This is a genomic window from Dactylosporangium sp. NPDC049742 (genome assembly GCF_040674675.1).
GTDB lineage: Bacteria > Actinomycetota > Actinomycetes > Mycobacteriales > Micromonosporaceae > Dactylosporangium > Dactylosporangium maewongense.
On sequence record NZ_JBFANF010000084.1, the window covers coordinates 1 to 45,789 of the forward strand.

Sequence of the window (45,789 nt, forward strand, 5' to 3'; positions counted from 1 at the left end):
GCCCCCTCGCCCTCCGGCCCCGCCCCCCCCTCCCCGCCGGGCGTCGCGGCGGCCCGCCCGGGCCGGGCCGGGGGGTTCTCCGACGTGGTCCGCGGCGCCGCGGACCACGTCTGCGCGACCTTCGCCGACGAAGGGCTGTGCGGCCACCCGGAGATCGAGACCGCCCTCGTGGAGCTGTTCCGGGTCACGGGCGAGCAGCGCTACCTCGACCAGGCGGCCCGGTTCGTCGAGCGGCGCGGGCATCGCAGCCTGCCCGAGCACGAGTTCGGCTGGCGGTACTTCCAGGACGCCGTGCCGGTCCGCGACGGCGAGGCGTTCGCCGGCCACGCGGTCCGCGCGCTCTACCTCGCCGCCGGTGCCGTCGACGTGGCCGTGGAGACCGGCGACGACGCGCTGCTCGGCGCCGTGGTGCGGCAGTTCGACCGGACCCTCGCCCGGCGCACCTACATCACCGGCGGGATGGGCTCGCGGCACCTCGACGAGTCCTACGGCGACGACTTCGTGCTGCCGCCGGACCGCGCGTACTCCGAGACGTGCGCCGGCGTGGCCACCGTGATGCTCGCGCACCGGCTGCTCCTGGCGACCGGTGACCTGCGCTACGGCGACATCGTCGACCGGGTCCTGCACAACGTGATCGCCACCGCGGTCGCCGACGACGGGCAGTCCTTCTTCTACGCCAACACCCTGCACCAGCGGACCCCGACCGAGGCGGTGCCGCCGGACCGGGAGCAGCTGCGCTTCGGCGGCGGGCCGCGGGCCCCGTGGTTCGAGGTCTCCTGCTGCCTCAACAACGTCGCCCGGCTCGTCGCCTCGCTCGGCACCTACCTGGTGACGGAGGACGACAAGGGCGTGCAGGTGCACCACTACGCACCGATGACCATCGATACAGAGGTGGCCGGGGAGCGGGTCACCGTCGAGACCGACTACCCCGAAGGCGGCACCGTCGTCGTCACCGCCGACCGGCCCGTCACCGTGCGGGTGCCGGCCTGGGCGGACGGTGCCACGCCGACCCGCGACGGCGACCAGGTCCGCCTGGACCTGCCGGTCAAACCCCGTTGGACGTTCCCCGACCAGCGGGTCGACGCGACCCGTGGCTGTGCCGCCGTCGAGGTCGGCCCGGTCGTCATGTGTGCCGAGTCGGTCGACCAGGAGGACGGCGTCACCCTCGACGACATCCAGGTCGACACGTCCGTCGCCCCCGAGGCCACCGCCGTCAAGGGGCGCCTGCTGCACCGGGCCGAGCGCGGCTGGCCGTACCAGAGCCGCGAAGACCAACCCGAAAGCTCCGATCCGATCGTGGTCTCCCTTGTGCCCTACCACCGCTGGGCCCGGCGCGGGCCCTCCACGATGCGGATCTGGCTGCCCACCACCTGACCCCCACCCGAAATGGAGGTGACGCGATGCCACACCCCCGCTGGAAACTCAGGCTGGCAATCGCGTTGACGACCGCCCTGACCGGCTCGATCGGTGCCGCGACGCTGGCCGCCAACCCGGCGTCCGCGGCACAGACGATCGGCTACCCGACGTTCAACGGGCCGGCAGTGCCCGCACCGCCGGTCGCGATGAGCACCGGCAACACCATGCAGGCCATCTTCGACGCGGAGAGCGGCGGCACGGACTTCTGGATGGACCGGCTGCTCGCGCGGCCCGGCAGCGACCCCGCCGGCACCTGGCTGATGACCCGCGGCCGGGGCGTGTTCATGAAGACCCACACGCCGGCGACGCTCGGCTTCGGCGGTGACGTCGCGTACTGGGAGAGCATCAACGGGCAGGGCGCGTTCACCGTCACCGCCGGCACCGGCACCTGGACCGAGCAGGTGTCGCAGCGCTGGCAGGCGCCCAGCCACTGGAAGAGCGTCCACACCAACGGATCCCTGCGGATCAACCAGACGAAGTTCATCACCCACAACAACGTCGCCGTCGACAACCTGGCGATCACCAACACCGGCACCGCCTCGCAGACGATCGCGCTGCGGGTCACCTCGCCCTACGCCACGTCCGGCAGCGGCAACGAGCTGACCGGCCAGGTGGGTGTGAAGAACGCGCTCACCACCCTGTACCCGCGGCTGTCCGCCGACGGGTTCACCGCCACCAGCGGCGGGCTCAACCGGTCGGTGACGATCGCGGCCGGCGCCACCGTCACCACCAAGGTGCTGCTCGGCTTCGTCGCCAACGAGCTGCCCGACTCGCTCACGGAGTACAACGCCTACAAGGGCTACAGCGCGGCGACCGCCTTCTCGACCCACGTGCGGGACTACAACCGCTGGTGGGCCGTGAACGTGCCGTACCTCGACGTGCCCGAGCCGGCCATCAAGAAGAACATCTACTACCGCTGGTGGCTGATGCGCTTCAACTACCTCGACGTCGACATCCCCGGGCAGGACTTCCAGTTCCCGGTCTCGGTCGAGGGCGCGCTGGGCTACAACAACGCGATCGCGCTCACCCAGCCGATGCACATCGACGACCTCAAGTACCTGCGCAACGCCGCCTACTCCTACGGGCCGTGGCTGTCGGTCGGGCAGACGTCCAAGGGCGGCCGCTTCATGGACAACCCCGGCGACCCGGAGAACTGGTCCAACAGCTACACCCAGTACATCGCCGAGGCGGCCTGGCGCAGCTACCAGATCCACGGCGGGCAGCCCGCGATCGCCGGGAACCTCGCGAAGTACGCCGAGGGCGACGTGAAGGGCCAGCTGTCCTACTACGACCACAACAACAACGGCCTCATCGAGTACGACTGGGGCGCGCTCACCGGCAACGACGCCGACGCCGTGTCGTTCCACTGGCGCTCCGGCAACATGGACCGGGCCGAGTCCGCGTACGTCTACAGTGGAGCGCTCGCCGCGGTCCAGGCGTACACGGCGATCGGCAACACCGCGAAGGCCGCCGAGATGCAGGCGATCGCCGACCGCATCCGCAACGCCATCGTGTCGACGCTGTGGGACTCGACCAACAAGCTCATCGAGCACCGCCACGTCTCCACCAACGCGCTCGTGCCGTGGAAGGAGATCAACAACTACTACCCGTACTCGGTCGGCGCGATGCCCAACACCGACGAGTACAAGCAGGCGCTGCGGCTGTTCGCCGACCCCGCCGAGTACCCGGTCTTCCCGTTCTTCACGGCCAACCAGAAGGACAAGGCGGCCGCCGCCGCGGCGGGCCAGCCGGGCAGCAACAACTTCTCCACCATCAACTCCACGGTGCAGTTCCGCCTGTACTCCTCCGTGCTGCGCAACTACCCCAACCAGTGGATGTCCACCGACGACTACAAGAAGCTGCTGTACTGGAACGCCTGGGCGCAGTACATCGGCGGCAACACCCAGTGGCCGGACGCCAACGAGTTCTGGGCCGACTGGAACGCCGGCACGAAGAACATCGACTACCGGTCCTGGATCCACCACAACATCCTCGGCAGCAGCAACTGGACCGTCATCGAGGACGTGATGGGCCTGCGGCCCCGCAACGACAACCAGGTCGAGCTGAGCCCGCTCAACATCGGCTGGCCCAACTTCGCCGCCAACAACCTGCGCTACCGCAACGCCGACCTCAGCGTCGTCTGGGACGACCCGGCCGACGGCGTCGTCAAGTACAGCGGCATCCCGCAGGGCTACTCCATCTTCGTCAACGGCACCCGCGTGGCGACCGTCGACAAGCTGGTCCGCCTGGTGTGGAACCCGAGCACCGGCGCGGTCACGTTCCCGGCCGGCGGCGGCGCGACCGTGCAGTTCAGCGCGGCGTACTCGGGCCTGCAGGCACCGGCCCAGGTGAGCCAGACCAGCGCCCAGCTGGTCGACATGTTCAACAAGGCCGGCGTCGACCTGACCTCGACCCTGCCGAACTACGCGCAGGGCGTGGCCACCTCCGCGTCCTACACGGCGAGCGGCACCGCCGGCGCCAACGCGGTCGACGGGTTCCCGATCAACGAACCGACGTGGGGCACCTACGGCTCGCCGAACGCCACCGACTGGCTGGAGCTCAACCTCGGCGGTGCTTCCGGAACAGCGCGGACGGTCGACGAGGTGCGGCTGTGGTTCCGCAACGACCGGGCCACCAACCGGTACCGGCAGCCCAGCTCGTACCAGATCCAGTACTACGACGGCAGCGCGTGGGTGAACGTGGCCGCGCCGGTGAAGACGCCGGGCACGCCACGGGCGAACTACAACGTCGTCAACTTCACCGCCGTCAACACCACCAGGCTGCGGGTGCAGGTGACCCACGCGTCGGGCTTCAAGACCGCCCTGACCGAGGTCAAGGTGTACAACCGGGGCGGCGGCACCGTGCCCCCGCCGACGGGCGGCAACCTCGCCCTGAGCGCCACCCCGAGCGCGTCCTACACCTCGTCGTGGGAGAGCGTGGCCGCGCTCAACGACGGCATCGATCCGCCGAGCTCCAACGACACCGTCAACCCGCGCTGGGGCACCTGGCCCAACACGGGCGAGCAGTGGGGCCTGCTGACCTGGTCCTCCGCGCAGACGGTGAACGCCGCCGACGTCTACTTCTTCGACGACAACGGCGGGGTGCGGCTGCCCGCGTCGTGGAAGTTGCAGTACTGGAACGGCACCGCCTACGTGGACGTCGCCGGCGCATCCGGCTACCCGCTCGGCATCAACCAGTACAACCACGTGACGTTCACCGCGGTGAGCACCACCAGGCTCCGGGTGCTCCTGCAGAGCGGCACCGCCTCGGTCGGCCTGCTGGAAGTCAAGGTGACCGGCCCGTAACCCCAGAAAGGTCCGCCCGTGCACAGCGTACGAAGGCCCCCGGCGATGCGGGATGTCGCCCACCTCGCCGGGGTGTCCCACCAGACCGTGTCCAGGGTGGTCAACGACCACCCGAGTGTGCGGTCCGAGACCCGAGCCAGGGTCCTCGCCGCGATGCGGGCGCTGGACTACCAGCCCAACGTCGCGGCCAGGACCCTGGCGACGAACCGGTCGCAGACCGTCGGCCTGGTCACCTTCGACACCACGCTGTTCGGGCCGTCGTTCATGGTCCACGCCATCGAACGCGCGGCCCGGGAAGCGGGCTACTTCGTCAGTATCGCCAGCGCCAGGGAGCTGAACGTGCCCTCCGTGTCCGAAGCGATCCGCCGGCTGCGGGAACAGGCGGTCGAGGGGATCATCACCCTCGCCCCGGTCGCCGCGGCCTGGACGGCGCTCGGCCGCTCGCTGCTCGACGTGCCCGCGCACGTGCCGATCGTCGGCATGGGCATCGACGTGGCGGCGATGCCGGAGGTGCCGATGGTGGCCGTGGACAACGCGGCAGGTGCCGGGCTCGCGACCCGGCACCTGATCGCGCTCGGTCACCGCACCGTGCACCACGTCGCGGGCCCGCCCGAGTGGCCCGAGGCCCGCGAACGGCTCGCCGGCTGGCAGGCAGCGCTGGAGGACGCCGGCCTGCCGGTGCCCGTCCCGCTGCCCGGCGACTGGAGCGCCCGGTCCGGCTACGCCGCCGGCCGGGCGCTCGCCGCCGACCCGTCGGTGACGGCCGTGTTCTGCGGCAACGACCAGATGGCGATCGGCGTGCTGCGCGCCCTGCACCAGGCCGGCCGGGCGGTGCCGGACGAGGTCAGCGTCGTCGGGTTCGACGACATGCCGGAGGCGCCCTACCTGCAGCCTCCCCTGACCACCGTCCGGCAGGACTTCGCCGAGCTCGGCAGGCGCAGCATGCACCTGCTCGTCACCCAGATCGCGGCGGGCGTGCGGCAGACCGGTCAGCACCGGTCCGCCCCCGACCTCGTCGTGCGTGAAAGCACCTCCGCTCTTGCTTTTTGATAGCGCTCACAAACAATGTGTCCAGGAAGGGACCGACCTTGAAGCGTTTACTGAGCGGCACCGTCGCCGCCACCCTGCTGCTGGCGCTCGGCGCCTGCGGCGACTCCGCCGACTCCCCGGCGGCGACCGGAGAGGCCGCGGACAGCGGGGCCACGCTCACCCTGTGGACCCGCGCCGCCACCGAGTCCGTGTCGAAGGCGTACGCCGCCGCCTACAACGCCACCCACAAGAACCAGGTGCAGGTCACCGCGTACCCGAACGAGGAGTACCCGGCGAAGCTCGCCTCGGCCGCCGGGGCCAAGGCGCTGCCTGACCTGTTCGCCTCCGACGTGGTGTTCGCGCCGCAGTACGCCTCGCAGGGGCTGTGGCTGGACATCACCGACAAGTTCAACGCCCTGCCGATGAAGGACAAGGTCGCCCCGGCGCACGTGCGCAACGGCACCTGGAACAAGAAGAACTACGCGGTCCCGCACACGATCGACATGTCGGTCATGCTGTACAACAAGGACCTGTTCACCAAGGCGGGCCTCGACCCGGAGAAGCCGCCGGCGTCGCTGACCGAGTTCGCCGCGGCCGCCCGCGCCATCGACAAGCTCGGCGGGGACATCAACGGCACCTACTTCGGCGGCAACTGCGGCGGCTGCAACGTCTTCACCCTGTGGCCGTCGGTGTGGGCCGCCGGCGGCGACGTGATGAACGCCGAGGGCACCGCCTCGACCATCGACTCCAAGGAGATGTCGGAGGTCTTCGCGCTCTACCGGAAGCTGTACGACGAGGGCGTCGCCGCGCCGGCGTCGAAGGACGAGGCCGGCCCGACCTGGCTCGGCGCGCTGCAGAGCGGCAAGATCGGCATCGCCCCGGCGCCGTCGGCGTGGCTCGGCATCATCGAGGAGAAGGCCACCTTCAAGGTCGGCATCGCGCCGATCAGCGGCATCAACGGGGGCGAGTCGACGTTCGTCGGCGGCGACTCGATCGGCATCGGCGCCACCAGCAAGCACGCCGCGGCGGCCTGGGACTTCCTCGCCTGGACCCTCGGCGACGAGGCGCAGGTCGAGGTCGTCGCGAAGAACAAGGGCGTGCCGACCCGCACCGACCTGGCCTCGAACAAGTACTCCTCGGCCGACCCGCGGATCGTGACCATCAACAACCTGATGGGCAAGGGCAAGACGCCGTACGCGAAGAACTTCAACGCCACCTACAACGACCCGCAGAGCCCGTGGAACACCGCGTTCCGCGGCGCCCTGTTCGGCGACGCGCAGAAGTCGCTCGGTGACGGCGCCACCGCCCTCACCGCCTCGCTGAAGAAGTAGGCCGATCCGCCCGCCCCTGTGCGAGCAGGGGCGGGCGGCCCGCCGGCACACCCCTCGAACCAAGACACCCCTCGAACACGGTCGCACCGGAGAAGATGATGACCTTGCTGGCGCCAACGCGACCGACGGTCCTGCCGTCGGCGCCGCCGCGAAGGAAACGCAACAAGCAGTGGATCGGCGCCCTGTACGCCGCGCCGACCGCGTTCGTGGTGGGCATGTTCTTCGTCGTGCCGCTCGGCCTCGTCGTGTGGATGTCGCTGCACCACTGGCCGCTGCTCGGCGCGCCCACGATCAACGCGCCGGAGAACTACGCCGGGCTCGCCGACGACGACCTGCTGCGCACCGCCGTGTGGTTCACCCTCAAGTACACGGTCGTCGTCACGGTCCTGCTGTTCGTGCTGTCGTTCGGCCTGGCGCTCATGGTGCAGCACCGCCGGCGCGGCGTCGGGCTGCTGCGCACCGCGTTCTTCCTGCCCGCCGCGGTCGGCTTCGCCAGCGCGTCGCTGCTGTTCCTCGGCCTGCTCAGCGACGAGATCGGCCCCGTCAACCGGGTCCTGGAGAAGGTCGGGCTGGTCGACGGGTACGTGTCGTGGACCAGCGGCAGCCCCAACTCCGCGCTCGGCTCCGCGGTCGTGCTCGTGCTGTGGCGCTTCGCCGGGTTCAACATGCTGATCCTGCTCACCGGCCTGCAGGCGATCCCGCTGGACGTGTACGAGGCGGCCCGCCTGGACGGCGCGACCCGCTGGCAGATCTTCTGGCGGATCACCGTGCCCCTGATGCGCCCGACGATCGCGCTGGTGCTCACGCTCATGATCACCGGCTCGCTGCTCGCCTTCGACCAGTTCTGGATCCTCACCCGCGGCGGCCCCGACAACGGCACCACGTCGCTGGTCATGGTGATCTACCGGGAGGCATTCATCGAGCTGGATCTCGGCTCGGCGGCGGCGATCTCGGTCGTGCTGCTCGGGGTGCTCATCGTGTTCAACGCCATCCAGCTCGGCGTCCTGCGCCGCCGATCGCAGTAGGGACCCGTGCTCATGCCCCGCAAGATCAGTGCCGCCGCCCTCGCCGTCCTCTTCCTGTTCCCGCTGCTGTGGAGCGCGTGGGCGTCGGTGCGTACCCCGTCCGGCTTCGGCCTCGAGAACTACAGCCGGCTGTTCACCTCGGACAACGGCATCCGCTTCGAGCACATCGTCAACAGCGTCACCGTGTCGGCGCTGACCGTCGGCGGCACGCTGCTGGTCGCCACCCTCGGCGGCTACGCGTTCGGCCGGTTCCAGTTCCCCGGCAAGAACGCCCTGTTCCTGCTCACCCTCGCGATCCTGATGGTGCCCTACGCGACCATCCTCATCGCCCTGTACGTGCTGCTGGGGTGGATCGGGCTGCAGGACTCCCTGCTCGGGCTCAGCCTCGTCCTGATCATGTTCCAGCTGCCGTTCTCGATCTTCATGATGCGCAACGCGTTCGAGGCGATCCCGAAGGAGCTGGAGGAGTCCGCCCTGATCGACGGGTGTACCAGCTTCGGCGCGCTCACCCGCGTCATGCTGCACGCGGTGCGGCCGGGCCTGATCACCGTCGGGCTGTTCGCGTTCCTCACCTCGTGGAGCGAGTTCTTCGCCCCGCTCATCCTGCTCAACTCCACGGACAAGTTCACCGTCATGCTCGCCGTGGTCAACATGCGCACCGCCACGTTCGGCGCCATCGACTACGCCGCCCTGGAGGCCGGCGTGACGTTCATGGCGGTGCCCTGCCTGCTGCTCTTCCTCGTCCTGCAACGCAGCTACGTCCGCGGCTTCATGTCGGGCGCGCTGCGCGGCTAGCGCTACCTCGGCACCACGGCGGACCGTCCACGGACGGACGGTCCGCGGACACCCCATACCCTCGGGAGGGACCCATGTCCTCACCACCGGTGACCCGCCGCAGCGTGCTGCGGACCACCGCCGTCGCCGGCGCCGCCACCGCCGTCGCCCCGCTCCTGTTCTCCGAGGCGGCCGGCGCCGCCCGCCCGGACACCGGCGTCTCCGCCTACGCGTTCCCGCTCACCGCGGTGCAGCTGCTGACCAGCCCGTTCACCGCCGCGGCCGGGCGCATCCACTCCTACCTGCTGTTCCTGGACAACGACCGGCTGCTGCACACGTTCCGCCTCAACGTCGGGCTCTCCTCCTCCGCCACCCCCTGCGGCGGCTGGGAGTCACCGACGACCGAGCTGCGCGGGCACTCCACCGGCCACATCCTGTCCGCCCTCGCCCAGGCGTACGCGAGCACCGGCAACACCGCCTTCAAGACCAAGGGCGACCAGCTCGTCACCGTCCTCGCCCAGTGCCAGTCGCGCGCCGCCACCACCGGCTACAACACCGGCTACCTCAGCGCGTTCCCGGAAAGTTTCATCGACCGGGTCGAGGCGCGGCAGTCCGTCTGGGCGCCCTACTACACGCTGCACAAGCTCATGGCCGGCCTGCTGGACATGCACCAGCTCGCCGGCAACGCGCAGGCGCTGACCGTGCTCACCGGCATGGCGGCGTGGGTCAAGTTCCGCAACGACCGGCTGACCCTGACCCAGCGGCAGAACATGCTCGACACCGAGTTCGGCGGGATGAACGAGGTCCTCACCAACCTCTACCAGCTGACCGGCGACGCCGCGCACCTCGCCGCCGCGCAGCAGTTCGACCACGCCGAGATCTTCGACCCGCTCGCGGCCGGCACCGACAGCCTGAACAACTACCACGCCAACACGCAGATCCCGAAGATCATCGGCGCGATCCGCGAGTACCACGCGACCGGGACCGTTCGGTACCGCACGATTGCGGTCAACTTCTGGGACATCGTCACCCGCCGGCACACGTACGCGATCGGCGGCAACTCCAACGGCGAGTACTTCAAGGCTCCCGACCGCATCGCCAGCGAGCTGTCCGACACGACCGCCGAGTGCTGCAACTCGCACAACATGCTGAAGCTGACCCGGCAGCTGTTCTTCACCGACCCGTCCCGGGTGGACTACCTCGACTACTACGAGAAGGCGCTCTACAACCACATCCTCGCCTCGCAGGACCCGAACTCCGCGCACGGCTTCCAGTGCTACTACGTGCCGCTGCGCGCCGGCGGGATCAAGACCTACAGCAACGACTACAACAGTTTCGTCTGCTGCCACGGCACGGGCATGGAGAGCAACACCAAGTTCGGTGACAGCATCTACTTCCACGACGGCGCCAGCACCCTGTACGTGAACCTGTTCATCCCGTCGGTGCTGACGTGGTCCGCGCGCGGCGTCACGATCCGGCAGGAGACCGGCTTCCCGGAGGCCGGCTCGACCAAGCTCACCGTGACCGGGTCCGGCACGTTCACCGTGAAGGTCCGGATCCCGTCGTGGGCGTCCTCGGCGTCGGTACGGGTGAACGGTGCCGCTCAGCCCGCCCCCGCACCCGGCTCGTTCGCCACGATCGCCCGCACCTGGGCCTCCGGCGACGTCATCGACGTGACCCTGCCGATGGCGCTGACCCGCGAGTCCGCCAACGACAACAGCAGCGTGCAGGCGGTGAAGGTCGGCCCGATCGTCCTCGGCGGGCTGTTCGGCACGAACAACCTCAGCGCGCTGCCGGTGCTCAACCCGGCCACGCTCACCGCGACGGCGACCCCGTTGCAGTACACCGCCGGCGGGGTCACCCTCCAGCCGTTCTACAAGGTGCACGGCCAGCGCTACAGCGTCTACTGGTCGGTCAACACCAACCCGCCGCTGCCGCAGTTCGTCGCGCACTACCAGTTCGAGAACAACGGCACCGACGCCACCGGCAACGGCCGCACCGCCACGGTCACCAACGGCACCTACGTGACGGGCCGCACCGGCAGCGCCGTCAACCTCAACGGCACCAACGGATACGTGGCGCTGCCGTCGGGGATCCTGGCCGGCGCCACGAACTTCGCCGTCGCCCTGTGGGTCCGCGTCGACACGCTCGCCAACTGGGCCCGCGTCTTCGACTTCGGCAGCGGTACGGGCGTCAACATGTTCCTCGTCGCCAGGTCGGGCTCCGGGACCGCGCGGTTCGCGATCACGGCCACCGGTGCCGGCGGCGAGCAGCGCATCGACGCCCCGTCCGCCCTGCCGGCCGGCGCCTGGACGCACGTCGCCGTCACCCGCGAGGGCAACCTCGGCGTGCTGTACGTCAACGGTGCCGAGGTGGCGCGCAACACCGGGCTGACGCTCAGCCCGTCGAGCCTCGGCTCCACCACGCAGAACTGGGTCGGGCGCTCCCAGTACGCCGACCCGTACCTCGACGGCGCCGTCGACAGTCTCCGCATCTACAGCCGCGCGCTGACCGCCGCCGAGGTCGCCGGCTTCGCCGCCAACGGGACCTGAGAGGTTTCTGATGTTGCATCGACCAGTCGTGCTCGCCGTGCTCGCGGCGACGACCGTCTCCGTGCTCAACTGGCCGGGCGTGGCCGCCGCCGCGCCGGTCACCTTCGCCAGCACCGTCGTCAACCAGTCCAGCGGGCAGTGCGCCAACGTGCCCGGCGGCGCGCCCACCAACGTCCTGCAGCTCGTGCAGGCCGCCTGCAACGGCGCCACCAGCCAGAACTTCACCTTCGTCCCGGTGGCGAACGCGACCGGCACCTACACCGTCAACACGCTCACCTCCGGCTCCTGCGTCGACGTGACCGGCCGCTCCACCGCGGACAACGCGACGATCATCCAGTACACCTGCAACGGCCAGACCAACCAGCAGTTCCGGCTGCAGGCGGTCACCGTCTCCGGCGCCACGAACACGTTCAACCTCGTCAGCGTCCAGTCCGGCAAGTGCGTCGCGCCGGCGTCCGCCGGGCTCGTGCAGCTGACCTGCTCCACGGCGACCACGCAGGTGTGGCGGCTGCCGACGTACAACGGCGGCACGACGACCACGCGCACCTTCACCAACCCGCTCGACCCGCAGGGCCCGGACCCGTGGCTCACGTACTACAGCGGCTACTACTACCTGGCGTCCACGACGTGGAACCGCACGATCACGATGCGGAAGAGCCGCACGCTCGGCGGCCTGGCCACCGCGCCGGAGACCGTCATCTTCAACCTCACCCGCCCGAACGGCGCCGGCACCATGTGGGCGCCCGAGTTCCACCTGCTGAACGGCCCCAACGGGCAGCGCTGGTACTTCTACTACACCGCCGGCGCCGAGCCGTACAACCTCGGCACGCAGCGCATCCACGTCCTGGAGAGCGCGGGCCTCGACCCGATGGGCCCGTACACGTTCAAGGCCGACCTGCTCGACCCGACCTCTGACAACACGTGGGAGCTCGACCCGAGCATCCTGCAGCTCAACGGCCAGCTCTACCTGCTCGGCACGTTCTACAACGGCTCACAGCCGATGTTCATCCGCCCGCTGTCGAATCCGTGGACGGCCAGCGGCACCCGCCGCATCCTCTCCACGCCCACCTACAGCTGGGAGACGGTCGGCGGCGCCGTCAACGAGGGCGCCGAGGTCATCACCCACGGCGGCAAGACCTTCATCATCTACTCCGCCAGCCACTGCTCCACCCCGGACTACAAGCTCGGCATGCTCACCTGGAACGGCGGCGACCCGCTCAACTCGTCCTCGTGGGTGAAGTCCCCGAACCCGGTCTTCCAGCGCTCCAACGCCAACTCGGTCTACGCCCCGGGCCACAACGGCTTCTTCAAGTCCCCCGACGGCACCGAGGACTGGATCGTCTACCACGCCAACAGCTCCACCAGCGGCGGCTGCGACATGAACCGCAGCACCCGCGCCCAGAAGTTCACCTGGAACGCCGACGGAACCCCCAACTTCGGCGTCCCGGTCGCCCTGGGCACCCAACTCCCCGTCCCCTCAGGCGAACCCGCCTCCTGACCCGACCCCCCCCGCATCCACGACGGGCGGGACCGACCGGTCCCGCCCGTCCCGCTTCACGGGCCCGCTGCGTTCATGGTGGTTCGGTGGCAGGATCTGCCGGTGGCTGACAGGTTGAAGAGCGAGGCCGTGATTCTGTACACGAGCCGGGGCCGGAGCCCCTTTCCCCGGGCTGACCTCGAGGCGGTGCGGATGATGCCGACGCCGGCCGCCGCGGCGCTGGCCAGGTTCGTGGAGGCGCTGGCGATGGAGGTGTCCGCGGCCTTCCCGCTCGACTGGCGCGGCGAGCACGACGACCTCGACGTGCCGCAGGCGATGCGGGCGATCGAGGCCGCGGTCCTCGGCAGGCATCCCGACCTCAGCCCGGAGGCCGCCGCGGCGCTGGCGTGGAAGTGGAGCTACAGCGCTGTGAGGTGACGGCGGTGGACTGCGGGTGGCCGGTGTGCCATCGTGGGCGGGTGCCACGTGTGGTGACGTTGCCGGCGGTGGGCAGGTTGCTTGCCGTCACCGACCTGCACGGCAACCTCGCGGACTTCCACGCGATCGTGGCCCGGTTCAGGGCCGTCGTGGACACTCCGGGGCCGCGGCCGCATCTGCTGTTCTGTGGCGACCTCGTGCACGGGCCGGCCATCGAGCCGCAGGCGTGGCCGGAGCATCTCGGCGACTTCTATGTCGACCAGACGCCGCGGCTGCTCGCCGAGGCCCGTGAGCTCCAGGAGGCCTACCCGCAACAGGTCCACTTCCTGCTGGGCAACCATGAGCACGCCCATCTGGGCGGCCCGCGGCTGGACAAGTTCCATCCCGACGAGGCGGCCCACCTGGAGCGGCAGTACGCCCCGGGCGGGTTCGCTCCGGTCCGGCGGTGGATGGCGGGCTGGCCGCTCGCGGTCGTCGCGCCGGGCGCGGGCATCGCCTTCACCCACGCCGCGCCGCACGCGCAGATCTCCGGGCCTCGCGACCTCGATGACCTGGCGCTGGCCGGGTACGAATCGACGCCCCTGACCGACATGGCGTCGACCGGGCCGCTCGGGGCGCTGCTGTGGGCCCGGACCACCCCCGCCGAGCGGGGCTTCGCGTTTCTTCGTGCCCTGCACGACGGGTGCAAGGTGGCCGTGTTCGGCCACGACATCGTGCGGGAGGGGCACTGGATCGAGCACGAGCCGCTGTTGTGCGTCTCCAGCAGCTTCGGGTGCTACGACGGCGACAAGGTGTACCTGGATTGGGATCTGGCCCGGCCGGCGGGCAGCGCCGCCGAGGTCGCCCGCGACGGCCTGCGGCGGTTGCATCCCGGCGCCCGGCCGGTGCATCGCATCTGAAGTTCAGCGACGCGGGTCGCCCCTCCAGCTCGGCCCAGGCCGGTGGGCGGGCGCCGGCAGCGCTGTGCGGTGACGGGACGATGGTCACGGTGCGTCGTCGAGGTCTTCCCTGCGGGGAAGGGGGACGGGGCTGATGTCGTGGCCGAGGTCGACGATGGCGCGCAGGAGGTAGGCGCCGAGGCGACGGAGAAAGTCCATGCCACGGAGCTTGACGGTGGTCGATGCAGCGGCGGTACCGCGGCGGCTGGGAGGCTCCTCCAGCGAGGCTCCACGCGGACTGTAGCGGAACTGTGCGGAAGATCTACCCGGTTCGATCACGCTGGGCGACATCGCGTCCCCGCTGGCATCGACGACAGGACCTTCCGATATGCGACAGCTCCGTACTCTGGCGGCCGCCGCCACCGCGCTCAGCCTCTTAGCCGCCGCCGGGTGCGGGTCCACGTCCGCGTCCGGTGAGGGCGCCGCAGGGGAGGGGGCGCCGGTCGCGGGTGGGACGTTCAACTACGCGATCGACTCCGAGCCCAGCTGCCTCGATCCGCACGTCAGCCTCGCCGACGCGACCGCGTTCATCACCCGCGGGGTCGTGGACTCGCTCGTGGTGCAGGACGCCGACGGCAGCTTCAAGCCGTGGCTGGCGAAGTCGTGGAAGGTCTCCGACGACCTCAAGACGTACACGTTCGACCTGCGGACCGACGTCACGTTCCACGACGGGACGAAGTTCGACGCGGCGGCGGTGAAGGCGAACTTCGACCGGATCGTGGCCAAGGAGACCAAGTCGCAGTACGCGAGCACCCTGATCGGGCCGTACACCGGCACCACCGTCGTCGACGAGCACACCGCGGAGGTGCGGTTCAGCGCGCCGTTCCAGCCGTTCCTGCAGGCGGCGAGCACCGCGTACCTCGGCATCCAGTCGCCGAAGGCGTTCACCGACTACGCGGGGGCGCTGTGCGAGCACGTCGTCGGGTCGGGGCCGTTCGTGTTCACCAGCCACACCCGGCAGCAGAACGTGACGCTGACGCGCAGCGCGACCTACACCTCGGCGCCGCCGAACGCGAAGCACACCGGGCCCGCGCACCTGGACAAGGTCGTCATCCGGTTCCTGTCCGAGAGCGCCACCCGGCTCGGCACGCTCACCAGCGGTGAGGTCCAGGGGATCAGCGCCGTGCCGGTGCCCAACGTCGCGGCGGTGCAGGCGAACACCGCGCTCCAGCTCGTCCGCACCGACGCGCAGGGGGCCGTCTACACGCTGTACCCGAACACGTCGCGGGCGCCGTTCGACGACGAGAAGGTCCGCAAGGCGTTCCAGCAGGCGCTCGACGTCGACACCCTGGTCAAGAGCGTCTACTTCGGACAGTACAAGCGGGCGTGGGGCGTCCTGTCGCCCAACACGAAGTACTACGAGCCGTCGCTGGAGCAGAAGACGAGGTACGACGAGGCGGCCGCGAACAAGCTCCTCGACGAGGCCGGCTGGACCACCCGCGACGCGGACGGGTACCGCACGAAGAACGGCAGACGGCTCGCCGTGGTCTGGCCGTACACCCAGCAACAGGCCGCCGTCCAGCAGCGGGGCACGTTCGCCCAGGCGGTGCAGGCGGCGGAGAAGAAGATCGGCATCGAGGTCGTGCGGACCAGCGTGCAGACCGCCGAGCTGTTCGGGCTGGTCGCGAAGGCCCAGTACGACATCTTCGACGAGAGCTGGACCCGCGCCGACCCCGACCTGCTGCGCATCTTCTTCGCCTCCACCAGCAAGCCGCTCACCGGCCAGAACATCTCGTGGGTCAACGACGCGACCGTCGACGGCTGGGTGAACGGCGCCGCCGCCACCGCGGAGGACGCCAAGCGCAAGGACGCCTACAGCAAGACGCAGCTGTGGGTGCAGGAGCACGCCGCCGCGTTCCCCGTCTACGTGCCCGCGTACCTGCTCGCGGCGTCGACGAAGGTGCACGGCCTGCGGTCGGACCCGGCCTCGTTCCCGCTGCTCTACGATGTGTGGCTGACGAAGTGAGCCGGGCGCGGTGGCTGCTGCGCCGGCTCGCCGGTGGGCTCGGCGTCCTCCTCGGCGCCGCCACCGTCACCTTCCTCGCGATGGAGCTCATCCCCGGTGACCCGGCGCGCGCCCTGGTGGGCAGCGCGCCGGCCACGCCGCAGACGATGGCGCTGATCCGGCATGAGATGGGCCTCGACCTGCCGCTGCCGGTGCGGTACGGGCACTACCTGGCCCGGCTCGCGAGCGGTGACCTCGGCCGCTCGTACCAGCTCCAGCAACCGGTGTCGACGATCATCGGCGAGCAGGTGTGGCCGACCGTGCAGCTGGCGCTCGCCGCGACGCTCCTCGCCTTCGCGGGCGCGGTGCTCGTCGCCACGCTCACCGCCGGCCGGTGGCGGGTCGCCCGCGGCGTCGCGCAGGCGGTCGAGCTGGTCGCGGTGTCCACGCCGAGCTTCTGGCTCGGGCTGCTGCTGCTGTCGGTGTTCGCGTTCCGGCTGCGGCTGGTCCCGGTCGGCGTCGACCAGGGCCCCGCGGCGCTGATCCTGCCCGCCGTCACCCTCGCCGTCCCCGTCGGCGCGATCCTCACCCAGGTGCTGCGCGACGGGATGGAGGGGGCGCTGCGCCAGCCGTTCGTCGTGTCGGTGCGGGCCAGGGGCGTCGGCGAGCTCGGCGTGCGGGCGCGGCACGTGCTGCGGCACGGGCTGAGCCCGGCGGTGACCCTGTCGGGCTGGCTCGTCGGGCACCTGCTCGGCGGCGCCGTGCTCGTCGAGACGGTGTTCGCCCGCCCGGGCCTCGGGCGGGTCACGCTCGCCGCCATCAGCAGCCGCGACTTCCCGGTCGTCATCGCGATGGTGCTGTTCGTCGCGGTGGTGTTCGTGGTGGTGAGCACGCTCGTCGACGGCCTGTACCGGATCATCGACCCGCGCCTGCGGGAGGCGACGCCATGACCATGGTGGACACGACCCGGCGGGTCCCGAGGGTGCCGACGGCGGGCGTCGTGGCCGCCGGCGTGGTCCTAGCCGCGCTGCTCGTCGCGGTGCTCGTGCCGGACCGCCTGGCCGCGGGGCCCGACGAGGTCGACCCGCTCATCGCGCTGCGGCCGCCGGACGGCACGCACTGGCTCGGCACCGACCAGCTCGGCCGGGACGTCTACGCGCGGATCGTCCACGGCGCCCGCATCTCGCTCGTCACCGGCGTCGCCGCGACCGTCCTGGCCGTCGTGGCCGGCACGCTGCTCGGGCTGCTGTCGGCGCTCGGCGGGCGGCTGGTCGACGAGGTGCTCATGCGCGCCGTCGACGTGCTGCTGGCGCTGCCCGGCATCCTGCTCGCCCTGCTGGTCATCGCGGTGCTCGGACCCGGCCCGGTCAGCGAGCTCGTCGCGATCGCGTTCGCGGCGGTCCCCGGGTACGCGCGCATGATCCGCGGGCAGGCGCTGTCGGTGCGCCGCGCCGACTACGTCACCAGCGCCGTCGCCGTCGGCGTCCGCCCGATCGGCCTCGTCTGGCGGCACGTGCTGCCCAACTCGCTCGGCCCGGTGCTGGTCCTGGCGACGCTCGGCACCGGCAGCGCGATCATCATCGGCTCGTCGCTGAGCTTCCTCGGCCTCGGCCCGCGCCAGCCGACCCCGGAGTGGGGCGCGATGCTCGCCGACGGCCGTGACTTCCTGTCCACCGCCTGGTGGGTGGGCGTCTTCCCCGGCCTGGCCATCACCGTGACGGTCGTCGCGGTGACCGTCCTCGGCCGCCGCTGGCAACGACGATTCGAAGGGCTCCGATGACACTGTTGCGAGTGGACGACCTGCGGGTGACGTTCCACAGTGGACGCGAGCGGATCGAGGCCGTGCGGGGCGTGTCGTTCCAGATCGGGGCGGGGGAGTGCCTGGCGGTCGTCGGCGAGTCGGGATCGGGCAAGAGCGTCACCGCCCGCACCCTCGTCGGCCTCACCGGACCGTTTTCCAAGGTCGAGGCCGCCCGCATCGAGTTCGCCGGGCGGGATCTGCGGAGGTTGGGGCCCCGCGGCTGGCGGGAGGTCCGCGGCCGGGGGATCGGTCTCGTGCTGCAGGACGCGCTCGTCTCGCTCGACCCGCTGCGCACCGTCGGCACCGAGATCGCCGAGGCCCTGCGCCCGGACGTCACGGACCGCCGGGGAAGGGTGCTGGAGCTGCTGCACGAGGTCGGCGTGCCCGAGCCGGAGCAGCGCGCCCGGCAGCACCCGCACGAGCTGTCCGGCGGGCTGCGGCAGCGGGCCCTCATCGCGTCGGCGATCGCGGCCGGGCCGTCGCTGCTCGTCGCCGACGAGCCGACCACCGCGCTCGACGTCACCGTCCAGGCGCAGATCCTCGCCCTGCTCGCCGAGCGCAAGGCGACCGGCACCGCGCTGCTGCTGATCAGCCACGACCTCGCCGTCGTCGCCGGCCTCGCGGACCGCACGGCGGTGATGCGCGACGGCGTGATCGTCGAGTCGGGCCCCACGGCACAGGTGCTCGGCGACCCGCGGCACCCCTACACCCGCCAGCTGCTCGCCGCGGTCCCCGGCGCGCACCCCCGCGGCGCCAGGCTCTCGGGCGGTCAGGCCGCTCAGGTGGCGTTCGCGGCGTCGGTACCGGGGGAGCCCGTCCTCGAGCTCCGCGGCGTCACGAAACGGTTCCGCCTGCCGGGTGGTGGCTCGCGGGACGCCGTGCGGGACGTGTCGGCGACGCTGCGCGCCGGCGAGATCCTCGGCCTCGTCGGCGAGTCCGGGTCGGGCAAGAGCACCGTCGCCCGGGTCGCCCTCGGGCTCCTGGCACCGGACGGCGGCGAGGTGCTCCTCGAAGGGCGTCCGTGGAGCGCGCTGCGGGAGCGGGACCGGCGGCCGCTGCGGCGCAGGATCGGCGTCGTCTTCCAGGACCCGCTGAGCTCGTTCGACCCGCGGCACCCGGTCGAGCGCATCGTCGCCGAGCCGCTCGGCGTCATCGGCCATCCCCGGCGCGACCGGCGCCGCCGCGTCCTGCGGCTGCTGGACCAGGTCGGGCTCGGTGCCGCGGTGCTCGACCGGCGGCCGGTCGAGCTGTCCGGCGGGCAGCGGCAGCGGGTCGCCATCGCCCGCGCCCTCGCGCCCGGGCCGGCGCTGCTGGTCTGCGACGAGCCCGTGTCCGCCCTCGACGTGTCGATCCAGGCACAGGTCCTGGACCTGCTCACCGACCTGCGGGCGGAGCTCGGGGTGGCGATGCTGTTCATCTCGCACGACCTCGGGGTGGTGCACCACCTCAGCGACCGCGTCGCCGTCATGCGCGCCGGTGAGATCGTCGAGCACGGGCCGGTCGAGACCGTGTTCGCCGCGCCGCAGCATCCGTACACCCGACAGCTGCTGGACGCGGTGCCCCGACTGGAGGTCGTCACACCCGGCACGGCTCGCTGAGCACGCGGCGGATCCGGCCGAGGTCCAGGTCGATGGAGAAGCGCGACGGCACGTGCACCGGCGGTGCGTCGAGCGCCGGGTCGAAGGAGAGCACGGCCTGGTGCAGGCGGCGCAGCGCCGGCGACGGCTCCAGGCCCAGCTCGTCGGACAGGACCGTCCGCAGCCGCCTGAAGACCTCTAACGCGTGCACCTGGCGGCCGGAGCGGTACAGCGCCAGCATCAGGTGCGCGTGCAGGTTCTCGTGGACGGGGTGCCGCTCGACCAGCGCGCTGAGCTCGCCGATCAGCTCCTGGTGCCGGCCCAGGCGCAGGTCGACCTCGATGCGGCGCTCGATGGTGGACAGCCGGCTCTCCTCCAGGCTGGCCAGCCACGTGCGCAGCACCGGGCCGGGCTGCACGTCCACGAGCGCCGGGCCGCGCCAGACGGCGAGCGCGTCGCGCAGCGCCGCCGCGGCCACCGGGTCGTCGCCGTCGCTGAGCGCCTGCCGGCTGTCGCGGAGCCGGTCCTCGAACGCGTCGACGTCCAGCTCGCCCTGCCGCGACACGAACAGGTAGCCGCGGTCGCGGGTGACGAGGCGGCCGGCGCAGGTGGCGTCCCGCTCGTTGCCCAGCCGCAGGATGCGGCGCAGCTGCATGATGTACGTGTGCAGCGTCGACACGGCGCTCGCCGGCGGGTTGTACTCCCACAGCTCCTCGATGCACTGGCTCACCGGCACCACCTGGTTGGCGTTGAGCAGCAGCAGCGCGAGCAGTTGCCGCTGCTTCGGTGCGGTCGGCACCTGGATCGCCCCGTCGGCGCACAGGAGGAGCGGGCCAAGAACTCCCAGTTTCACTGCGTCTCCTATCGGATTAATAGGATTTTGGTCCGACTTCGCCGCTTGCGTCATTGCAGGGATTGGGCGCGGCCGGCGCTGCGGAATTACCGCTTACATTGAAGCGTATCGTAGGTAAATACTACGGTCAAGGTAGGAAATCAGACGCTATCTGCGACCCTTGGCGCGAGGCTGAACAGGGGAAACCCGATACGCGCGGAGAAAAAGATCGGTGGCATCGGCGCAGATCTCGTCGATTTCCCAGGGCGCCAAGGCGAGCGTGCCATATTTCGACCGCTGCTGTCCCTCATAGGTGAGCTGGGACACGAAATGCGCCGCCGCGCGGTCCGGACGGTCCGCGCTCAGCACGCCCTGGGCGGTCAGCACGGCCACCCGCTGGATCAGCCAGCCCAGTAGCTTCGGCCCCGACTGCGGCTCGTCCGCGCCGCAGGAGCGGTGCAGCTGCGGGTGGTGCGAGACCTCGGCGATGATCAGCCGGCGCAGCGCCGACACCTCGGGGTCGAGCGTCGCGGCGAGGAACTGCCGGCCGAGCCGCAGCAGGTCCTGCTCCAGCGCGGCCGGGTCGGTCAGCAGCGACTCGTCGAGCTCGGTGTCCCGGTCGGCGCCGGTGCGCGCCTCGTCGACCACCGCGACGAACAGCCGCTCCTTGTCGCCGAAGTGGTTGTAGATGGTCTGCTTCGACACGCCCGCCTCGGCCGCGATCGTGTCGAGATTGGCCCGCTCATAGCCGGCGGTGATGAAGATCCGGGTCGCCGCCCGCATGATGGCGGTGCGCTTGCCGGGCAGTCCGCGGGGCGCGACCTCGGAGGGAGCCACCGTCGAGCTCGAACCCGCCACGCGTATCACCCCTCCGTCGCCGCCCGTCGATCATACTAGACGGTACAGTCCAGACAGCTACCAGTCCAGACCGCCGTGCACGTCCACGACGCTGCCGTTGACGTAGCCCGCGTCCGCGCCGGCCAGGAACACCGCGACCGCCGCGACCTCCTCGCCGGTGCCCGGCCGCCCCGCGGCGAGCCGCGGGCCGTACCTCGCCCACACCGCCGCGTTGCCGATGAGCTGCTCGCCCATGCCCTCCGCGATGATCCCCGGGGACAGGCAGTTCACCGTGATGCCGTGCGGCGCCAGCTCCACCGCCGCGGTGCGGGTGAGCGCCTCGATCGCCGCCTTCGACGCGCTGTAGGCCGCCGCCCCCGGCGTCGCCCGGGTGGCGAGCGCCGACGACAGCGTCAGGATCCGGCCGCCGCCGGCCCGCCGCAGCGCCGGGACGGCCGCCTGCACGGTGTGGAAGGTGCCGGCCACGTTCGTGGTGAGCACGTCCGCGAACGCCTCCGGCGCCTGCCCGGCGACCGGCCCGGGGCGGCTCACCCCCGCGTTCGCCACGACGATGTCGACGCGGCCGAACCGCGCCTCGACCCGGTCGAAGAGGTCCCGGACCGAGCCCGGGTCCGTCACGTCGACCCGCTCGTCCGGCGGCTCCGCGGACCGCGCCGCGGCCACCACCTTGGCGCCCCGCGCCGCGAACGCCGCCGCGATCGTCCTGCCGATGCCCCGGGTACCCCCGGTCACCACCGCCACCCGCCCGTCCAGACTCATGCGGACAGCCTCCGCATCGCCCGTCCATGGGTGCTACACAACACCTGGAGCCCGTCTCCAGGCCGGCCGTGGTCGCCGCTCCATCGGCCGCTGTCAGCGTTCTCGGCATGGCAGATGCGAGGCGAGACCGGCGCCGGGGAGCCGGCGCCGCACGTGGCGGGGCGCACGCGGCGCAAGACCGGCGCCGGGTGGCGATCACCGGCATCGGCGTGGTCGCCCCCGGAGGGGTCGGCACCAAGGCGTTCTGGGCCCTGCTCACCAGCGGGCGGACCGCGACCCGGACCATCACCGCGTTCGACGCCGGGGCGTTCCGCTCCCGGGTCGCCGCCGAGTGCGACTTCGACCCGGTGGCCGCCGGACTGACCCAGCAGGAGATCCGCCGCATGGACCGGGCGGCGCAGTTCGCCGTCGTCGCGGCCCGCGAGGCGCTCACCGACAGCGGTCTGGACTTCGACGCCCGCGACCCCGGCCGGACCGCGACCGTCATCGGCAGCGCCGTCGGCGCGACCACCAGCCTCGAGCGCGAGTACGCCGTGGTCAGCGACGCCGGCCGGCACTGGCACGTCGACCCCCGGTACGCGGTGCCGCACCTGTACGACTACCTGGTGCCGAGCTCGCTGGCCGCGGAGGTCGCCTGGGCGGCCGGCGCCGAGGGCCCCGCCGCGGTCGTCTCCACCGGCTGCACCTCGGGCCTCGACGCGCTCGGCCACGCCGCCGACCTGATCCGCGAGGGCTCCGCCGACGTCGTCATCGGCGGCGCGACCGACGCGCCGATCTCCCCGATCACGGTCGCCTGCTTCGACGCCATCAAGGCCACCACCGCCCGCAACGACGACCCCGAGCACGCGTCGCGCCCGTTCGACCGCAGCCGCGACGGCTTCGTGCTCGGCGAGGGCTCGGCGGTGTTCGTCCTGGAGGAGCTGTCCGCCGCACGGGCCCGCGGCGCCCGCGTGTACGCGGAGATCGCCGGGTTCGCCGGGCGCGCCAACGCCTTCCACATGACCGGCCTGCGCCCCGACGGGGTCGAGATGGCCGAGGCGATCCGGGTCGCGCTCGACGAGGCCCGCCTCGACCCGACCGCCGTGGACTACCTCAACGCGCACGGCTCCGGCACCAAGCAGAACGACCGGCACGAGACCGCGGCGGCGAAGCTCAGCCTCGGCGCGCACGCGTACCGCACCCCGGTCAGCTCGATCAAGTCGATGGTCGGGCACTCGCTCGGCGCGATCGGATCCATCGAGATCGCCGCGAGCGCCCTCGCGATCGAGCACGGCGTCATCCCGCCGACCGCCAACCTGCACGAGCCCGACCCCGAGTGCGACCTGGACTACGTGCCGCTGCACGCCCGGGAGCAGCGCACCGACACCGTCCTGTCCGTCGGCAGCGGCTTCGGCGGCTTCCAGAGCGCCATGGTCCTGGTGCGGCCGTGACCGCGCCCACCACGGAAGGCCGCGGCGCCGTCACCACGGACGGCCGGGACGCCGTCATCACGGACGGCCGGGACGCCGTCATCACGGGGATCGGGGTGGTGGCGCCGAACGGGTTCGGCACCGAGGACTACTGGCGGGCGACCCTCGACGGGCGCAACGGCATCGGCCGGATCACCCGCTTCGACCCGGAGCGCTACCCGGCCCGGCTCGCCGGCGAGGTCCGCGGCTTCGAACCGCGCCGGCACCTGCCGAGCCGGCTGCTGCCGCAGACCGACCACATGACCCGCCTCGCCCTCGTCGCCGCCGACCTCGCCCTCACCGACGCCGGACTCGACCCCGCCGCCCTGCCCGCGTACGCGGCCGGGGTGGTCACCGCCAGCGCCTCCGGCGGCTTCGAGTTCGGCCAGCGGGAGCTGGAGAAGCTGTGGAGCCTCGGCGGCGAGCACGTCAGCGCCTACCAGTCCTTCGCCTGGTTCTACGCGGTGAACACCGGCCAGATCTCGATCCGGCACGGCCTGCGCGGCCCCAGCGGCGTCCTGGTCACCGAGCAGGCCGGCGGCCTCGACGCGCTCGCGCAGGCCCGCCGGCACATCCGCAAGGGGATCCCGGTCGTGCTGTCCGGCGGTGTCGACAGCGCGCTGTGCCCGTGGGGCTGGATCGCGCAGGTCGCCAACGGCCGGGTCGCGACCGGTGAGGACCCCGCGACCGCGTTCCGCCCGTTCCACCGCGACGCGGCCGGCTACGTGCCGGGGGAGGGCGGCGCGATCCTCGTCGTCGAGGACGCGGCCTCGGCGGCCACCCGCGGCGCCACGCCCCTGGCCGTCGTCGCCGGGTACGCCGCCACCTTCGACCCGCCGCAGGACACCGGGCGGCCCGGCACGCTGCGCCGCGCCATCGAGACCGCGCTCGCGGACGCCGGCGCCGTCGCCGCGGACGTCGACGTCGTCTTCGCCGACGCGGCCGGGGTGCCCGCCCTGGACCGGGCCGAGGCCGACGCGCTCGCCGCCGTGTTCGGCCCGCGCGGCACCCCGGTGACCGCGCCGAAGACGATGACCGGCCGGCTCGCCTCCGGCGGCGCCGCGCTCGACGTGGCCACCGCGGTCCTCGCCCTGCGCGACGGCGTCATCCCGCCGACCGTCAACGTCGACGCCCCGGCCCTCGCCCACGACCTGGACCTGGTCACGTCGGCGCGCCCGGCGCGGCTGCGCACGGCCCTCGTCGTCGCCCGCGGCTACGGCGGCTTCAACGCGGCCGTCGTCCTGCACCACCCGACCGCAGCGCACCGACAAGGAGCAGCAGCATGAGCAGCAGAGAACTGACCGTCGACGGGGTCCGCGAGCTCCTGCGGGAGGTCGCCGGCGAGGACGAGACCGGTGGCCTCGACGGCGACATCGGCGCCGTGCCGTTCGAGGACCTCGGTTACGACTCCCTGGCGCTGCTGGAGCTGGCCGGGCGGGTCGAGCGCGACTACCGGGTGCGGCTCGCCGACGACACCGTCGTGCAGGCCCGCACCCCGGACGAGTTCGTCGGCATCGTCAACCAGACCCGGGCGGGTGCGCGGTGAGTTTCGCCCTGTGCGCCGGATGCCGGATTCCCCTGTACGAGCCGAAGCTCGCCCGCAACCTCGGGGTGTGCCCTGAATGCGGGCACCACCACCGGCTCACCGCCCACGAGCGGATCGCCCAGCTGCTGGACCCGGGCAGCGTGCACGCGCTCGACGCGGCGGTGTCCGACGCCGACCCGCTGCAGTTCCCCTCCTACGGCGGCAAGGTGGAGCGGGCGCGCGCCGCGTCCGGGCTCGCCGAGGCCGTCGTCTGCGTGCGCGGCACGATCGGCGGGGTCGCCGTCGTCGCGGCCGTCATGGACTTCCGGTTCCTCGGCGGCAGCCTCGGCTCCGCCGTCGGCGAGCTCGTCACCCGGGCCGCCGAGACCGCCCTGGCGCAGCGCTGCCCGCTGCTGCTGGTGCCCGCGTCCGGCGGCGCCCGCATGCAGGAGGGCGCCGTCGCGCTCATGCAGATGGCGAAGACCAGCCAGGCGATCGGCCAGCTCGACGAGGCCGGGATCCTGACCGTCGCGCTCATCACCGACCCCACGTACGGTGGCGTCGCCGCCTCCTACGCCTCGCTGTGCGACGTCACGATCGCCGAGCCGGGGGCCAGGCTCGGGTTCGCCGGGCCGCGCGTCATCGAGCAGACCATCGGCCGGCGGCTGCCCGCCGACTTCCAGACCGCGGAGTTCCTCCTCGAGCACGGCCTCGTCGACGCCGTCCGGCCCCGGGCGGCCCTGCGCGACACCATCGCCCGGATCGTCGCCGTCGGCAGCCGCCGCGAGGGGCCGCCGCACCCGGTGCCCGCCGGCGACGTCGTGATCCGCGACGCCGACCACCTGGAGGACCGCGACGCATGGGACACGGTGCGGCTGGCGCGGGACATCGGCCGGCCCAGCACCGCCGACTACCTCGACCGCATCTTCACCGACGTCGTGCGGCTGCACGGCGACCGGATCTCCGGCGAGTGCCCGGCCGTCATCGGCGCCCTGGCGAGGCTCGACGGGATCCCGGTCGTCGTCATCGGCCACCAGAAGGGGCACACCGCCAAGGAGCTGTCCCGCAGCCGGTACGGCATGCCGACGCCCGCCGGCTACCGCAAGGCGGCCCGCCTGATGCGGCTCGCCGCCAAGCTCGGGCTGCCCGTGGTGACGCTCGTCGACACGCCCGGCGCGTATCCGGGTCCGGAGGCGGAGGAGCAGGGGCAGGCGGTCGCGATCGCCGAGAACCTGCGGCTCATGGCCGGCCTGCCCGTGCCCGTCGTCGCCGTCGTCACCGGCGAGGGCGGCAGCGGCGGTGCGCTCGCCCTGGCCCTGGCGAACCGGGTGCTCGTCCTGGCCAACGGCGTCTACTCCGTCATCAGCCCCGAGGGGTGCGCGGCGATCCTGTGGAACGACCCGGCGCAGGCGCCGCGGGCGGCCAGGTCGCTGCGGCTGCGCCCGGCGGACCTGGTGCGCCTCGGCGTCGTCGACGGCGTCGTGCCCGAGCCGCCCGGCGGCGCGGCCGCCGACCACGCGGAGGCGGCACGGCTGCTGCGGGCCGCGCTCGTCACCGAGCTGCGGTCGCTCCTGCCGCTGAACGCGCCACGGCTCATCGTCGGCCGCCACGCCCGTTTCCGCCGCTTCGGCGCCCCGGTCGACCAGGTCGCGGCGTGACGACCCTGGCGGAGGCCCGGGACGGCGCCGGGCCGGATGCGGCAGGGGTGCTGGACGCCGTCCGGCGGACCGTCCTCCTGCTCGCCAACGAGGCAGGGGCGCGACCGGAGCTGGTGCGGGTGACCGTCGGTGACGTCGCGGTGGAGATCTCGTTCGGCGCCGTGCCGCCCGTCCCGGCCGCGGTGCCGGCCGCGGACGCCGCGGTTGGTTCCGTCGTACCGACGCCGCAAACACCGGCAGGAGCGGCGTTGACCTCGCCGGCGGTGGGCGTGTTCTACCGGGCGCCGGAGCCCGATGCCGCACCGTTCGTCGCGGTCGGCGACACCGTCACCGAGGGGCAGCAGATCGGCATCGTGGAGGCGATGAAGCTGATGATCCCGGTCCACGCCGAGCGCGCCGGCCGGATCGCCGAGGCGCTCGTCGCCGACGGTGCGCCGGTCGAGTACGGCGAGCCGCTCTTCGCCCTCGACGGCGGGTGACGGCGGTGTTCGGGACCGTCCTCGTCGCCAACCGCGGCGAGATCGCGCTGCGGGTCGCCCGCACCTGCCGGGAGCTCGGCATCCGCGTCGCCGCCGTGCACTCCACAGTGGACAGGGAGTCGGCGGTCGTGCGGTACGCCGACGAGACCGTCCAGATCGGGCCCGGGCCGGCGCGGCGCAGCTACCTCGACTACGCCGCCGTGCTCGCCGCCGCCGAACGGGTCGGCGCCGACGCGATCCACCCCGGATACGGGTTCCTGTCCGAGGATCCGTCGTTCGCCGAGGCGTGCGAGGCGGCGGGGTTCACGTTCATCGGCCCGCCCCCGAAGGTCATCGCCGCGCTCGGCGACAAGACCGCGGCGCGGGCGCTGATGGCGGCGGCGGGCCTGCCGCTGCTGCCCGGCGAGCCGGTCGCCGACGTCGCGCGGGCCGCCGCCGTCGCCGGCGGTGTCGGCTACCCCGTCATCATCAAGGCCGCGGCCGGCGGCGGCGGGCGCGGCATGCGCGTCGTGGAGCGCGCGGCCGACCTCGCCGACGCCTACCTGCGCACCCGTGCCGAGGCGCAGGCGCTGTTCGGCGACGACCGGGTCTACGTCGAGCGGTACCTGCCCAACGGCCGCCACGTCGAGATCCAGGTCCTCGCCGACGCCCACGGCAACGCGGTGCACCTCGGCGAGCGCGACTGCTCCGTGCAGCGCCGGCACCAGAAGCTCATCGAGGAGACGCCGGCGCCCGGTGTACCGCGGGACGTCGTCGCGCGAATGGGCGAGGCCAGCGTCCGCGGCGCGCTCGCGGCCGGCTACGTCGGCGCCGGCACCTTCGAGTACCTGCTCGACGACGCCGGCGACTTCTTCTTCCTCGAGGTGAACTGCCGCATCCAGGTCGAGCACCCGGTCACCGAGGCGGTCACCGGCCTCGACCTGGTCGCCGAGCAGCTGCGGATCGCCGCGGGGGAGCCGCTCGGACTCACCCAGGCCGACGTCGCGCCCCGCGGCGTCGCGATCGAGTGCCGCGTCAACGCCGAAGACCCGGCCCGCGACTTCGCGCCCGCACCCGGCCGTCTGGACGCGTTCACCGTGCCCGGCGGGCCGTTCGTGCGGGTCGACACGCACGCGTACCCCGGCTACAGCGTCCCGTCGGCGTACGACTCGCTCCTCGCCAAGCTCATCGTGTGGGCGCCCGACCGGGACACCGCCATCGCGCGCAGCCGGCGTGCCCTCGCCGACTTCCGGGTCGACGGGCCGGGCGTGCACACCACCGCCGGCTTTCTCCGCGACGTCCTCGCCGACGCGTCGTTCCGCGCCGGCACCCACGACACCGGGCTCGTCGCCCGGCTGCAGTCCCAGCCCGAGACTCAGGAGGATTCATGACCGAGACAGCGGCGAAGCCGAAGGCGCCCGCCGGGCCCCGGCATGCGCTGGTCACCGGGGCCACCAGCGGGATCGGCCTCGCCGTCGCCCGCGCCCTCGGCGGAGCCGGCCATCGCGTGTACCTGTGCGCCCGCGACGCCGACGCCGTCGCCCTCACCGTGAAGGAACTGCGCGACGAGGGCCTCGACGTCGACGGGCAGGCCGCCGACGTCCGCGACACCGGCCAGATCCGCACCCTCGTCGCCGGCGCCGTGCACCGCTTCGGGCCCGTCGACGTGCTCGTCAACAACGCCGGCCGCAGCGGCGGCGGCGTCACCTCCGCGATCGCCGACGACCTGTGGGACGACGTCATCGCCACCAACCTCACGGCCGTCTTCCACGTGACCCGGGAGACGCTCACCGCCGGCGGGCTCGAGGGGCGCCCCGGCGGCCGCATCATCAACATCGCGTCCACCGGTGGCAAGCAGGGCGTCGTGCTCGGTGCGCCCTACTCCGCCTCCAAGCACGGCGTCATCGGCTTCACCAAGGCCCTGGGCCTGGAGCTGGCCCGCACCGGGGTGACCGTCAACGCCGTCTGCCCCGGCTACGTCGAGACGCCGATGGCGCAGCGCGTCCGCGCCGGCTACGCCGCCGCGTGGCAGACCACCGAGGACGACGTCCTGGACCGGTTCCAGGCGAAGATCCCGCTCGGGCGGTACTCGACGCCTGACGAGGTCGCGGCGCTCGTCGGGTACCTCGTCACGCCGGCCGCGGACCCCATCACCGCCCAGGCGATCAACGTCTGCGGCGGGCTCGGCAACTACTAGGAAACGAGGACCGACGATGACTGTCTCGCATGAGATCACGGTCGCCGCGCCGCCGGACCGGGTGTACGCGCTGCTCGCCGACGCGGCCGGGTGGCCGGCGCTGTTCCCGCCGACCGTGCACGCCGTGGCGACCCCGCTGTCCGACGGCGAGGAGCGGTTGCAGCTGTGGGCGACCGCGAACGGCGCGGTGAAGTCGTGGACCTCGCTGCGCACCCTCGACCCCGTCACCCGGAGGATCACCTTCCGGCAGGAGGTGTCGGCGCCGCCGGTGGCGTCGATGGGCGGCGAGTGGCACGTCGAGGAAGCCGCCGGCGGGCACAGCCGGGTCGTGCTCACCCACACGTACCGGGCGATCGACGACGACCCGTCGGGCCTGGCGTGGATCGCCGAGGCGGTCGAACGCAACAGCGTCGCCGAGCTCGCCGCGTTGGAGGCCGGTGCGCTCGCCGACCCCGGCATCGACTTCGCCTTCTCCGACTCCGTCGAGTTCGCCGGCTCCGCGCGGGACGCGCACGCCTTCATCTGGGACGCGCAGCACTGGCCCGCACGGCTGCCGCACGTCGTCGGCGTCGAGCTGGACGAGGAGCCGGCCGGCGTGCAGCGCCTGCGGATGGAGACCCTGGCGAAGGACGGCTCCAGCCACACGACCGAGTCGATCCGGGTCGGCCTGCCGGGCCTGCGCATCGTGTACAAGCAGACCCGGCCGCCGGCGCTGCTGAGCGTCCACACCGGACGATGGACGTTCGAGGAGCGCGACGGCCTCGTGACCGCAACGTCCCAGCACCGGGTGGTGCTGCGGCCGTCGGCCGTGGTCCCGGTGCTCGGCGAGGGCAGGACCGTCGCGGACGCCCGCACCTTCGTGCGCGAGGCGCTCGGCGCCAACAGCCTCGCCACCCTGCGGCACGTCGCGGGGGTGACCGCGTGACGACCGCCGTCGACACCGGTCTCTACCAGCGGGTGCAGCAGTTCTACGCCGTGCAGATGCGGCTGCTGGACGAGGGCCGCGCCGAGGAGTGGGCGGACACCTTCACCGAGGACGGCGAGTTCGGCCAGGACCGCCGCCCCGCACCGCGCCGGGGCCGGGCGGAGATCGGGGGGCGGCTGCGCAAGGCCGCCGACGCGCTCGCCGCCCGAGGCGTGGTCCGCCGGCACTGGCTCGGCATGCTCGCCGTCGAGCCGCGGCCCGACGGCACCGTCACCACCCGCTACTACGCGCTCGTCATCGAGACCCCGACCGGCGGGCAGTCCGCGCTGCACCTGAGCACCGCGGCCGACGACGTCCTCGTCCCCGACGGCGACAGCTTCCTGGTCCGCCGCCGGTACGTCGTGCACGACGGCTGGACCCCGTGACGCTGTACCCCTTCTACGTGCGACAGCTGCACCTGCTCGACGCCGGGGAGGTGGACGCGTGGGCGGCCACCTTCGCCGTCGACGCGGTCTTCACCCAGGTCGCCCCCGCCGGCAGGACGTTCGCCGGCGGGGCACCGGCGCAGCGTCGGGGGCGGTCGGCGATCGCCGGCGCGCTGCGGGCCGCGGTGGCGAAGCGCGCCGGCTCCGCCGTCGTCCGCCGGTACTGGCTGGACATGCTCGTCGTCGACCCGGCGCCGGACGGCGCGCTGCGGACGAGGTTCGCCGCCTTCAATGTCGAGACGCCCGCCGGCGGCCGCCCGGCGATCCACAACAGCACCACCGGCGAGGACCTGCTGGTGCCCGCGCCGGGTGGCTGGCTCGTCGCCGCCCGCCGGATCACCCACGACGCCGCCGGCCGACCGTGATCAGACGGGCAGGGCCTTCTTGCCGAGACCCTTGATCGAGGCCTTGGCCTTCTTGCCGGGGGCGAACAGGGCGAAGCAGCGCTGGTTGCGCTCGCCGGAGTCCCACCTCGCCTTGGTGAAGCCGTCCCAGGCCATGCCTATGTCGCTGCGGGTCGTCAGCTGGGCGTCGGTGAGGCCCATGAACTTCGCGATGACGGGCCAGCAGAGGTCGGTCGTCCACTTCTTCAGCAGGTCGTGGGAGGGCAGCGCGCCGCCGACGCCGGCGCCGACCTGGACGGTGCCGGCGAACTCGGCCTCGTGCGGCTGCGCGCAGTCGATCGGGGTGAGCGCCCGGATGTCGCCCCACCAGCCGTCGGAGCCCTTGTCGCCGTTGACGTCGAGGCAGCGCAGCGCCTTCGGCGCGGCACCGGTCAGCGAACCCTTCAGGGACGAGGTGGCCAGGGAGCCGGAGAGGTAGAAGTAGACGTCGCTCACGGCGTAGACGGAGCAGACGTAGGTGCGCAGGCCGCCGCTCCACGGTGTCCGGTTCGGCAGCTGAACGCTGATGCCGAGCATGCCGGTGTGCCAGTCGCCGCCGACGTAGTCGCTGACGGCCTTGCCGCAGGCCGCGTACGCCGCCTTGGCGTCTTCGCTGCCCGCGGCGGGCGGGTCCGACGCCTGGGCGGCGGCGCCCTCGACGGTGCCGGTCATGACGACCTCGAGCGTGTGTCTGCTGTCGCACGCGACCCGGGCGCCGAGCAGCGACGACGGGTTGTAGGACGGCTGCGCGTCCCGGTCCAGGCACGCCCCGGTGGCCGGCAGCTCGAACCTCGGCGTGGCGAGGGGCTGCCAGTCGTCGACCAGGTCGGAGTCGACTCCCGGGACGTTGACGCCGCAACCGGACAATCCGAGCAGCACGGCGGCGAGGGCGGCGGCGATCGCCGTCCGGGCAGGCGTCAACATGTTCTCTCGTTCCCCCGTGGCAGGTGCCACCGTCCGGCAGCGATCATGACTGTCGGTGCCGCGCGACCGGATGTCAATGGCGATCCGGTCACACAAACGCCAGGTCAGACCGGAAGTGCCTTCGTCGCGATCCCCTTGATGGATGCGCGGAGCTTCTTGCCCGGGTAGGACAGGGCGACGCAGCGCTGGGTGCGGTCGCCCGCGTCCCACATCTCCTTGTCGAAGCCGTCCCAGAAGACCCCGATGTCGCGGCGCGAGTCCAGCTGGACCTCGGTGAGCCCCATGAACTTCGCCACGGCGGGCCAGCACCGTTCGCTGGCCAGCTTCTGCAGCTGATCGTTGGCGGGGAGCTCGCCGGCGATGTCCGTGCCGACCTGGACGGTGCCGGTGAACTCGGCCTCGTGCGGCTGCGCGCAGTCGACGGGGGTCATCGCACGGACCTCCTCCCACCAGCCGTCGGAGCCCTTGTCGCCGTTGACGTCGAGGCAGTGCAGCGCCTTCGGCGCGGCGCCGGTCAGCGAACCCTTCGACGAGCCGGTGGACGACCCGATCCGGCCGAAGAAGTCGCTGAGCACGAGGACCGAGCAGACGTAGGAGCGCAGCCCGCCCTCCCAGGAGCGGCGCGCCGGCATCTGCATGGTGACGCCGAACAGGCCGGTGTGCCAGTCGCCGCCGACGTAGGCGTCCGCCGCCGCGCTGCACGTCTTGTACGCCGCCCGGTACGCCTCGCCGCCAGGCCCGCCGCCCGCCTCGGGTGGCACGGCCCGCTGGGCGGCGCTGCCGTCGACGGTGCCGACCAGGACGACCTCGAACGTGTGGTCGCGGTCGCACGGGGTCTCGGCATCGCGCACCGCCGCCGGGTTGAAGGTCGTCGTCGCCGCGCTGCCTCCCAGGCACGTCCCGACGGCCGGCAGGTCGAACTTCGGCGCGGCGAGCGGCGGCCAGTCGTCGGTGAGCTCGCCGTCGACGCCGGCGACGGTCAGCCCGCAGCCGGAGGTGCCGAGCAGCAGCCCGGCGAGCACGGCGGCGGCAGCCGCCCGGACAGCACGCTTCATCGACTCTCGTTCCCCCGTGGACCTCCACCGGACGGCGGAGATGATGACTGTCTTCGTTCGCCGACCGGGATGTCAACAGCCATGCGGGTCGATGTCACCGCCGAAGAGATCGCCGCGCCCGCGACGGTTTCGCGCCACCCTGGTCCGCCGCGTGCGCGACACCGGTGTCCCCGACGCTGTCGCAGGCAACTGTAGGCGTTTCTGGCAATTGTATTTACAACTGAAGAAGTTTTGTTTACAAATAGGCATGGACGGACGTCCATCTGTGGTAGTCCCACCGCCGGAAGGTGACCCCCCATGTCCAGACCACGCGTTCTTGCGTTGCTCGCCGCGGCCGGCATAGCGCTGGCTGCCGCCGGCGCCGCGATTCTGCCGGCGACCGCGTCCAACGCGGCGACCGCCTGCGCCGCCGCGTACAACAACTCCGCCGTCTACACCGGCGGCATGCAGGTCTCGTACAACAGCCACAACTGGACCGCCAAGTGGTGGACGCAGTACGAGGCGCCGAGCACCGGTGGCTCCGGCGTGTGGGCCGACAACGGCTCGTGCGGCGGGTCCGGCGGCGGTGGCGGTGGTGGCACGACCTGCAACTACCCAGCCTGGGTCGCAGGGCAGTACTACGCCGTCGGCGCGATCGTGCGGTACACCAACGGGCTCTACTACCAGGCCACTCATGAGAACCCCGGCTACGACCCGACGATCAGCACCTGGTTCTGGAGCCCGTACGCGTGCGGTGGAGGTGGCGGTGGCGGTGGCGGCACCACCGGGTTCGTGGTCAGCGAGGCGCAGTTCAACCAGATGTTCCCGAGCCGGAACGGCTTCTACACCTACGCCGGCCTGACGGACGCGATGGCGAAGTACCCCGCCTTCGCCAAGACCGGCAGCGACACCGTCAAGCGCCAGGAGGCGGCCGCGTTCCTGGCCAACGTCGGCCACGAGACCGGCGGCCTCGTCTACATCGACGAGATCAACACCGCCAACTGGCCGCACTACTGCGACTACAGCCAGCCCTACGGCTGCCCGGCCGGCCAGTCCGCCTACCACGGCCGCGGCCCGATCCAGCTGAGTTGGAACTTCAACTACAAGGCGGCCGGCGACGCGCTCGGCGTCGACCTGCTCAACAACCCCAACCTGGTCGCCACCAACTCGTCGATCTCCTGGCAGACCGGCCTCTGGTACTGGATGACCGGCACCGGCAACGCCGGCACGACCTCGCACAACGCCATGGTCAACGGCCAGGGCTTCGGCACCACGATCCGGGCGATCAACAGCATCGAGTGCAACGGCGGCAACCCGGCGCAGGTGCAGAGCCGGGTCAACCTGTACAACCAGTTCACCGCCATCCTCGGCGTCCCCGCCGGCGGCAACCTCACCTGCTGAGACCACCCGCAGGTCCGGTGGGTGGGGTCAGGTCGACCCCGCCCACCGGTCGCGTGTCAGGCGGCGCAGGGCAGGGGGCCGCCGTTCCAGCTGACCATCTCGGCGAAGACCGGGGTGGAGGGCAGGTAGGCGCCGGCGGGAGTGCCGGCGCGTTCGGCGTATGCGCGGTGGAGGTTGGCCACGAGACGCTCCGGTTCGCCCCAACCGGCGAACTCGCCGAGGTCGGCCTCCAGCGCCGCCTCCAGCGGGGTGAGGCCGGCGGCGAGGCCGCGGTCGGCGAGGTCGTCGAGCCAGCGCAGGTAGGCCGTCGTCGCGTCGAGGGCCGCGGCGCCCGCGACCGGGCCGTGCCCGCCGACGACCACCTCGGGCTCCAGCGCGGCGAGGGCGGCGACGGCGTGCAGGCTGCCGTGGACGGAGCCCATCAGCACGAACGGCGTGTGCCCCGGCATGACCACGTCGCCGGTGAAGAGCACGCGCTGCGCGGGCAGCCACGCGACGACGTCGCCGGTGGTGTGGGCCGGGCCCGGGTGCCACAGGCGCACCTCGGTCCGTCCGACGTGGACGGTGAGCCGGTCGGTGAACGTCAGGTCCGGCAGGAGCAGCGGCTGGTCGCCCCAGTCGACGCCGGGCCAGACCTGGCGCAGCGCGGTGCCGCGGGCCGCCATGTCCTCGCGGGCCGTGGCGTGGGCGACGATCGTGGCGGGCGGGGCGAAGACGGCGTTGCCGAGGGTGTGGTCGCCGTGGTGGTGGGTGTTGACGACGACGCCCGGCGGGGCCGGGGTGACCCGCCGCACCGTGTCGCGCAGCGCCAGCGCCCGGGCGTGGGTCGCGGCGGTGTCGACGAGCAGCGCGGCGGTGCCGTCGTGGACGAGTCCGGCGTTGTTGACGCACCAGCCGCCGTCGGGCTGCACGTACGCGTGCACGCCGTCGCCGACCTCGATCAGCGTCATGTCGTCACCGCCGCCGTGGTGGGCACCGGCCCGGCATCAGATCGCTTCACGCCGGTCCTGTGCCGGCGGCGACGACCTCGCAGACGTGCGGGTCGCCGGTGGAGACGGTGGAGACCCGCAGCGCGGTGCGGAAGGCCTCCTGCGATGTGGCGGTCCGGAACGCGGCGAGGTCACGCCACTCGGCGATGTTGACGTAGACGCCGGGGTCGGTGGTGGAGCGCACCAGCTGGTAGCGGACCAGGCCCGGCTGGGCGCGGAAGAACGCTGCGACGCCGGCGTAGATCCGTTCGAGGTCCTCGGCCGGCCCGGTGAGCCGCAACGTGTTGACGAACACGACGGTGGTCATGGACCGACCCTGGACCGTCCCCCTCCAGTCGCCCTGGAGTCACGCTGCACCACGCTTGCCCTACTAGACGCGTAGGTCTAACGTAATGGACTATCAAGTCCAACTGAACCAACGGGAGTGATCATGGCAGTCGCCGAGGCCCCACCGGGGGAGACCGGGCGCCGTGGACCGGACTGGGCCGTGCTGTCGCTGCTCTGCCTCGGGCAGGTGATGGTGGTGCTCGACGTGTCGATCGTGAACGTCGCACTGCCCGCCATCCGGGCCGACCTCGGCTTCAGCGACTCCGGCCTGCAGTGGGTCGTCAACGCCTACACGCTGACCTTCGCCGGCTTCCTGCTGCTCGGCGGGCGGGCCGCCGACCTCTTCGGCCGGCGCCGCATGTTCATCACCGGCCTGGTGCTCTTCACCGTCGCGAGCCTCGTCGGCGGCCTCGCCCAGGACGAGCTCACCCTCATCATCGCCCGCGCCGCGCAGGGCCTCGGCGGCGCGATCCTGTCGCCGGCCACGCTGACGCTGCTCACCACCACGTTCGTCGAGGCGCCGAAGCGCGCCAGGGCGATGGCAGCCTGGAGCGCGGTCTCCGGCGGCGGTGCCGCGATCGGATCGCTGCTCGGCGGCGTGCTCACCGACCTCATCAACTGGCGCTGGATCCTGTTCGTCAACGTCCCGATCGGCCTCGCCGCGATCGTCGCGTCGCTGCGGGTGCTGCCCCTGGGCCGCCCCGACCCGGCCGCCGGCCCGCGCCGTCTGGACCTGCTCGGCTCGCTGCTGGTCACCGCCGGCCTCGTCGCCGTCGTGTACGGCACGGTCAACAGCCAGGCGCACGGCTGGGGCGACCCGGTCACCTTCGGCCCGCTCGCCGTCGGCGTCGTGCTGCTCGCCTGGTTCGTCCTGCACGAGGCGAAGGTCGCCGAGGCGCCGGTCGTGCCGCTGCGGCTGTTCGCCTCCCGCGGCATCACCGTGGCCAACCTCGTCATGTTCTGGCTCGGCTGCGCCGTCATCGCCCACTTCTTCTTCCTGTCGCTGTACATGCAGAACGTCCTCGGCTACGACGCCCTCGCCGCCGGGCTGGCGTTCCTGCCCGGCGCGATCGCGATGACGGCCGGTGCCTACGCCGGGCCGGTGCTGCTCAAGCGGGTCGGCGTCCGGCCGCTGCTGATCGGCGGGCCGCTGCTGTCCGGGGTCGGTCTCGCCTGGCTGTCGGTGATCCCGGTCCGCGGCTCGTACGCCGCCGACCTGCTCGTGCCGATGATCCTGGTGACGCTCGGCGCGGGCATCGCGATGACCCCGCTCGCCATCACCGCCACGTCGGGCATCCCGCGGCACGAGGCCGGCCTCGCCTCCGGCGTCATCAACACCACCCGGCAGGTCGGCGGGTCGCTCGGCCTCGCGGTGCTCGCCACGATCGGCGCGACCCGGGCACAGCACCTGCTCGACGCGGGCACGGCCCAGGCCGACGCGGTCGTCTCCGGGTACCGCCTGGCGTTTCTCGTCGGTGCGGCGTTCGCGGTGGTCGGCGCGCTCACGTCGATCGCGGCCCCCGGCCCGGCCCCGGCGCCTGCCGCGGCCCCCGAACCGGCCTCCGGGCCCGCCGCCGAGCCCGCCGCGGCCAAGTCCACGTCCTGACCCGCCCGGTCCGGGTGCCGCCGGCGGCGACGCCTAGCGGTGCCCGGTGCCCTCGCCGCACAGCTCGGTGCCGGCCGTGCCTCGCCGGCCGGCACCGCCATCCCCTGACGACCGTCTCTAACGGAAGGTGCCGGCGTGGTCCTCGGCCCACTGGCGGAAGCTGCGCGGTGCCCGGCCCGTCACGTCCTGAACCGTCGGCAGGACCCTGGCGCGGAACGGGCCGGCCGCCGCGCGTGCGGACAGCACCGCGTCGACCACCTCCGCGGGCACCCGCCGGGCCATCGCCGCCCGGGCCTGCTCGAGGCTGAGCTCCTCGAAGCGCAGCGGCCGGCCCAGGACATCCGCGAGGACCGCGACCTGCTCGGCGGGGCTGATCGCCGCCGGGCCGCTCAGCGGCAGCACCGCGCCGTCGTGCCCGCCCCTGAGCGCCGCGACCACCACCGCGGCGATGTCCCGTGGGTCCACGACGGACGCGCGCAGGTCCCCGAACGGCGCACGGACGACGCCGGCCTGCCGTACCGACGACGCCCACTCCGCCGCGTTGGACATGAACCCTCCGGGCCGGACGATCGTCCAGGCCGGCCCCGCGTCCCGCACGGCGCGTTCCCCGTCGGCGTGCCAGCGGCCGAGGAGCCCGTCCGGGGCCTCCTCGGCGGCGAGGGACGAGAGCGCGACGAGCCGGGTCACCCCGGCCTTCGCGGCGGCCCGCGCCAGGTTGGCGTCGTGCTCGGCCTTGCGCGGCCCGACCGACAGCAGGAACACCCGGTCCACACCGTCCAACGTGGACGGCAGGCTGTCCGGGTCGCCCAGGTCGCCGGCGACGAGCTCGACATCCGGCAGCAGCGTCGCCGCCCGTGCCGGGTCCCGGGTCAGGGCGCGCACCGGCTCGCCCGCCTCCAGCAGCTGCCGCACCACCGCGCGTCCGACGGTGCCCGTGGCACCGGTCAACAGGATCGTCATGCGTCCGTGTCTAACCGCACCCCCTCCAGCCCCGCTGGAGCCCCGCGCGGCGCGGCCGGGGTCTTGCGCGGCGCGGCTGGAGTGGAGCCGGGCTCCATGGCTGCTCCAGTGGCCACTCCTAGCGTCGGGGGAGCCGCGTCCGACGACACCTGGGAGTCCACAGTGGAGCTGAACCCCGCCCCGATCCTCGACATCGCGTCGGGTGCCCGCCGCGCGCGGCTGCTGTTCGCCGCCGCCGACGTCGGCGTCTTCGGCGCCCTCGCCGAGGCGCCCGCGACCGCCGAGGAGGTCCGCGCGAGGCTGGGGCTGCACCCGGCCGGCGTCGGCGACCTCCTCGCCGGGCTGGAGGCGCTCGGGCTCGTCGAGCGCCGCGACGGCCGCTACCACAACGGTCCCGCCGCCGGCCGCTACCTGGTGCCCGGGCGGCCCGAGTTCCTCGGCGGGTTCCTGGACTTCCTCGACCACACGCTGCACCCGGCGTGGGACGGCCTGGCCACCAGCCTCCGTTCCGGCGAACCCGCGAACGTGCAGGCCGGCGCGGGCGACCCCTACGCGCCGGTGCACGCCGACCCCACCTCGCGGACCGCGTTCTTCGACGCGATGGACGTGCTCAACGCGCCGATCGGCGCGGCCCTCGCCGAGCTGGACTGGAGCGGCTTCGAGCACGTCGTCGACGTCGGCGGCGCCCGCGGCAACATCGCCGTGCACCTGGTCAAGGCGCACCCGCACCTGCGGGTCACCGTCTTCGACCTGCCGGACGTGCGGCCGGCCTTCGAGGCGCACGTCGTCGACAACGACCGGGTCACCTTCGCCGGCGGGGACTTCTTCACCGACCCACTCCCGGCCGCCGACGCAGTGCTGTTCGGTCACGTGCTGCACAACTGGCCGGTGCAGCGGCGCCGGTTCCTCGCGCAGGCGGCCTTCCGCGCCGTGCGGCCCGGCGGCGCCGCGTTCGTCTACGACCCGATGCTCGACCCCGACCGCCCGCAGCTGCCCAACGTCCTCGCCAGCCTCAACATGCTCGTCTGGTCCGCCGGCGGCGCCGAGTACACCTTCGCCGACGCCGCCACCTGGTTCACCGACGCCGGGTTCGCCACCGTCTCGCACGCCCCGCTGGTCGCGACCACGAGCCTGCTCACGGCGCGGAAGGAGTGAGGCGGTGGCCGTCCGCGTCGCCCGTGACCCCGACGTCACGCGCAAGGCGCTCACCGGGTGGCTCGCCGGCCGGTTCGGCGCGCCCGACCTGCGACTCGGGCCGGTGACCGTGCCGCCGTCGACCGGCTTCTCCGCGGAGAACCTGGTCGTCGACGCCGCCTGGACCGGCCCCGGCGGTCCGGCCCGGCGCCGGCTCGTCGTGCGCGTCGCGCCCACCACCTACCGGCTGCATCCCCGGCCGCGGTTCTGGCGGCAGTACCACGTGCAGCGACTGCTCGGTGAGCGCACCGACGTGCCGGTCGCGCCGGCGCTCGGCTTCGAGCCCGACCCGGAGGTCCTCGGCGCGCCCTTCTGCGTGCTCGGCCACGTCGCCGGGGTCGTCCCGGCGGACCTGCCCTCGTACCATCGCGAAGGCTGGCTGCACGACGCGCCTCCCCCCATGCGGGCGGCGGTGTGGCGGCACGCCGTCGACGTCCTCGCCCGCATCCACCGCGTCAACCTCCCGCCCCTCGACCTGGGGCCGTCGGACTCGGCCGCACAGGTCGAGGAGCTCGCCGCGGACCTCGACTTCTACGGCTGCGCGACGGATCCGCACATCCGCGCCGGGATCGGCGTGCTGCGGGCGACCGTGCCGGCGCAGGCCGGGCCGCCGGTCCTGCTGTGGGGCGACGCCCGGCTGGGCAACATCGTCTTCGACGGCACGTCCGTGGCCGCCGTCCTCGACTGGGAGCTGGCCGGGCTCGGCGCACCCGAGGCCGACCTGGCCTGGTTCCTGCACCTGGACCGACACCTCAGCGAGGGCATCGGCGCCGAACGACTCCCCGGACTGCCGGACCGCGCCGCGACCGTCGCCCACTGGGCCCGCCGGGCCGGCCGCGTGCCGCATGCGCTCGACTTCCACCGGGTGCTCGCCGCGGTCAGGTTCGCGGCCGTCACCGCCAGGGTCACCGCCCTGCTGACCGGGCACCGCCTGGTCCCCGCCGACTTCCCCCTGCACCGCAACGCGACGCGCCTGCTCGCGACCACACTCAAGGAGGTCGGCACATGAAACTGTCCATCCTGGACCAGTCCCCGATCGGGACGGGCCAGTCACCCGCGCAGGCCCTGCGCAACACGGTCGAGCTCGCCGAGCTCGCCGACCAGCTCGGCTACACCCGCTACTGGGTCGCCGAGCACCACGCGATGCACTCCCACGGCGGGAGCGCGCCCGAGGTGCTCGTCGCCGCGATCGCCGCCCGCACCAGCCGGATCCGGGTCGGCTCCGGCGGGGTGCTGCTGAGCCACTACAGTCCGTTCAAGGTCGCCGAGGTCTTCCGTACCCTCGAGGCCCTGTACCCGGGCCGCATCGACCTCGGCATCGGCCGGTCCGCGGGGTCCAGCCCGATCGAGACCTACGCGCTGCGGGGCGCGTCGTCGTTGCCGGACGACTTCGACGACAAGCTCGTGCAGCTGCTCGCGTTCCTCGACGGGAGCTTCCCGCCCGGGCACCCGTTCCACGACATCGTCGTCACCCCGACCGGCACCGGACGCCCCGAGGTGTGGCTGCTCGGCTCCAGCCCGCGCAGCGGCGCCGTCGCCGCCCAGCTGGGCCTGCCCTACGCCTACGCCCACTTCATCAACCCGGCCCCGACCCGCTCCGTCTTCGCCGACCACCGGGCCCGCACCGGCGGCTCCGGCAAGGCGATCCTGGGCATCGGCGTCTACTGCGCCGACACCGACGCCGAGGCGGAGCGCATCTACGCCACCCAGCGGGCGTTCCGCAAGCGGCTCACCCGCAACGACGTGCGCCCCGTGCCGACCCCGGAGCAGTCGCTGCTGGAGCTCGCCGACGGCGACGACCCGCTCGGCGCGGAGCGCTTCGAGTTCCCGCGCTACGTCCACGGCACGCCGGACCGGGTCCGCGACCAGATCCTGGCCATCACCGAGGCGACCGGCGCCGAAGAGGTCATCGCGCTCGCCACCATCCACGACCACGCCGACCGGCTGCGCTCCTACGAGCTGCTGGCCTCGGCGTTCGCGCTGCAACCCGCGCTCGCCTGAGAGGATTCCGATGCGTTTCGGTATCAACCTGTTCCCGACCGTCGGCCCGTCGGACAAGGCGGCCGTCGAGTACTTCGACGACGCGCTCGCCCTGGTCGAGCTCGCCGAGCAGCTCGACTACCACCACGTGAAGACGGTCGAGCACTACTTCTTCGCCTACGGCGGCTACAGTCCCGACCCGGTCACGTTCCTGGCCGCCGCGGCCGCCCGCACCTCCCGGATCCGGCTCATCACCGGCGCGGTCATCCCGGCGTTCACGCACCCGATCAAGCTGGCCGGCAAGCTCGCCATGCTCGACAACGTCTCCCACGGCCGGCTCGACGTCGGCTTCGGCCGCGCGTTCCTGCCCGACGAGTTCGCCGCGTTCGGCATCCCCCTGGACGAGAGCCGCCCCCGCTTCGACGAGGGCGTCGCCGCCGTCCGTCAACTGTGGACGACGACCGATCTCGTGTTCGATGGGCAGTTCCACCGGTTCGGACCGGTCACGCTGCTGCCCCTGACCTACCAGCGGCCGCACCCGCCGATCCTCGTCGCCACCGCGATCACCCCGTCGTCCGCGGCGTCCGCCGGTGCCAACGGGTACGGGCTGCTGCTCGTACCGTCGATCAACAAGCGGGAGAAGGTCCAGGAGATGATCGCCGGCTACCGCACGGCCCGCGCCGCCGCGGGTCTGGACCCCGCCGGTGGGGACATCCACCTCAGCTACAACTGCTACCTGGCCGAGGACGCCGGCGAGGCGTACCGCAACGGCCGCCGCTACTCCGAGTGGACGAACGCCCGCCTGCTGGAGGCGGTCTCGGCCTGGGGCGTCACGCGCAGCTCCGGCTACGAGGGCTACGAGAACATCGTGCAGAAGGTGTCGTCGGCGGACTTCGACAGCTCGCTGCGCGACAACAAGGCCCTCGTCGGCACCCCCGCCGAGGTCGTCGACCGGGTCACCACGATCCGCGACTGGTTCGGCGACGTGACGATCAGCCTGCAGGTCGTCTCCGGCAACATGCCCCTGTCCGAGTCGCAGCGCACCATCCGCCTCTTCGGCGAGCAGGTGCTGCCCAAGTTCAGCTGACCGGCGCCTGGATCAGCGCGCGCATGATGTCCCGCGGCAGGGACGGGTTGGCCGCGGCCTCGGTGACCCCGTCGTCGAGGAGCGCGAGGAGCGTCCCGGCATCCAGGGCGGGGTGCCGGGCCGCGGCCCGCCGGGCCTTCTCGTCGGCCAGGCATGCGGCGAGCGCAGGCCCGGTGGCGTTGGGATGCCTGGCGATCTCGCGGAGGGCGAGCTTCGCCGGCGGCCGCAGCGTCGCGATCCGCAGCAGCAGGTCCGCGGGGCAGGCGGGGTTGCCGGCGAGCGCGCCGGCGACCCGGACGCCGTGGGCGGTGAGCATGGCGTGCATGCGGGCGGGGGAGACGCGGGGGTTGCGCGCGACCGCCTGGAGCACCGCCGCGTCGGGGTCCGCGGCGAGGGCGTCGACGAGGTCGCCGGGCAGCCCGGGGTGCCGCGCGGCGAGCATCCGGACGGCCGGCGACTTGGAGGTGGCGAGCTGCCGCAGCTCGTCGGTGCCGGCGGCCGCGATGCGCGGCAGCGGCGCAGGGCCGGCCTGGTCGGTGCCGGCCTCGATGTCGGCGGCGAGGCGCGACAGCGGCGTCGGTCCGGGCCGGGTGGTGGCGGCGAGGCCGGTGAGGATGTCGAGCGGGACGTTCGGGTTGTGCATGAGGCACTGCTGCACGCCGTGCGCCGGGTCAGTGGCCATGCTCCGCAGCGTGGCGACGTCGACGGCGGGGTTGGCAGCGATCGCGTAGCGGACGAAGGGCACTGGGTCGGTGGCGAGGCGGGCGTACTCGTCCTGCGGCAGGTCCGGCCGGGCCGCGACAGCCCATCGGACCCAGTGGTCCGGATGCCGCGCGAGGTGCGCGAGTGCCGGTGCGGGAGTGGAACGGTTCGCGGCCGTCTCGCCCTGGACGACGGTGTCGCTGCCGTCCTGCGCGAGCGATGCCAGGACCTCGCACGGCGTGGCCTCGTTGTGGGCCAGCGCCTGCCGGACCTGGTCGTGCGGATGCCGGGCCAGCCGCTCGGCGAGCGCCGCGGTCATCGCGGGCGACAGCGCGGCCTCGGCGACGACGTCCATGTCGGGGTCGTCCGCGAGCCGCGCCACCACCTCGGCGGGGGTGTGCGCGGCGGACGCCAGCAGCTGGCGGATCCAGGGATCGGGTGACGTCGCGTGCGCGTGTGCCCACTCCGGCGGCGCCCCGGTGGCATCCAGCAGCGCGGCGACGACCCGCGTGTCCCGCCCGTCGGCGTCGGCGGCCCGGAGCTGTCCATTGTGGACGAGCCGGACGGCGGCGCCGGTGCTTCGTGCCGCGATGGCGCGGACCTGGGCGGCGGACAGGTCGTCCCGCCGCGCCAGGTCACAGAGCAGCTCGTCGTCGCCGGCGGCGATGAGCGCGTCGAGCAGGTCCGCCGGCAGGGCCGGGTTCTCCGCCAGGCCGTTGAGAAGTCCCACCCGTGCAGTGTTCCGCCCGGCCCTGCCCGACGCGACCAGTTTCGGGCCGGCTCCTCGACCGGTCAGGCGGCGAGGAAGCCGGCGACGGCGGCCGCGAACGCCGCGGGTTCGTCGACCCACGGGTAGTGGCCGGCGCCGGGGATGGTGACGTGGCGGGCGTGCGGGAGGCCGGCGGCGGCCACGTCGCCGATGCGGACGCCGGTGAGGGCGTCGCGGTCGCCGGTGAGGACCAGGACCGGAGCCGGGACGGTGGCGAGGTCGTCGAGCCAGCCGGTGGAAGTGCCGGCCCAGAAGCCGGCCCAGGCGTCCAGGGCGAACCCGGTGCGCTGCGTCGCGGCATGGGCCTGCTGGCGGGCGTCCCAGCGGCCGTACGCGGCGGGCGTGTAGCGGTCCAGGACGTCGAAGACCTGGGCGGGCGGGGTGTCCGGCGGCAGGCTCAGCAGCTCACCCGCGGCGGCGCTGACCGACGAGAACCAGGGGGCGTCGGTACGGGTGGCGAGGATGTCTCCCACGTCGTCGCCGCCCTTGCCGTACAGCTGCGGGCTCGGCGCGACGAGGATCAGGCGGTCGATCCGGGTGGGGTGCGCGGCGGCGTAGGCGCTGGCGACGACCGAGCCGGCGGAGTGGCCGAGGAGGTCCAGGCGGTCCAGGCCGAGGTGGGCGCGCAGTGCCTCGACGTCCCGGGCGAGGCTCGGGTACGCGTAGGTGGCCGGGTCGGCCGGCTGGGGCGAGGCGCCGGTGCCGCGGGCGTCGTAGCGGATGAGGGTCCGCGACGCCGACAGGCCGCCGAGGTCCTCGAGGTACCCGGCGGCCCGCGGACCGCCTGGGACCAGGACCAGCGGCGGCCCGTCGCCGATCGACTCGTAGTGCAGGACCGTGCCGTCGTAGCTGGTGAAGGTAGCCATGCAGCGACGCTACGAACGGCCGGTCGACACCCGCTGCAGTCCCGCTACAGCGCGAAGCGCAGGACCGCCTTGCCGTTGACCTTCCGGTCGCGCAGCGCGTCCCAGGCCGGTGCCGGGTCGGACCACGGCGTCGTGAGCGCGACCTGCGGGTCGAGCCGGCCCTGCGTCACGAGGCCGACGAGCGTGGCGAGGTCGCGGCCGACCGGCTGCCGGCGCGTCTCCTGGAACAGGTGTAGGTACCGCAGCGACACCCCCGGCCGGAGCCGGCCCCAGTCCAGCGGGAGCCGCAGCGGCTCGCGGGTCGTGTTGCCGTAGCTGACCACGACCCCGTCCTCGGCGACCGACGTCCACGCCTGCTCCAGGGCGGCACCGCCGACGCTGTCGAGGAGGACGTCCACCGGTTCGGCGATGGTCTCGCCGTACCCGCCGACCGCCGCGGCACCGAGCTTCACCAGGCCGTCGCCGCGGCCCGCCGCACCCACCCGGGCGATGACCCGCGCGCCGGCGGCGGCCGCGAGCTGCACCGCGACCCGGCCGACGCCGCCGCCCGCGCCGGTCACCAGGACCGTCCGGCCGAGCAGCCAGCCGGCGTGCCGCAGGGCGTAGAGGGCGGTGAGGCCCGCGACCGGCAGCGCCGCGCCGGTCGTGTCGGGGACCGTGTCGGGCAGCGCGGCGAGGTGGCCGGCGGGGATCGCGACCCGCTCGGCGAACCCGTCCCGCCCCGCGAGCCCGACGACCCGCGCGCCGGCGGGCGGCCCGGAGCCGTCGGCTGCGGCCCGCTCGACGACACCGGCGACGTCCCAGCCGAGCCGCG

41 protein-coding genes are annotated in these 45,789 nt (G+C 72.9%); 30 read left to right on the forward strand and 11 right to left on the reverse strand.

The window, feature by feature from the left end; genetic code table 11:
- The 14 genes from AB0J72_RS52455 to AB0J72_RS52520 form a co-directional block, all read left to right on the forward strand.
- The coding region (locus AB0J72_RS52455; RefSeq protein ID WP_363414624.1) for a beta-L-arabinofuranosidase domain-containing protein at positions 1–1,374 on the forward strand (1,374 nt) is incomplete at its 5' end.
- A gap of 26 nt (positions 1,375–1,400) precedes the next feature.
- On the forward strand, positions 1,401–4,721 hold the full coding sequence (locus AB0J72_RS52460) for a hypothetical protein (RefSeq protein ID WP_363414627.1): 3,321 nt from the start codon (positions 1,401–1,403) through the stop codon (positions 4,719–4,721).
- Positions 4,722–4,766: 45 nt separating this feature from the next.
- Positions 4,767–5,771: a LacI family DNA-binding transcriptional regulator gene (locus AB0J72_RS52465; RefSeq protein WP_363414630.1), complete on the forward strand. Its 1,005-nt coding sequence runs from the start codon at positions 4,767–4,769 to the stop codon at positions 5,769–5,771.
- Positions 5,772–5,809: 38 nt separating this feature from the next.
- Positions 5,810–7,081, forward strand: a complete 1,272-nt coding sequence (locus AB0J72_RS52470) for a sugar ABC transporter substrate-binding protein (RefSeq protein ID WP_363414633.1) — start codon at positions 5,810–5,812, stop codon at positions 7,079–7,081.
- Between the two features lie 98 nt (positions 7,082–7,179).
- A complete protein-coding gene (locus AB0J72_RS52475) occupies positions 7,180–8,106 on the forward strand; it encodes a sugar ABC transporter permease (RefSeq protein ID WP_363414738.1) in 927 nt (308 codons plus the stop codon).
- A 12-nt stretch (positions 8,107–8,118) separates the two neighbouring features.
- Positions 8,119–8,901 (forward strand): carbohydrate ABC transporter permease, encoded by a 783-nt coding sequence (locus tag AB0J72_RS52480; RefSeq protein ID WP_363414636.1) that lies wholly within the window; start codon positions 8,119–8,121, stop codon positions 8,899–8,901.
- A 74-nt stretch (positions 8,902–8,975) separates the two neighbouring features.
- Complete coding sequence (locus AB0J72_RS52485; protein ID WP_363414639.1) at positions 8,976–11,432, forward strand: beta-L-arabinofuranosidase domain-containing protein; 2,457 nt, start codon at positions 8,976–8,978, stop codon at positions 11,430–11,432.
- A 10-nt stretch (positions 11,433–11,442) separates the two neighbouring features.
- Complete coding sequence (locus AB0J72_RS52490) at positions 11,443–12,930, forward strand: family 43 glycosylhydrolase (RefSeq protein ID WP_363414642.1); 1,488 nt, start codon at positions 11,443–11,445, stop codon at positions 12,928–12,930.
- Between the two features lie 102 nt (positions 12,931–13,032).
- Complete coding sequence (locus tag AB0J72_RS52495) at positions 13,033–13,347, forward strand: hypothetical protein (protein ID WP_363414645.1); 315 nt, start codon at positions 13,033–13,035, stop codon at positions 13,345–13,347.
- 41 nt (positions 13,348–13,388) lie between these two features.
- On the forward strand, positions 13,389–14,246 hold the full coding sequence (locus AB0J72_RS52500; protein WP_363414648.1) for a metallophosphoesterase: 858 nt from the start codon (positions 13,389–13,391) through the stop codon (positions 14,244–14,246).
- A 367-nt stretch (positions 14,247–14,613) separates the two neighbouring features.
- Positions 14,614–16,251: an ABC transporter substrate-binding protein gene (locus AB0J72_RS52505; protein ID WP_363414650.1), complete on the forward strand. Its 1,638-nt coding sequence runs from the start codon at positions 14,614–14,616 to the stop codon at positions 16,249–16,251.
- Positions 16,236–17,180: an ABC transporter permease gene (locus tag AB0J72_RS52510; protein ID WP_363414653.1), complete on the forward strand. Its 945-nt coding sequence runs from the start codon at positions 16,236–16,238 to the stop codon at positions 17,178–17,180. Before AB0J72_RS52505 ends, AB0J72_RS52510 begins: the two co-directional genes overlap by 16 nt.
- Positions 17,177–18,010, forward strand: coding sequence for an ABC transporter permease (locus tag AB0J72_RS52515; protein ID WP_363414656.1), 834 nt, complete (start codon positions 17,177–17,179; stop codon positions 18,008–18,010). The genes AB0J72_RS52510 and AB0J72_RS52515 overlap by 4 nt, the downstream gene beginning before the upstream one ends.
- Positions 18,007–19,629: an ABC transporter ATP-binding protein gene (locus AB0J72_RS52520; RefSeq protein WP_363414659.1), complete on the forward strand. Its 1,623-nt coding sequence runs from the start codon at positions 18,007–18,009 to the stop codon at positions 19,627–19,629. The genes AB0J72_RS52515 and AB0J72_RS52520 overlap by 4 nt, the downstream gene beginning before the upstream one ends.
- On the opposite strand, the gene AB0J72_RS52525 is transcribed toward AB0J72_RS52520, so the two are convergent.
- From AB0J72_RS52525 to AB0J72_RS52535, 3 genes are all read right to left on the reverse strand, one after another.
- Complete coding sequence (locus AB0J72_RS52525) at positions 19,607–20,461, reverse strand: AfsR/SARP family transcriptional regulator (RefSeq protein ID WP_363414662.1); 855 nt, start codon at positions 20,459–20,461, stop codon at positions 19,607–19,609. The two genes, AB0J72_RS52520 and AB0J72_RS52525, sit on opposite strands and share 23 nt — an antisense overlap.
- 147 nt (positions 20,462–20,608) lie before the next feature.
- Entirely contained in the window at positions 20,609–21,223 is a 615-nt protein-coding gene (locus tag AB0J72_RS52530) for a TetR/AcrR family transcriptional regulator (protein WP_363414664.1), read from the reverse strand.
- A gap of 132 nt (positions 21,224–21,355) precedes the next feature.
- On the reverse strand, positions 21,356–22,057 hold the full coding sequence (locus AB0J72_RS52535; RefSeq protein ID WP_363414667.1) for an SDR family NAD(P)-dependent oxidoreductase: 702 nt from the start codon (positions 22,055–22,057) through the stop codon (positions 21,356–21,358).
- A 107-nt stretch (positions 22,058–22,164) separates the two neighbouring features.
- Here AB0J72_RS52535 and AB0J72_RS52540 point away from each other — a divergent pair, with 107 nt between their 5' ends.
- From AB0J72_RS52540 to AB0J72_RS52585, 10 genes are read left to right on the forward strand one after another with little or no spacing between them, the layout of a single operon-like run.
- A complete protein-coding gene (locus AB0J72_RS52540) occupies positions 22,165–23,487 on the forward strand; it encodes a beta-ketoacyl-[acyl-carrier-protein] synthase family protein (RefSeq protein WP_363414670.1) in 1,323 nt (440 codons plus the stop codon).
- A 56-nt stretch (positions 23,488–23,543) separates the two neighbouring features.
- Positions 23,544–24,791: a ketosynthase chain-length factor gene (locus AB0J72_RS52545; protein WP_363414741.1), complete on the forward strand. Its 1,248-nt coding sequence runs from the start codon at positions 23,544–23,546 to the stop codon at positions 24,789–24,791.
- A complete protein-coding gene (locus AB0J72_RS52550; RefSeq protein WP_363414673.1) occupies positions 24,788–25,051 on the forward strand; it encodes an acyl carrier protein in 264 nt (87 codons plus the stop codon). The genes AB0J72_RS52545 and AB0J72_RS52550 overlap by 4 nt, the downstream gene beginning before the upstream one ends.
- Positions 25,048–26,688: an acetyl-CoA carboxylase carboxyltransferase subunit alpha/beta gene (locus tag AB0J72_RS52555; protein ID WP_363414676.1), complete on the forward strand. Its 1,641-nt coding sequence runs from the start codon at positions 25,048–25,050 to the stop codon at positions 26,686–26,688. Before AB0J72_RS52550 ends, AB0J72_RS52555 begins: the two co-directional genes overlap by 4 nt.
- The gene (locus tag AB0J72_RS52560) at positions 26,685–27,167 is read left to right on the forward strand and encodes a biotin/lipoyl-containing protein (protein ID WP_363414679.1); all 483 of its coding nucleotides are present in this window, start codon (positions 26,685–26,687) and stop codon (positions 27,165–27,167) included. Before AB0J72_RS52555 ends, AB0J72_RS52560 begins: the two co-directional genes overlap by 4 nt.
- A gap of 5 nt (positions 27,168–27,172) precedes the next feature.
- A complete protein-coding gene (locus AB0J72_RS52565; protein ID WP_363414681.1) occupies positions 27,173–28,537 on the forward strand; it encodes an acetyl-CoA carboxylase biotin carboxylase subunit in 1,365 nt (454 codons plus the stop codon).
- Positions 28,534–29,343 carry an SDR family NAD(P)-dependent oxidoreductase gene (locus tag AB0J72_RS52570; protein ID WP_363414684.1) on the forward strand — a complete coding sequence of 270 codons (810 nt, stop codon included), beginning with the start codon at positions 28,534–28,536 and terminating at the stop codon, positions 29,341–29,343. The genes AB0J72_RS52565 and AB0J72_RS52570 overlap by 4 nt, the downstream gene beginning before the upstream one ends.
- Positions 29,344–29,359: 16 nt before the next feature.
- The gene (locus AB0J72_RS52575; protein WP_363414687.1) at positions 29,360–30,268 is read left to right on the forward strand and encodes an aromatase/cyclase; all 909 of its coding nucleotides are present in this window, start codon (positions 29,360–29,362) and stop codon (positions 30,266–30,268) included.
- Positions 30,265–30,693 carry a nuclear transport factor 2 family protein gene (locus AB0J72_RS52580; RefSeq protein WP_363414690.1) on the forward strand — a complete coding sequence of 143 codons (429 nt, stop codon included), beginning with the start codon at positions 30,265–30,267 and terminating at the stop codon, positions 30,691–30,693. Before AB0J72_RS52575 ends, AB0J72_RS52580 begins: the two co-directional genes overlap by 4 nt.
- Positions 30,690–31,118, forward strand: a complete 429-nt coding sequence (locus AB0J72_RS52585; RefSeq protein ID WP_363414693.1) for a nuclear transport factor 2 family protein — start codon at positions 30,690–30,692, stop codon at positions 31,116–31,118. The genes AB0J72_RS52580 and AB0J72_RS52585 overlap by 4 nt, the downstream gene beginning before the upstream one ends.
- On the opposite strand, the gene AB0J72_RS52590 is transcribed toward AB0J72_RS52585, so the two are convergent.
- Entirely contained in the window at positions 31,119–32,060 is a 942-nt protein-coding gene (locus tag AB0J72_RS52590; protein ID WP_363414696.1) for a septum formation family protein, read from the reverse strand.
- A 104-nt stretch (positions 32,061–32,164) separates the two neighbouring features.
- Positions 32,165–33,115 (reverse strand): septum formation family protein, encoded by a 951-nt coding sequence (locus tag AB0J72_RS52595; protein WP_363414699.1) that lies wholly within the window; start codon positions 33,113–33,115, stop codon positions 32,165–32,167.
- Between the two features lie 297 nt (positions 33,116–33,412).
- On the opposite strand from AB0J72_RS52595, the gene AB0J72_RS52600 reads away from it, so the two are divergent.
- Positions 33,413–34,495: a glycoside hydrolase family 19 protein gene (locus tag AB0J72_RS52600; protein WP_363414702.1), complete on the forward strand. Its 1,083-nt coding sequence runs from the start codon at positions 33,413–33,415 to the stop codon at positions 34,493–34,495.
- 56 nt (positions 34,496–34,551) lie between these two features.
- Here the strand turns inward: AB0J72_RS52600 and AB0J72_RS52605 are convergent, their stop codons facing one another.
- Positions 34,552–35,445: an MBL fold metallo-hydrolase gene (locus AB0J72_RS52605; RefSeq protein ID WP_363414705.1), complete on the reverse strand. Its 894-nt coding sequence runs from the start codon at positions 35,443–35,445 to the stop codon at positions 34,552–34,554.
- A 46-nt stretch (positions 35,446–35,491) separates the two neighbouring features.
- Positions 35,492–35,791, reverse strand: coding sequence for an antibiotic biosynthesis monooxygenase family protein (locus AB0J72_RS52610; protein WP_363414708.1), 300 nt, complete (start codon positions 35,789–35,791; stop codon positions 35,492–35,494).
- Positions 35,792–35,914: 123 nt separating this feature from the next.
- On the opposite strand from AB0J72_RS52610, the gene AB0J72_RS52615 reads away from it, so the two are divergent.
- A complete protein-coding gene (locus AB0J72_RS52615; RefSeq protein ID WP_363414711.1) occupies positions 35,915–37,417 on the forward strand; it encodes an MFS transporter in 1,503 nt (500 codons plus the stop codon).
- 117 nt (positions 37,418–37,534) lie between these two features.
- Here AB0J72_RS52615 and AB0J72_RS52620 read toward each other — a convergent pair whose 3' ends face one another.
- Positions 37,535–38,377, reverse strand: a complete 843-nt coding sequence (locus tag AB0J72_RS52620; RefSeq protein ID WP_363414714.1) for an NAD(P)H-binding protein — start codon at positions 38,375–38,377, stop codon at positions 37,535–37,537.
- A gap of 96 nt (positions 38,378–38,473) precedes the next feature.
- Between AB0J72_RS52620 and AB0J72_RS52625 the strand changes: the two genes are divergently transcribed.
- The 4 genes from AB0J72_RS52625 to AB0J72_RS52640 are packed head-to-tail and all read left to right on the forward strand — an operon-like array spanning position 38,474 to position 42,638.
- Positions 38,474–39,532 carry a methyltransferase gene (locus AB0J72_RS52625; RefSeq protein WP_363414717.1) on the forward strand — a complete coding sequence of 353 codons (1,059 nt, stop codon included), beginning with the start codon at positions 38,474–38,476 and terminating at the stop codon, positions 39,530–39,532.
- A gap of 4 nt (positions 39,533–39,536) precedes the next feature.
- A complete protein-coding gene (locus tag AB0J72_RS52630; protein ID WP_363414720.1) occupies positions 39,537–40,580 on the forward strand; it encodes a phosphotransferase family protein in 1,044 nt (347 codons plus the stop codon).
- A complete protein-coding gene (locus AB0J72_RS52635; RefSeq protein WP_363414723.1) occupies positions 40,577–41,572 on the forward strand; it encodes an LLM class flavin-dependent oxidoreductase in 996 nt (331 codons plus the stop codon). The genes AB0J72_RS52630 and AB0J72_RS52635 overlap by 4 nt, the downstream gene beginning before the upstream one ends.
- A gap of 10 nt (positions 41,573–41,582) precedes the next feature.
- Positions 41,583–42,638 carry an LLM class flavin-dependent oxidoreductase gene (locus tag AB0J72_RS52640; RefSeq protein ID WP_363414726.1) on the forward strand — a complete coding sequence of 352 codons (1,056 nt, stop codon included), beginning with the start codon at positions 41,583–41,585 and terminating at the stop codon, positions 42,636–42,638.
- On the opposite strand, the gene AB0J72_RS52645 is transcribed toward AB0J72_RS52640, so the two are convergent.
- The 3 genes from AB0J72_RS52645 to AB0J72_RS52655 all read right to left on the reverse strand — a co-directional run.
- Positions 42,631–44,070: a hypothetical protein gene (locus AB0J72_RS52645; RefSeq protein ID WP_363414729.1), complete on the reverse strand. Its 1,440-nt coding sequence runs from the start codon at positions 44,068–44,070 to the stop codon at positions 42,631–42,633. The two genes, AB0J72_RS52640 and AB0J72_RS52645, sit on opposite strands and share 8 nt — an antisense overlap.
- A gap of 62 nt (positions 44,071–44,132) precedes the next feature.
- On the reverse strand, positions 44,133–44,975 hold the full coding sequence (locus tag AB0J72_RS52650; protein ID WP_363414732.1) for an alpha/beta hydrolase: 843 nt from the start codon (positions 44,973–44,975) through the stop codon (positions 44,133–44,135).
- Positions 44,976–45,019: 44 nt separating this feature from the next.
- Positions 45,020–45,789, reverse strand: a 770-nt coding sequence (locus AB0J72_RS52655) for a zinc-binding dehydrogenase (protein ID WP_363414735.1), incomplete at its 5' end; no start/stop codon positions are given.

Bases quoted from the DNA above. Each gene is read 5' to 3' on its own strand.
- AB0J72_RS52600 (WP_363414702.1), top strand. From the start codon at position 33,413: ATGTCCAGACCACGCGTTCTTGCGTTGCTCGCCGCGGCCGGCATAGCG.
- AB0J72_RS52540 (WP_363414670.1), top strand. From the start codon at position 22,165: ATGGCAGATGCGAGGCGAGACCGGCGCCGGGGAGCCGGCGCCGCACGT.
- AB0J72_RS52505 (WP_363414650.1), top strand. From the start codon at position 14,614: ATGCGACAGCTCCGTACTCTGGCGGCCGCCGCCACCGCGCTCAGCCTC.
- AB0J72_RS52570 (WP_363414684.1), top strand. From the start codon at position 28,534: ATGACCGAGACAGCGGCGAAGCCGAAGGCGCCCGCCGGGCCCCGGCAT.
- AB0J72_RS52610 (WP_363414708.1), bottom strand. From the start codon at position 35,791: ATGACCACCGTCGTGTTCGTCAACACGTTGCGGCTCACCGGGCCGGCC.
- AB0J72_RS52640 (WP_363414726.1), top strand. From the start codon at position 41,583: ATGCGTTTCGGTATCAACCTGTTCCCGACCGTCGGCCCGTCGGACAAG.
- AB0J72_RS52475 (WP_363414738.1), top strand. From the start codon at position 7,180: ATGACCTTGCTGGCGCCAACGCGACCGACGGTCCTGCCGTCGGCGCCG.
- AB0J72_RS52515 (WP_363414656.1), top strand. From the start codon at position 17,177: ATGACCATGGTGGACACGACCCGGCGGGTCCCGAGGGTGCCGACGGCG.
- AB0J72_RS52625 (WP_363414717.1), top strand. From the start codon at position 38,474: ATGGCTGCTCCAGTGGCCACTCCTAGCGTCGGGGGAGCCGCGTCCGAC.
- AB0J72_RS52460 (WP_363414627.1), top strand. From the start codon at position 1,401: ATGCCACACCCCCGCTGGAAACTCAGGCTGGCAATCGCGTTGACGACC.
- AB0J72_RS52480 (WP_363414636.1), top strand. From the start codon at position 8,119: ATGCCCCGCAAGATCAGTGCCGCCGCCCTCGCCGTCCTCTTCCTGTTC.
- AB0J72_RS52605 (WP_363414705.1), bottom strand. From the start codon at position 35,445: ATGACGCTGATCGAGGTCGGCGACGGCGTGCACGCGTACGTGCAGCCC.
- AB0J72_RS52615 (WP_363414711.1), top strand. From the start codon at position 35,915: ATGGCAGTCGCCGAGGCCCCACCGGGGGAGACCGGGCGCCGTGGACCG.
- AB0J72_RS52650 (WP_363414732.1), bottom strand. From the start codon at position 44,975: ATGGCTACCTTCACCAGCTACGACGGCACGGTCCTGCACTACGAGTCG.
- AB0J72_RS52595 (WP_363414699.1), bottom strand. From the start codon at position 33,115: ATGAAGCGTGCTGTCCGGGCGGCTGCCGCCGCCGTGCTCGCCGGGCTG.
- AB0J72_RS52530 (WP_363414664.1), bottom strand. From the start codon at position 21,223: ATGCGGGCGGCGACCCGGATCTTCATCACCGCCGGCTATGAGCGGGCC.
- AB0J72_RS52535 (WP_363414667.1), bottom strand. From the start codon at position 22,057: ATGAGTCTGGACGGGCGGGTGGCGGTGGTGACCGGGGGTACCCGGGGC.
- AB0J72_RS52520 (WP_363414659.1), top strand. From the start codon at position 18,007: ATGACACTGTTGCGAGTGGACGACCTGCGGGTGACGTTCCACAGTGGA.
- AB0J72_RS52490 (WP_363414642.1), top strand. From the start codon at position 11,443: ATGTTGCATCGACCAGTCGTGCTCGCCGTGCTCGCGGCGACGACCGTC.
- AB0J72_RS52465 (WP_363414630.1), top strand. From the start codon at position 4,767: ATGCGGGATGTCGCCCACCTCGCCGGGGTGTCCCACCAGACCGTGTCC.
- AB0J72_RS52590 (WP_363414696.1), bottom strand. From the start codon at position 32,060: ATGTTGACGCCTGCCCGGACGGCGATCGCCGCCGCCCTCGCCGCCGTG.
- AB0J72_RS52575 (WP_363414687.1), top strand. From the start codon at position 29,360: ATGACTGTCTCGCATGAGATCACGGTCGCCGCGCCGCCGGACCGGGTG.
- AB0J72_RS52620 (WP_363414714.1), bottom strand. From the start codon at position 38,377: ATGACGATCCTGTTGACCGGTGCCACGGGCACCGTCGGACGCGCGGTG.
- AB0J72_RS52550 (WP_363414673.1), top strand. From the start codon at position 24,788: ATGAGCAGCAGAGAACTGACCGTCGACGGGGTCCGCGAGCTCCTGCGG.
- AB0J72_RS52635 (WP_363414723.1), top strand. From the start codon at position 40,577: ATGAAACTGTCCATCCTGGACCAGTCCCCGATCGGGACGGGCCAGTCA.
- AB0J72_RS52485 (WP_363414639.1), top strand. From the start codon at position 8,976: ATGTCCTCACCACCGGTGACCCGCCGCAGCGTGCTGCGGACCACCGCC.